General features: G+C 60.8%; 40 protein-coding genes, 2 pseudogenes and 1 riboswitch. Of the genes and pseudogenes, 21 read left to right on the top strand and 21 right to left on the bottom strand.

Annotated features, from left to right (window positions below; translation table 11 throughout):
• Positions 1–108 precede the first annotated feature (108 nt).
• From KKO72_RS16915 to ylqF, 10 genes are all read left to right on the top strand, one after another.
• On the top strand, positions 109–1,347 hold the full coding sequence (locus KKO72_RS16915; protein ID WP_214941572.1) for a YihY family inner membrane protein: 1,239 nt from the start codon (positions 109–111) through the stop codon (positions 1,345–1,347).
• 269 nt (positions 1,348–1,616) lie between these two features.
• Positions 1,617–5,084 (top strand): hypothetical protein, encoded by a 3,468-nt coding sequence (locus KKO72_RS16910; RefSeq protein ID WP_214941569.1) that lies wholly within the window; start codon positions 1,617–1,619, stop codon positions 5,082–5,084.
• 328 nt (positions 5,085–5,412) lie between these two features.
• Positions 5,413–6,021, top strand: coding sequence for a porin family protein (locus KKO72_RS16905; RefSeq protein WP_214941566.1), 609 nt, complete (start codon positions 5,413–5,415; stop codon positions 6,019–6,021).
• Positions 6,022–6,286: 265 nt separating this feature from the next.
• Positions 6,287–6,751, top strand: coding sequence for a CBS domain-containing protein (locus tag KKO72_RS16900; RefSeq protein ID WP_078367043.1), 465 nt, complete (start codon positions 6,287–6,289; stop codon positions 6,749–6,751).
• 51 nt (positions 6,752–6,802) lie between these two features.
• Positions 6,803–7,897 (top strand): chorismate synthase, encoded by a 1,095-nt coding sequence (gene aroC, locus KKO72_RS16895; RefSeq protein WP_214941563.1) that lies wholly within the window; start codon positions 6,803–6,805, stop codon positions 7,895–7,897.
• Positions 7,898–8,048: 151 nt separating this feature from the next.
• The gene (gene yegQ, locus KKO72_RS16890) at positions 8,049–9,425 is read left to right on the top strand and encodes a tRNA 5-hydroxyuridine modification protein YegQ (RefSeq protein ID WP_214941560.1); all 1,377 of its coding nucleotides are present in this window, start codon (positions 8,049–8,051) and stop codon (positions 9,423–9,425) included.
• A 20-nt stretch (positions 9,426–9,445) separates the two neighbouring features.
• Positions 9,446–9,859: an alternative ribosome rescue aminoacyl-tRNA hydrolase ArfB gene (gene arfB / locus KKO72_RS16885; RefSeq protein WP_371736901.1), complete on the top strand. Its 414-nt coding sequence runs from the start codon at positions 9,446–9,448 to the stop codon at positions 9,857–9,859.
• Positions 9,849–11,792 carry a YhgE/Pip domain-containing protein gene (locus tag KKO72_RS16880; protein ID WP_214941555.1) on the top strand — a complete coding sequence of 648 codons (1,944 nt, stop codon included), beginning with the start codon at positions 9,849–9,851 and terminating at the stop codon, positions 11,790–11,792. Before arfB ends, KKO72_RS16880 begins: the two co-directional genes overlap by 11 nt.
• Before the next feature lie 3 nt (positions 11,793–11,795).
• The gene (locus tag KKO72_RS16875; RefSeq protein WP_214941552.1) at positions 11,796–13,256 is read left to right on the top strand and encodes a diguanylate cyclase; all 1,461 of its coding nucleotides are present in this window, start codon (positions 11,796–11,798) and stop codon (positions 13,254–13,256) included.
• Positions 13,247–14,200, top strand: coding sequence for a ribosome biogenesis GTPase YlqF (ylqF, locus tag KKO72_RS16870; RefSeq protein ID WP_251140730.1), 954 nt, complete (start codon positions 13,247–13,249; stop codon positions 14,198–14,200). Before KKO72_RS16875 ends, ylqF begins: the two co-directional genes overlap by 10 nt.
• A 5-nt stretch (positions 14,201–14,205) precedes the next feature.
• On the opposite strand, the gene KKO72_RS16865 is transcribed toward ylqF, so the two are convergent.
• Positions 14,206–14,499, bottom strand: a complete 294-nt coding sequence (locus tag KKO72_RS16865; RefSeq protein WP_214941549.1) for a 2Fe-2S iron-sulfur cluster-binding protein — start codon at positions 14,497–14,499, stop codon at positions 14,206–14,208.
• 113 nt (positions 14,500–14,612) lie between these two features.
• On the opposite strand from KKO72_RS16865, the gene KKO72_RS16860 reads away from it, so the two are divergent.
• Positions 14,613–15,515, top strand: a complete 903-nt coding sequence (locus tag KKO72_RS16860; protein WP_214941546.1) for a DHH family phosphoesterase — start codon at positions 14,613–14,615, stop codon at positions 15,513–15,515.
• Positions 15,516–15,569: 54 nt separating this feature from the next.
• Here KKO72_RS16860 and KKO72_RS16855 read toward each other — a convergent pair whose 3' ends face one another.
• The 5 genes and pseudogenes from KKO72_RS16855 to KKO72_RS16840 all read right to left on the bottom strand — a co-directional run.
• Positions 15,570–16,181, bottom strand: coding sequence for a DsbC family protein (locus KKO72_RS16855; RefSeq protein ID WP_214941543.1), 612 nt, complete (start codon positions 16,179–16,181; stop codon positions 15,570–15,572).
• A gap of 241 nt (positions 16,182–16,422) precedes the next feature.
• Positions 16,423–17,757, bottom strand: a complete 1,335-nt coding sequence (locus KKO72_RS16850) for an FAD-binding oxidoreductase (RefSeq protein WP_214941540.1) — start codon at positions 17,755–17,757, stop codon at positions 16,423–16,425.
• Positions 17,758–17,774: 17 nt separating this feature from the next.
• Positions 17,775–18,611, bottom strand: a complete 837-nt coding sequence (locus tag KKO72_RS16845) for a MetQ/NlpA family ABC transporter substrate-binding protein (protein ID WP_214941537.1) — start codon at positions 18,609–18,611, stop codon at positions 17,775–17,777.
• Positions 18,612–18,773: 162 nt separating this feature from the next.
• Positions 18,774–19,571 (bottom strand): annotated as a pseudogene (locus tag KKO72_RS21090) (crotonase/enoyl-CoA hydratase family protein); the annotation flags it as partial.
• A gap of 102 nt (positions 19,572–19,673) precedes the next feature.
• A pseudogene (locus KKO72_RS16840) lies at positions 19,674–21,692 on the bottom strand (FAD-dependent oxidoreductase); the annotation flags it as partial.
• Positions 21,693–21,940: 248 nt separating this feature from the next.
• Here KKO72_RS16840 and KKO72_RS16835 point away from each other — a divergent pair.
• The gene (locus tag KKO72_RS16835) at positions 21,941–24,106 is read left to right on the top strand and encodes an HD domain-containing phosphohydrolase (protein ID WP_214941531.1); all 2,166 of its coding nucleotides are present in this window, start codon (positions 21,941–21,943) and stop codon (positions 24,104–24,106) included.
• A 20-nt stretch (positions 24,107–24,126) separates the two neighbouring features.
• On the top strand, positions 24,127–26,274 hold the full coding sequence (locus tag KKO72_RS16830; RefSeq protein ID WP_251140729.1) for a CHASE2 domain-containing protein: 2,148 nt from the start codon (positions 24,127–24,129) through the stop codon (positions 26,272–26,274).
• Between the two features lie 2 nt (positions 26,275–26,276).
• Here KKO72_RS16830 and KKO72_RS16825 read toward each other — a convergent pair whose 3' ends face one another.
• The 4 genes from KKO72_RS16825 to trmB form a co-directional block, all read right to left on the bottom strand.
• Positions 26,277–26,891: an OmpA family protein gene (locus KKO72_RS16825; protein ID WP_214941517.1), complete on the bottom strand. Its 615-nt coding sequence runs from the start codon at positions 26,889–26,891 to the stop codon at positions 26,277–26,279.
• A 3-nt stretch (positions 26,892–26,894) separates the two neighbouring features.
• Positions 26,895–27,347 carry a FecR domain-containing protein gene (locus KKO72_RS16820; RefSeq protein ID WP_214941514.1) on the bottom strand — a complete coding sequence of 151 codons (453 nt, stop codon included), beginning with the start codon at positions 27,345–27,347 and terminating at the stop codon, positions 26,895–26,897.
• 133 nt (positions 27,348–27,480) lie between these two features.
• Complete coding sequence (locus KKO72_RS16815; protein ID WP_251140728.1) at positions 27,481–28,386, bottom strand: pseudouridine synthase; 906 nt, start codon at positions 28,384–28,386, stop codon at positions 27,481–27,483.
• Positions 28,373–29,128, bottom strand: coding sequence for a tRNA (guanosine(46)-N7)-methyltransferase TrmB (gene trmB, locus KKO72_RS16810; protein ID WP_214941511.1), 756 nt, complete (start codon positions 29,126–29,128; stop codon positions 28,373–28,375). Before trmB ends, KKO72_RS16815 begins: the two co-directional genes overlap by 14 nt.
• Before the next feature lie 98 nt (positions 29,129–29,226).
• Here trmB and KKO72_RS16805 point away from each other — a divergent pair, with 98 nt between their 5' ends.
• The gene (locus KKO72_RS16805; RefSeq protein WP_251140727.1) at positions 29,227–31,866 is read left to right on the top strand and encodes an EAL domain-containing protein; all 2,640 of its coding nucleotides are present in this window, start codon (positions 29,227–29,229) and stop codon (positions 31,864–31,866) included.
• A gap of 83 nt (positions 31,867–31,949) precedes the next feature.
• Here the strand turns inward: KKO72_RS16805 and KKO72_RS16800 are convergent, their stop codons facing one another.
• The 4 genes from KKO72_RS16800 to KKO72_RS16785 all read right to left on the bottom strand — a co-directional run bounded on the left by KKO72_RS16800 (position 31,950) and on the right by KKO72_RS16785 (position 38,391).
• Positions 31,950–35,153 (bottom strand): EAL domain-containing protein, encoded by a 3,204-nt coding sequence (locus tag KKO72_RS16800; protein ID WP_214941494.1) that lies wholly within the window; start codon positions 35,151–35,153, stop codon positions 31,950–31,952.
• Positions 35,154–35,208: 55 nt separating this feature from the next.
• Positions 35,209–36,183, bottom strand: a complete 975-nt coding sequence (gene gluQRS / locus KKO72_RS16795) for a tRNA glutamyl-Q(34) synthetase GluQRS (protein ID WP_214941491.1) — start codon at positions 36,181–36,183, stop codon at positions 35,209–35,211.
• A gap of 134 nt (positions 36,184–36,317) precedes the next feature.
• Positions 36,318–37,373, bottom strand: coding sequence for an NAD(P)/FAD-dependent oxidoreductase (locus tag KKO72_RS16790; RefSeq protein WP_214941488.1), 1,056 nt, complete (start codon positions 37,371–37,373; stop codon positions 36,318–36,320).
• Between the two features lie 82 nt (positions 37,374–37,455).
• Entirely contained in the window at positions 37,456–38,391 is a 936-nt protein-coding gene (locus tag KKO72_RS16785) for a LysR family transcriptional regulator (protein WP_214941485.1), read from the bottom strand.
• A 112-nt stretch (positions 38,392–38,503) separates the two neighbouring features.
• On the opposite strand from KKO72_RS16785, the gene KKO72_RS16780 reads away from it, so the two are divergent.
• The 5 genes from KKO72_RS16780 (at position 38,504) to KKO72_RS16760 (ending at position 45,012) form a co-directional block, all read left to right on the top strand.
• Complete coding sequence (locus KKO72_RS16780; RefSeq protein ID WP_214941482.1) at positions 38,504–39,205, top strand: pirin family protein; 702 nt, start codon at positions 38,504–38,506, stop codon at positions 39,203–39,205.
• 69 nt (positions 39,206–39,274) lie between these two features.
• Positions 39,275–39,829, top strand: coding sequence for a flavodoxin family protein (locus KKO72_RS16775; protein WP_078366216.1), 555 nt, complete (start codon positions 39,275–39,277; stop codon positions 39,827–39,829).
• Between the two features lie 241 nt (positions 39,830–40,070).
• A complete protein-coding gene (locus KKO72_RS16770) occupies positions 40,071–42,086 on the top strand; it encodes a TonB-dependent siderophore receptor (protein WP_214941479.1) in 2,016 nt (671 codons plus the stop codon).
• A gap of 8 nt (positions 42,087–42,094) precedes the next feature.
• Entirely contained in the window at positions 42,095–43,048 is a 954-nt protein-coding gene (locus KKO72_RS16765; protein ID WP_214941476.1) for an ABC transporter substrate-binding protein, read from the top strand.
• Positions 43,045–45,012 carry a hybrid sensor histidine kinase/response regulator gene (locus KKO72_RS16760; protein WP_214941473.1) on the top strand — a complete coding sequence of 656 codons (1,968 nt, stop codon included), beginning with the start codon at positions 43,045–43,047 and terminating at the stop codon, positions 45,010–45,012. Before KKO72_RS16765 ends, KKO72_RS16760 begins: the two co-directional genes overlap by 4 nt.
• Here the strand turns inward: KKO72_RS16760 and KKO72_RS16755 are convergent.
• A complete protein-coding gene (locus tag KKO72_RS16755) occupies positions 44,979–45,632 on the bottom strand; it encodes a response regulator transcription factor (protein WP_251140726.1) in 654 nt (217 codons plus the stop codon). The genes KKO72_RS16760 and KKO72_RS16755 overlap by 34 nt on opposite strands.
• Before the next feature lie 143 nt (positions 45,633–45,775).
• On the opposite strand from KKO72_RS16755, the gene dnaE reads away from it, so the two are divergent.
• Positions 45,776–49,339: a DNA polymerase III subunit alpha gene (dnaE, locus tag KKO72_RS16750; protein WP_214941470.1), complete on the top strand. Its 3,564-nt coding sequence runs from the start codon at positions 45,776–45,778 to the stop codon at positions 49,337–49,339.
• 88 nt (positions 49,340–49,427) lie between these two features.
• Positions 49,428–49,537: riboswitch (TPP riboswitch) on the top strand.
• 85 nt (positions 49,538–49,622) lie between these two features.
• Positions 49,623–51,536 (top strand): phosphomethylpyrimidine synthase ThiC, encoded by a 1,914-nt coding sequence (gene thiC / locus KKO72_RS16745; RefSeq protein WP_214941468.1) that lies wholly within the window; start codon positions 49,623–49,625, stop codon positions 51,534–51,536.
• Positions 51,537–51,589: 53 nt separating this feature from the next.
• On the opposite strand, the gene tolA is transcribed toward thiC, so the two are convergent.
• The 6 genes from tolA to nusB all read right to left on the bottom strand — a co-directional run.
• Complete coding sequence (gene tolA, locus KKO72_RS16740; protein WP_214941465.1) at positions 51,590–52,555, bottom strand: cell envelope integrity protein TolA; 966 nt, start codon at positions 52,553–52,555, stop codon at positions 51,590–51,592.
• 10 nt (positions 52,556–52,565) lie between these two features.
• Entirely contained in the window at positions 52,566–52,985 is a 420-nt protein-coding gene (locus tag KKO72_RS16735) for a biopolymer transporter ExbD (protein WP_078366209.1), read from the bottom strand.
• A gap of 14 nt (positions 52,986–52,999) precedes the next feature.
• Entirely contained in the window at positions 53,000–53,692 is a 693-nt protein-coding gene (gene tolQ / locus KKO72_RS16730) for a protein TolQ (protein ID WP_180127833.1), read from the bottom strand.
• The gene (ybgC, locus tag KKO72_RS16725; protein WP_214941461.1) at positions 53,689–54,126 is read right to left on the bottom strand and encodes a tol-pal system-associated acyl-CoA thioesterase; all 438 of its coding nucleotides are present in this window, start codon (positions 54,124–54,126) and stop codon (positions 53,689–53,691) included. Before ybgC ends, tolQ begins: the two co-directional genes overlap by 4 nt.
• Positions 54,123–55,307 carry a pyridoxal phosphate-dependent aminotransferase gene (locus tag KKO72_RS16720; RefSeq protein WP_214941458.1) on the bottom strand — a complete coding sequence of 395 codons (1,185 nt, stop codon included), beginning with the start codon at positions 55,305–55,307 and terminating at the stop codon, positions 54,123–54,125. Before KKO72_RS16720 ends, ybgC begins: the two co-directional genes overlap by 4 nt.
• 19 nt (positions 55,308–55,326) lie before the next feature.
• Positions 55,327–55,838, bottom strand: a 512-nt coding sequence (gene nusB, locus KKO72_RS16715) for a transcription antitermination factor NusB (RefSeq protein ID WP_214941456.1), incomplete at its 5' end; no start/stop codon positions are given.

Here is a 55,838-nt window from a genome sequence, read left to right as displayed (position 1 = left end):
GCCGAGCAGGCTGCCCACCGACAGGAAACGGGTAAGGGCGACGGAAGAAGAGGGCGGGGTGGGAGGGGGAGTGTTCTGAGCGTTCATCGGGATGGCATCATAGCGGCCATGACCGACCTGACCCAAGCCGCCTTTGACGGGCGCCAGCGACTGCAAGCCCTGATCCACCAACTGCGCCACTTTCCCTGGAAAAACACGGCCCACACCCTGCGTGAGCGCTTTCGCGAAGACCGCCTGGGTATCACGGCCAGCAGCCTGACTTTCACCACCACCATTGCGCTGGTGCCACTGTTCACTGTGGTGTTGGCGGTGTTTACCGCGTTTCCGATGTTTGCTAAGTTCCAGCTGGTGCTGCAGCAGTGGCTGATCGAGAGCCTGATCCCCGACAGCATCGCGCGCCAGGTGCTGGGCTACCTGACGCAGTTTGCCGGCAAGGCCAGCCGGCTCGGTGGGGTGGGGCTGGGCATTTTGTTTTTGACCGCCTTGGCCTTGATTTTGACGATTGACCGCACCTTGAACGGCATCTGGCGGGTGCGTCAACCGCGACCACTGGGCCAGCGCGTGATGGTCTATTGGGCGCTGATGACCTTGGGGCCGCTGCTGCTGGCCCTGAGCTTGAGCCTGACGTCTTACGCCCTGTCGACCTCCAAAGGGGTGGTGGGTGCGCTGCCGGGTGGCCTGCAGTTTTTGCTGGACGGCTTGCAGTTTGTGTTGCTGGCCTGGGGCATGGCGGCGCTCTACCACTTTGTGCCCAACACCCATGTGCGCTGGTCACACGCCTGGGCCGGTGGCTTGTTTGTGTCGGCTGCGTTTGAACTGGCCAAGCGGGTGCTGGTGTTGTACCTGGCCAAGGTGCCCACCTATTCTGTGCTGTATGGCGCTTTTGCCACGGTGCCCATCCTGCTGGTGTGGCTGTATGTGGCCTGGGTGATTGTGCTGATGGGCGCGGTGATTGCCGCGTATTTGCCCAGCCTGCTGACCGGGGTACAGCGCCGTGCGCGCGCCCATGGCTGGCAGTTTTTGCTGGCGCTGGAGACGCTGCAGCAGTTGGAGCGGGTGCGCCAGAGTCCGGACAAGGGCCTGAGCCTGGAGCAGCTCAGCGCCTTGTTGCGGGTGGACCAATTGCAGCTTGAGCCGGTGGTGGAGACCCTGCTGGCGCTCGACTGGATCGGCCAGCTGGCCGAGGAGCGCTCAGACGCGAGTGCCCGGCTGGTGCTGCTGGCCGACCCCGACACCACCTTGCTGGCGCCGCTGCTGGATGGGTTGCTGCTCAAACAGGAGCCCAGCACCCATAATTTGTGGGAAAACGGCCTCTGGCCCTCATTCAGCCTGCGTAGCGCGCTATAAAAAAAGAAATTGTCGCTGGTGCTGAATGGCGCGATGTATGGCGGCGCAGCACGGTCAATAAGCTGTTATCGTGCAGTCTTCAAAAATTGAACCGGTGTTTCAAAAATCTCCGCCACATTGAGCTATGTCATGTGGCGGCAGCTGGAACGCCGCACAATGGTTGTCAGCCGCACAACGGTCGCTTCGAGCCATCCCTCAGCAGGACGAGATCGCACAGCCCGAAACGGTGACTTTTTTAAATAGTGTCAAAAACTCATGTTGGAAAGCAGATGAATAAACAAGCTAATCTACAAAGCAGAAAAGATACGGTTCAATACATCAATCTTCAATTAGCCTCTTTAGGTCAGCCTCTGTTTCACGACCATGAAGATGACGGCACCAAGTTTTGCAATCCAGAGTTTGAGGCGCTGACCAACGGCTTGATCAAGGGCTTCAAGGAAAAATCCCGCCTGCTGGCGCAATGCCTGTCTCCTGCCGATCAACGCATACAGAATTTCATTGACAGCTACTTGCAGGGGGTGGACTTTGACAAGTCATTGGCTTTGCCCAATGACACCTTGGTGTTGACCCAGGCTGGCCATGCGCGTGAGCTCAGCCTGCCACCCAATGGGGACAGTTTCATCAGTGAAGACATCATCACCTACAGAATCAAACAAGGTATTCTGAACAACCCCAGCAATGACAAACGGACAACGGTTAATACCTTTCATATTGTCGAAGGTGATTTGCCGGCTCCGCTGGATAAAAAAGAAGTTCCCAAAATCACGTTTGCGCATTTTTTGCATGCGGCTTTCCATCCCTCGGATGAGTTGAAAATTTTGCCGTTCACCGCCAACCAGGCAGACAAAGCCAAGGTGTTGGTGTCCCTGTTGTTGCGGCCCATGGTGTGTCCGGAAGTCAAAGGTGTGATTGCCAGGAAAAGCATGGAAGTGCGCTTCTTCACGCCTGGCAGTCTGGTCAGCAATCTGGACTTTGTGGAGTCCATTTTTGGCAATGCCGGTGACCCTTACCTGGCACAAAATGACGCCGGCTTGGATACGGCGCATTGGACCGGGCATACGGGATGTGTCATTTTGGCGCCCCAGTTGAGGAAACTCAGGAAAAAAGAGGTTGGCTTGCCACATTGGGACCAGGCCACCGACCGCCAACGGCATGAAGGCATGTGCTGGAAGTCAGAGGACGAGATTTACAACGACGGCGGCGCGTTCAAGGTCACCTGCCGGGACGACCGTGGTGTGGTTGTCACCATCATTGCTGACAATTATTTTGGGTATTCAAAGAAAGAAATCAAAACCCAGATCAGCTACGCGGCCAATTTGTATGGCCTGGTGGAGGAAGAACATTCCGGCGGTGCCATTGCTTACCCGAAAGGTGTCATGGGTGACATCGTGGATGGCAGCGGGTTTTCAAAAAAATTCGGCAATGTGTATTCTTTTGAAGAGGTGAAATCACTTCTGGGCGAGCGTATCGAGGTGAAGTCGGGCAACTATGCGGTCGACAAAAAATACCCCAACCTGATATACATCCCCGAAAACGCCTACATCAACACCAACACAAACAGCATCACCTGGATGTATGAGGGGCTTGAACAGAAGCTGGTGTTGTCGCCGAATAAAACCTATGTCCACCCAACGGGTAACAAGTTCAGGTTAGAAAAACACAAGGCCATTGCCTTGTGGCGCATTGTGAATACCTCTCCTGAAGGGGTTTTCTGCCATAAGCCCTGCACGGTGTCAGGTGGTGGCAAATCCGAGATATCGAAGTCCATGTTGAACGCGATCACGTACAGTGAATTCAACATCATCGACATTGACGAGGATTTCAAAAAGGCAGATGAAATCATTGAATACGATTATTCAAAACGCTGGAAAAATTACGATCCCAGCTTGCCGCCCTCAGAGTCGTTCCTCAGTCCGAAGAGAACATTGGGCGCTGCTGTGCGCTTGTTGCAGCCATTGGATGTGTATACCGACGAGTACAACAACTTTGTCAGAAACATCCCGGTTCATATCCGCTCGCTGGTGCTGTTTGTCAAACGCCTGTACCGTCAGGATGGCAACAACCTGAACTGGAAAGAGTGCATGTCCGTTGATGTGATCAATGGCAAAAATGGCACCGGTCTCAAATACTTTACCAATCCGGTGGTGGGGAGTTATGTCCGGATCGGCTTCAGCCAAAAAGGCAATTGGCTGTTGAATAAATTGAGGTCCGACTTTTCTGCCAGCGAAAAAATCCAGATGGAAGATGACATCTCGGCTTCCATCACGCTGCCCCGGAGCCAATTCAAGAAGCTCAATCCCGAGTACACCAACCGAAGCCTCAAAGTGGTGGCCAACTGTGAAAGTTACCTGTTTCAGCGGCCTGACGAAGCCATTGTGAGGGGGTATGACAAAGGTGCAGAACGCGACATTGTGTCGAACAACACCTTCCTGACCAATTTTGAGCTCTTGAGAAAACAGGATGCGATTGCCATCTACGAAGACACCGTCAACTTCGACAAATACACCCAGCCGGTCAAAGACCTGATATTGGACGTTGTCAACAGCCCAAATGATGAGGAATACTTTTGTCTGCCATCCCACACGCGCATTGTGGATGGCAAACCAACAAAAAATCCGCGTTATCTGGAGCGCAATATCTTCATCGAGGAAACGGAAGCCAGTTATCTGGGCGAGATCGGCACACGTCTCTACCGGAAAATGAAGTCTGAGGATCCTTTTATTCCTGTTGTCAATGCTGTCTTGCCGGGACGCAGAAACAATCCGGTGGATAAGAAGGCGGGTATTCGTCCGCTGGCGGTTTACAACCCCATCCATTACCAGGAAGCCCCAGAACTGTTCATGGACTTCATCTGTAGTCTCACAGGCAAGTCACCTTCGACCACTGGAGCGGGTTCTGAGGGCGCCTTGACAAAGGGGCCGTTCAATATGTTGACGCCCACCACCGACCTCAACAATGCCTTGTTGTCGCATATCCTGACGGACGCCAATGCCTTCAGTACCGCTGCAGGTTATGTGGGCGCGCAAAACAGGGTTGATCACGATATCAGTTTGTTGATCCCCGAAATCTGGGCGCGCTTGGCAGAAAGTGACCGCGATCCCAAAAACCTCATTCAAAACGGCTGTCTTGAGAAGATCGATGATTTTGAGTACCAGGGCAAAAAGGTATTGGCCAGTCGTCTGGGTTACAGGATCACCGAGCGCTTCTCTTTGATGTGCCTGAACAGATTGTTCGATGAGCCACAAGCTGTTTTCAACGAAAAAATGCTCAAACCAGAGCTGCAAGGTCTGGAAGACTATGTGGATGGCATCAACAACATTGTGGAGGCCCAGCAAAAAGTCGCCCTGAGTTATTTCGAGGATGGCAGTATCGAGGCCGCCATACCTCCCCTGAAAGTCTTGCTGCATGTGATGGCCTACGGCCATTTTGAAGGCAAGGACATCAGCGACCCCGAGCTGCGCAAACTGTTTGATAGGCAAGCCATTGTTGACAGCGACTGGTACAAGGCACGTTTGGTCTTGAAACAGGACAAGGACGTCGCGTTTTATACACAACAGATGGCCTACCTGAAGGACTTCATGGCCGACCTCAAGAACGCGCAGCTGGTGGAAGAGATGAACATTCGGGCGCAATTGGACGATGCCACTGAGATGCTCGCTACCGTCAGCTCCGAGGCGTATCTGGAGAGCCTGGTGGGCACCATCGGTTGTGATCCTTTGTACCGGCGTGTGAGTTGAGCGGTCGCCAGGTTGCGGGTGCCGCTTGACCTGGCGGGCTGCACAAGCAGCCGCCTGTCATGCTGGACGTGTCTGGCAACTGTCTCGATCAGGTGTTCAGCCGGGTTTTGATGGTGAAAAGGGCTTTTGGCCCTTATTCAATATGGGTTATGTGCTATCAAAGTTGAGAGGTCTGGCGCGTTGTGGTGTGGGGTGCCTGTGTGTGCAAGCGAACAGACCTTTCGTTGCTGGCTGGCTAAGCTTGACCAACGTTTACAGACAAGCCTTGTTTGTGACGCCAGCGCCCTGGTATTGAGCCAGGGTGTCCACGTAACGCAAAGGACCTCTCATGCATAAAACTCTCCGTCTGACCGCCAGCCTGCTGGCTGTTGCCGCCTCTTTCACCCTGGTTGGTGTGGCGCAAGCCCAAAGCACCAGCAACAATACCAACGCCGCACCGTATTACCGCGCGGGTGGCAGCTACTTTGACTTCAATGCCGGTAAGTCCGACTACTCGCTCAGTGATGGTGTTGGCATCTGGGATAAAGACGACAGCGACAACGCCTACAGCGCCCACATCGGCAGCTACTTCAATGACAACGTGGGTATGGAGCTGGGTTACACCGACTTTGGCCAAATCAGCCGCGCAGGTGGCAGCACCAAGGCCCGTGGCATCAGCCTGAGCCTGGTGGGCAAGTTCCCGGTGTCGCCGTCGTTCAACCTGCTGGGCAAGATCGGTACCACCTACAGTGACACCGACACCTCGGCCAACGGGTTCTCAGGTATCCAAACCGGTTCTGAACATGGCTTTGGTGTGAACTATGGCGTGGGCGCGGAATACGCCTTCACGCCCAAATGGTCGATCTTGCTGCAATACGAATCCCATGACCTCAAGTTCGCGGGTGACAACAAGGAACGTGTGGACGTGACCTCTCTGGGTGTGCGTTACAGCTACTGATCACGCCCTGGCCGGGTGAATTGACACCCGGTTGACACAGCCCTTCGTGGCTTCGGCGCTTGGCGCATCGGATGCGGCCCCACGGGCCAGTCGGTGCGTCAGGCGCTTTTTTGTGCCCGCCACCTGGCGACTACCGGGTCCGAGCCTGCGTGTGATCTGGGACCAGGTCCGGCAGGTGCAGCGCCCGAGGGGGCTTGAATCTGGCGGGTTTGCCATTAAGATGGCGCGCTGGTCATCCATCAACCTTTATGAGAGCAGAAACACCATGAAAGTCGCCGACATCCTGCGTATCAAAGGCAACACCTTGTACACGGTGTCACCGTCCGAGCCGCTGATCCAGGCGCTGGCGCTGATGGCGGAGCGTGACATCGGCTCGCTGGTGGTGATGGAACATGGTGATCTGGTGGGTATGCTCACCGTGCGCGAACTCACCCAGATCCTGGTCAAGACCGGTGGCAGCATTGGCACCACCATCGTGCGCACCGCGATGGACGACGCACCGCTGACCTGTACCACCCAGACCGACATGGACGAGGTGCGCCGCATGATGCTGGATCGCCACGCGCGCTACATGCCGGTGATGGACAACCACATGCTCATGGGGGTGATCAGCTTTCACGATGTGGCCCGCGCCGTGGTGGACAGCCAGAATTTTGAGAACAAGATGCTCAAGGCCTACATCCACGACTGGCCCGAAGGTGAAAACCCGGACGACGGCCCCAAGTTGTAGTTTTCAGGCGCTTGGCGCGCCCGGCCCGGCCGCTCTGGGATAATCTCGCCCATGAGCGGTAACATTTTCGGACAACTTTTCGCAGTCACCAATTTTGGTGAATCCCACGGCCCGGCCATTGGCTGTGTGATTGACGGCTGCCCGCCCGGCTTGGCCTTGAGTGAGGCCGACATCCAACCCGATCTGGACCGCCGTCGCCCAGGCACCAGCGCCTTTGTCACCCAGCGCAACGAACCCGATACGGTCGAAATCCTGTCTGGCGTGTTTGAAGGCAAAACCACCGGCACACCGATCTGCCTGCTGATCAAAAACACCGACCAGCGCAGCAAGGACTACGGCAACATCGTCCAGACCTTCCGTCCCGGCCATGCCGATTACGCTTATTTCCAGAAATACGGCATCCGCGACCCGCGTGGCGGTGGCCGCAGCAGCGCGCGCCTGACTGCGCCCATGGTGGCCGCTGGCGCGGTCGCCAAGAAGTGGCTGGCTGAGAAATACGGCACTGTGTTTCGTGGTTGCATGACCCAGGTGGGTGAATTGCCCATCACCTTCGAGTCGTGGGAGCATGTGCCGAACAACCCGTTTTTTGCCCCGGTGGCCGATGTCTCCGCGCTGGAAGACTACATGGCGGCCTTGCGCAAGCGGGGCGACTCCTGCGGTGCCCGGCTGCGAGTGAGTGCGTCGAATGTGCCCGTTGGCCTGGGCGAGCCGCTGTTTGACAAGATGGATGCCGACATTGCTTACGCCATGATGGGCATCAACGCGGTCAAGGGTGTCGAGATTGGCGCCGGGTTTGCCAGTGTGGCCCAGTTGGGTAGCAGCCATGGTGATTCACTCTCACCCGCAGGTTTTAAAGGCAACAACGCCGGTGGCACCCTGGGGGGCATCACCAGCGGGCAGGACCTGGAAGTCTCGGTGGCGATCAAACCCACCAGCTCGATTCTGACCCCGCGCGAGTCGATTGACACCAGCGGACACAGCACAGAAGTCGTCACCAAAGGGCGTCACGACCCCTGTGTGGGCATTCGCGCCACACCGATACTCGAAGCCATGCTGGCGCTGGTGGTGATGGACCACGCGCTGCGCCACCGCGCCCAGTGTGGTGACGTGGTGCACAGCCTGTCGCCGATTGCCGCACAGGCTTGAGTCGCAGGTCGGCCACCTTGGCTGGCGCTGAACTATTGATGGCAAATCGGGCTCTAGCCCTTATACCTGCTGGGTGGATGGCTCTATTTATGAGAGTGGACGACTTCCGGTAGGCACCAGAACCCCACACCTTTTGAGCGAGTGTTAAACCATGAAGATCCCCGAATTGCTGGCCCCGGCCGGTTCCCTGAGCATGCTGGAAACCGCGCTGGCCTTTGGCGCCACCGCCATTTACGCGGGCCAGCCGCGTTATTCCTTGCGCGTGCGCAACAACGACTTTGGTGACATCGAGGTCTTGAAACAAGGCATCGACACCGCACACGCCAAGGGCGCCAGGTTCTTTCTGGTGAGCAACATCTTCCCGCACGGCAACAAGATCCGGCATTACATCGACAACATGGCGCCGGTGATCGCCTTGAAACCCGACGCGATGATCATGTCCGACCCCGGCTTGATCATGATGGTGCGCGAGACCTGGCCTGAGATGGAGATCCACCTCTCGGTGCAGTCCAATACCGTCAACTCGGCGGCGGTCAAGTTCTGGCAAAAGGTGGGCTTGAAGCGCATCATCCTGTCGCGCGAGTTGTCGCTCGACCAGGTGGAGGAAATCCGCCAGGCCTGCCCCGACATGGAGCTCGAAGTGTTTGTACACGGCGCGCTGTGCATCGCCTACTCGGGCCGCTGCCTGCTCTCGGGTTATTTCAACCACCGCGACGCGAACCAGGGCAGCTGCACCAACTCCTGCCGCTGGGACTACAAAACGCAAAAAGGCGTCGTTGATGCCTCAGGCGATGTGTTGACCCAGCAAGCTGCGCAGGAGCGTGAGCAGGGCGCCATCCAGCGTTCCCCCGCTGCCGATGAGGTCTACATGATCGAAGAGAGCCAGCGCGAAGGCAGCTACATGCCGATTGAAGAAGACGAACACGGCACCTATGTGATGAACAGCAAGGATTTGCGCGCGATCGAACACGTCAAACGGCTGGTCGAGATTGGGGTTGATTCACTCAAGATCGAAGGCCGCACCAAAAGCCCGTATTACGTGGCGCGCACGGTGCAGAGTTACCGCCGCGCCATCGACGACGCGGTGGCCGGGCGTGAGCTCGACCCGGCGCTGCTGGGCCAGCTCGAAGGCCTGGCCAACCGCGGTTACACCAGCGGCTTTTTCCAGCGCCACACTCCCGAGGCCACGCAAAACTACTTACGCGGCTACTCCGAGTCGGGCCGCAGCCTGTATGTGGGGGATGCGCTTGAATTTGACGCGGCGCGTGGCCTGATGAAGGTCAATGTGCGCAACCGCTTTGCCGTGGGGGACTGGTTGGAGGTCATCCACCCCCATGGCAACAGCGATGTCTTGCTCACGTCGATGGAAAACGTCGACGCGCAGCCGATGACCGTGGCACCCGGCAGCGGCCACACCGTCTGGCTGCCTTTGTCCGAGAGCGCGGTGGGTGCGTTTGTCGCGCGGTATGTCAACCCGCCGGAGGCTGGCGTCCTGGCATCTGAGGGTGTTTCTACCCCCCAGCCCTGATTGGAAAAGGGCCTCTAGCTATGAATATGGATGCGTTTTTGATCAATGAAGACGAGGTAGAGCTGTCCGCCATCCGCGCCCAGGGGGCGGGTGGGCAGAACGTCAACAAGGTCTCCAGCGCCATCCATCTGCGTTTTGACATTCCTGCATCCAGCCTGCCCCAGGACGTGAAAGAGCGCCTGCTGGCCCTGCGCGACAGCCGCATCACCCAGGACGGTGTGCTGGTCATCAAGGCGCAGCAGCACCGCACCCAGGAGTCCAACAAGTTTGACGCCTTGCTGCGCCTGCAGGAACTGGTCAACAGCGTGGCCCACCCACCCACGGTGCGCAAGCCCACCCGGCCTACCCGTGCCTCGCGCCAGCGCGTGCGTGAGGCTAAGTCACAGCGTGCGGGCCTGAAGGCGCAGCGTGCCAGGGTGTCGCATGATGCTTGAAGCGGGCTGCAAGCCATCCCTGCTGGGCATTGCCCGGGTCGAGTTGCACCTGTTCTTGCGCTACCCCAAGCTGTTGCTGGCTGCCGCTGCCGTGGTGTTGATTCCGGCGCTCTACGTGCTGATCTACCTCACCAGCGTCTGGGACCCGTCCGCCCGCACCGGTGACTTGCCGGTGGCCCTTGTGAACCTGGACCAAGGTTTTGTCTACCGCCAGCAGGCTTTCAATGTGGGTCACGATGTGGTGGCGCGTCTGGCATCCAAGCCCACGTTTGGCTACGTGGAGGTGGCCAGTGAGCAAGAGGCGCGCCGTCTGGTGCGCCAGGGTGCGATGGCGTTTGCGCTGATCGTGCCTGCCGACTTCAGCTCCAATGCGGTGCCCGGTGCCAAGGCCGGTGCGGGCAAGCTGGTGGTCTTCACCTCCGAGGGCAACAGCTACCCGAGTGCCGCTCTGGCCCGGCGTTTTGCCGATGACCTCGGGCGCGAGGTCAACCAGCGCCTCAATGAGCAGCGCTGGGAGCTGGTGCTGGCCGATGCCGATGGCTCACAACGCAGCATCCAGCAGCTGCATGATGGTTTGTTGCGGCTGCAACAGGGGGCGACTGATCTGGCCACCGGCGCGGCGCAGGCCGCACATGGGTCGGAAACGCTGGCCGCTGGCGCCGCACGTTCTGAGCAGGGTGTTGCGCAGCTGGCCTCCGGGGCTAAAGAGTTGGACACAGGGCTGCGTACCATGTTTGAAAAACGCCCGCGTTATTCTGACCTCAGACGCCTGGACGAGGGTGCTCAGGCGTTGGTTGCTGGGCAGGAGGAACTCGGCAAGGGGCTGGTGCAACTCCAGCAAGGGGCGCAGCGTTTGCAGCTGGGGGTGACTGGTTTCCGTGACGAAACCGCTGACAGCCTGTTTGTGAGCACCCGTGTCACCGACGGTCTCAACCAGATTGGCGACGGTGTTGGCAGTCTGGAGAGTGGTTTAAAAACCGCCAACACGGCGCACCAGAAACTGGCCGATGGCTCGGTGCAACTCAGCAATGGTGTCAACACCCTGACCAACGGCGTGCGGGCCATGAATGAGGGCCTGCGCAGCGTGGTCAGGCAGCTCCCCGAGGACACCCGTCTGGACGAGCTGGTGCGTGGTTCCGCCAGTCTGAGCAGCGGCGCCCATGCCCTCAAAGCGGGCACCCAGCAGCTGGCGCAGGGCGCGCAACATGTGGCCGGTGGGCTGGCATTGCTGGAGGGCTCGCTGCCGGTGTCGATTCGCAAGATGGAGGGCAACGCCCAAGGCCTAGCCACCTCGGTGCGACCCGCCATCGAGGTGGATGCACCGGTCCAGAACAATGGCAGCGGTTTTGCGCCCAACATCATCCCGGGGGCGCTTTGGCTGGGTGCCAACCTGGCGGTGTTCCTGATCCAGCTGCGCTTGTTGCCGCTGTTTGCCAACGGGCTGTCGCCAGTGGCGCGACTGGCCGGCAAGATGCTGATGCCAGCTGGCCTGGTCCTGCTGCAGGCGCTGCTGGTGTGGGTGGCCATGGTGTGGGTGTTGCACATCGAGGTCCATGACCTGCTGGCGCTGGCTTTGACCGTTGGGGTGGCTTCCCTGACGTTCCTGGCGATTGTGTTTGCACTGACACGCGCTTTGGGGGATGCTGGCAAGGCCCTGGCGCTGGTGTTTCTGGCGGTGCAGCTGTCGTCCTCGGGCGGGGTGCTGCCGGTGGAGCTCAGCGGTGGCCTGTTTGCGCTGATCAGCCCTTACATGCCGATCACCTGGGTGGTCAAAGCGCTCAAGGCCAGCCTGTTTGGCGCGTTCGAGGCCAACTGGGTGCAGCCGCTGCTGTGGGTGGCGCTGGCAGGTGGTCTGGCGTTGCTGTCAGCGTGTTTCATCGGGCGCTGGCGCTATGTCAAACTGCTGGCGATGCGGCCCTCTCTGGATTTGTGACGCATGGTGTTGCAAGATCTCTTGAGCCAATTGCAGCTGTGCCAAGCGGTGCTGCGCCGGTGTGCCGGGCCGCTGCTGGTGGGTCTGCTGGCCTGTGGGGCCAGTCTTCTGGGTTGGGCTCAGACCGCCGTGCCAGCCAGCGCCGCCGCACCACAGACGCCGGCCGCAGACGTTGTGCGCTACTGTGTGGACCCTGACTGGCCACCGTTCGAGGAGATTGACGCCAAAGGCCAGCATGTGGGCATCGCTGCCGAACTGCTCAAACGAGTGGCTCAGCGCAGCGGGGTGAGCCTGCAGCTGGTTCACACCAAAAACTGGGGCGAGAGCCTGGCAGCGTCACAAGCAGGGCGCTGCCAGATCCTGAGTTTTCTGAACCAGAGCCCCAAGCGGGATGCCTGGCTGGTGTTCACGGACCCGGTGCTGGTGGATGACAACGTGCTCATCACCCGCGAGGAACACCCCTTTGTGGCGGATCTGGCTTCGGTCGAGGGTGAGATCCTGGCGCTGCCCAAAGGCACGTCGGTGGAAGAATGGCTGCGCCGCGATTTCCCCCAGCTCAGGCTGATGCTTGTGGACACCGAGGCGCAGGCTTTTGAGGCCGTCAACCGGCGCCAGGCCGACATGACCATGCGCTCCCTGATTGTGGCGGCCAGCACCCTCAAACGCGAAGGCTGGTTCAACCTGAAGATTGCCGGTCAGGTGCCTGGTTATGGCAACCAGCTGCGCATCGGGGTGGCCAAAGACCAGACGGCGTTGCGTGACCGGCTCAACATCGGGGTGGCCAGTCTGACAGCGGGTGAGCGCCGCCAGATCGTTGACCAGCACCTCGCCCTCAATATTGCCACCGCGCTCGACACCCGTTCGCTGGCCTGGCTGGGTGCGGTGCTGGTGGCGGTGTTGTTGACCAGCAGTTACTGGATCTGGCGGCTGCGCCGGGTCAATGCCCAGCTGCATCACCTGTCGCGCAGCGATGCGCTCACGGGTTTGTACAACCGCGCGGGTTTTGACGAGATCTTCAAACGTGAACTGGCGCGTGCTCAGCGTTTTGAGACTGGCCTGTCGGTGATCCTGCTGGACATTGATTTCTTCAAACGCATCAATGACCAGCTGGGTCACACAGCGGGTGACAGCGCGCTGCGTGAGCTGGCCCTGCTGCTGCGTGCGGTGGTGCGCAACGTGGACTCGGTGGCGCGCTGGGGTGGCGAGGAGTTTCTGGTGATCTGCCCGGCCACACAGCCGCAACAGGCGCAGGTGTTGGCCGAGCGTATCCTGGCAGCGGTGCGCTCCCATGCGTTTGGCATCCAACAGCCGATCACCGTCAGCGCTGGACTGGCCAGCCTTCAGCCCGGCCAGAACCCCGACACACTGTTCACCCAGGCCGACGAGGCCCTGCTGCAGGCCAAGCGGCAAGGCCGAGACCGGCTGGTGGTATTTGATCAAAAGGAACGTTTCCCATGGCCATGATCCAATGGTTTCCCGGCCACATGCACCTGACGCAAAAGGCGATTGCCGAGCGCATCAAAAACATCGACGTGGTGATCGAGCTGCTCGACGCCCGCCTGCCGGGTTCGAGCGCCAACCCGATGCTGGCCCAGCTCACGCAGGGCAAACCGGCGCTCAAGGTGCTCAACAAACAGGACCTGGCCGACCCGGAGCGCACCGCCTTGTGGCTGGCGCACTACAACGCGCAGCCGGGCATGCGTGCCATTGCGCTCGATGCCAGCATGGCGGCACCCGCCAAGGCGCTGATTGCCGCCTGCCATGAACTGGCGCCGAATCGGGGCGGTTTGGCCAAACCGATGCGGGTGCTGATCTGTGGCATTCCCAATGTGGGCAAGTCGACCCTGATCAACACCTTGATGGGCAAACGCGCTACCAAAACCGGCGACGAGGCCGGTGTCACCAAGCTCGAGCAACGCCTGGCCCTGGCGCCTGACTTCTACCTGTATGACACACCGGGCATGTTGTGGCCGCGCATCATTGTGGCCAAAAGTGGCTACAACCTGGCTGCCAGCGGTGCAGTTGGGCGCAACGCGTTTGACGAACAGGAGGTGGCGCTCGAATTGCTCGACACCCTGCGTACGCATTACCCGAGTTTGCTCGAGGCGCGCTTCAAGATCAGTGGTGTTGCCCAGATGACCGATGAGCAGGCGCTGGAGGCGATTGGCCGCCAGCGCGGCGCCTTACAAGGCGGCAAAAGCATCAACTGGCAAAAGGCGGCCGAGATTGTGATTTACGACTTCCGCTCGGCGGTGATGGGCCGCATCAGCCTGGAAACCCCGCAGGAATACGCTGAGTGGCTGGCCTATGGGCAAAAACTCGACGCGCAGCGCCAGCTCAAAAAAGACGCGATTGAACTGGACCGCAAAATCCGCTTCAAGCAGATCCCGCGGCCGGGTTCGCGGTGAGGGCGTTACGCCAGACGCGTCAGCGTCACATCCGAACACGGGTGGGCCACACAGGGCAGCACATACCCCTCGGCTTTTTCCTCGGCACTCAAACCCGGCCAGGCGATTTCGTAACGCACCTGGCCGCTGGCCAGCTGGCCGATGCAGCTGCGGCAGGTGCCGTTGCGGCAGGAACTGGGCCAGTCGATCAGGCCCGCCTCAAGAGACAACAGCAAGGGCTGCTCAGGCCAGGCGTCAAAAGCCTGGCCATCGGGCTGGGTCAAACCGGAAAAAAATGGGGGTGTCTGGGGCGAGGACATGGTTTTTATTGTATGGTTAGGTAAATGGCTGCCTAGACCTTGTGGTTATAGGGCTAGCAGCTACTTAAAAGATAGTGTTCGTGTTCGTTGGATGTTAGAAAGAGTATCAAAAAATGAGTTTGAATTTATCGGTTGTCCCAGACAAACAAGACCCCCAGCCGCTGGTGATCTACCACGGGCGCAGCTGCCCGGACGGTTTTGCGTCGGCCCTGGCCGCCTGGCTGTATTACGAGGGTCAGGCCGAGTTTTTGCCGCTCGATCATGGCGATGTCAAAACACTGGCCGACTTGCCGCCCCTGGCCGGACGCACGGTTTACATCCTGGACTTCTCATTTTCGGCACCGCTGTTGCGCGAGATTGACGGCTGCGCGGCCAAGCTGGTGGTGCTGGACCACCATTTGAGTGCTGCTGAAAAACTGAACGGTTTCCAGTGCCAGCACGGTGTGGTGCACTTTGACATGAAGAAATCGGGCGCGCGCCTGGCCTGGGAGTTTTTCCACCCCCAGCAGCCGGTGCCCGACCTGGTGAAGTTTGTCGAAGACCGCGACATCTGGGTTTGGCAGTACCCCGAGAGCGCCGGTTTTCTGGCCGCACTGGACATGGAACCGTTTGAGTTTGAGCGCTGGCAAGCGGTGGCCAACTTCGACGCCCCCCATTTGGCCGCCTACATCGACCGTGGCCGTGCCATGGACGAGAAGTTCAGCAAACTGGCACAGAGCATGAGTGAGGTCGCCCAGCCCCTGAACTTCAACGGGGTGCCCGGCCTGATGGCCAATGTGCCCAGTGCCTTTCACAGCCTGGTGGGAGACATCCTGTGTGAAAAGTCGGGCACCTTTGCCTTGTTGTGGACGGTGGACAAAAATGGTCTGGTCAAGTGTGGGCTGCGCTCACGCTCGGGCTTCAGCTGCATCGCGCTGGCCGAGAGCATGCACGGTGGTGGCCATGCCCAGGCCTGTGGTTTCAAGATGCCTAGCCAGCGTTTGCCCGAGTTGCTGGGTGGCACGCTGACGGCTTAAACAGCGGCTGCACACACCGCTTGCCGTGTGGTCACGGGGCAGGCGGTGTGGGGTTTACTCTGCGCCCAAAAATTTCGCCAAGGTGGCGGTGTCCATGGCGCCGCTGTGGCTGATGACCTCACCACTCTGGCGGTGTTTGGCCACCACAAAGGGCACCGAGTCCTGACCCAGGGTGCTCAAGAGCTGGGTGTTGGCCTTGATGGCTTGCTCGATCTCGGGCGTGACACTGCTGGACGCTGAAATGCCGCCGGTGCCCGCGAGCACTGATTTTTCATGCTCGGTCATGGTTTCCAGCGGTGTGCTGGACGACAGCAGGGTGGCGGCTTGCGCCAGGTTTTTACCCTGGTTAAAAGCCACCGGCACCCAGATGAACTTGACCTTGCCATGCAGGGCTTTGGAGGCTTCCCACAGGTGGCCACAATGCGGGCAGGTCGGTTCAAACAGCACATACACCGGTTGTGCACTCATCATTGCACCCACGGTGAAACCCTTGCCCTGGCTGGCCACGGTGTCATAGGCGGAGCCGGTCATGGCCGTCGGTGCGGCCGTGGCGGCGGCGGGTGCGGTGGTGGCCGCAGGCGCGGCAGGTTCGCTGGATTTGGAACAGCCGGCGACAGCCAGGGCCAAGGTGGTGAGCAGGGGAAGCAGCAGGTGTTGAGGTGTCATGGTGTCAAGGTGGCTTGGGGTAAGAGGGTCGGTGCGCCTGCTACCGGCCTGGCTGGGCTTGGCGCACATGGACAAACGGCATTATCCAGCCCAGTGAAACTGGGCGACAAGATGGTGCGCAAAAGCCTGGGTCAGGCCATGTGTTTGTCTGGCACAAATGCGTGTTCATGTATGAGAAATCGCGCGCGATCCCTGATAAATAAAGGGCCGTGTGCTATGAATGATGAGATTGTGCCGCAGCTCACACTTCGCGGCGACCCAGCCAGCGCTCTTTGAGAAGGTAGGCGTTCACGCCCAGGTCCAACACCGGCCTGGGTGGCAGGTGACTGGGCTGGCCCAGGGCCAACATGTCGGCCACCAGCGGGTTGTCCACACCGCTGGCCAAATCCGCCAGGGTGGTGCCAGCCACCGTCTGCTTGGAAATACCCGCGCCGTTGCATCCGACCGAGGTGTACACATGCTCACCAATTTCTCCCCATTTGGGTGCGCCGTTGCGGGTGAAACAGATCAGTCCTGACCAGCTGTGTTCAAAGTCCACGTCCTGCAGTTCGGGGAAACGGGCCAAAAACAGCTGGCGATGTTGTGACACCTGGCGGCTGGTGTCCAGCGCGAGGTTGGTGGCGCGCGGGGTGTGGCGCACCTGTTGGCGGATCAGGATGCGGTGGTCATGGGTGTAGCGTACCGTGGCACCAGCCACCGCAGACACCGGCGTCAGGCCCCAGTCCTGCGGGTCACCGATGCGTTGGCGCTGCTCTGGCGTCAGCGGCTGGGTCAGCGAGGCGTAGGTTGACAGCCCGATCAGCTGGTTGGCAAAACCCGGCAACTGTGCGGCACAGCCATTGGTGGCAATGACGACGTTCTTGGCACGGATGGCGCCGTAGGGTGTCTGCACCTCAGAGGGGGATGCAAAGTTGAAACGCAGCGCCGGTGTCTGCTCATACAGGCTGACATTGGCGGGCAAATGCTCGGCCAGGCCGCGGGTCAGTGCCGCCGGATTCAGCAACACACAGCCCGGCGAAAAAATGCCCAGTTTGTAGTAGCTGGTGCCCAGTCTTTGGGCCAGCGCGGTCTTGTCCAGCAGTTGAAAAGCTACCCCCAGCGTTTCGAGCGACTTGGCGTAGGCCTCCATGGCGGGTGTCAACTCCGGCTGAACCGCCGCCTGGAATTTGCCTTGTTCCCGCCAGTCGCAGGCGATGTTGTGGCGTTGCACAAGATCTTTCAGGTCGGCGGTACCGGCCTGTAACAGGCGTTTGTAGTTGTTGGCGGTCTTGTGTTCGGCCACGGTGCTGCCCACGCTGTGCGGCACATCGATGACAAAACCCGAATTGCGCCCGGACGCGTTGTCACCCACCAGCCCGGCATCAATCAGCACCACCTGATCCTGTGGCCGGTTCTCAGCCAGGCGCCGGGCAAAAGCCAGCCCGGCATAACCGGCGCCTACGACCAGCCAGTCGGCCTGGTGTTGCCCACGCAGCGGTGCTGAAGCTTGACGCGCGGGCAACAGAGCCGACCAGCCGTTGATGTTGTTGTCCAGGGGCAGGTGGCGAACCTGCACCCGTTTGTTGTTGATCGACAAAAGAAAGCTTCTCCGAATTACCAAGCCGCCAGACCGGTTCCTTTATAGACTTTGGTCAGCGATTCTTTCACCGCATCATTTTGGAACGAAGTGACCAAGGTCTTGACCCAAGGGGCGTTTTGTTTGTCGGTCTTGACGGCAATGAAGTTGTTGTAAGGGTTGTTGGCGATTTTCTCCTGGGCAATGCGGTCTTTGTCGGCCTTGAGCCCTGCCTTGAGCGCCCAGTCGGTGTTGACCACGGCGGCAGTCAGATCGTCAATGCTGCGGCCCACGATGCCAGCGTCCAGTTCCTTGATTTTGATGTCTTTGGGGTTAGCGACGATGTCGGCGGTGGTGGCGAGGATGCCCGAGCCGTCACGCAGTTTGATCAGACCTTGGTCTTGCAGCAGCAACAAGGCACGGCCTTCGTTGGACGGGTCATTGGGCACACCAATCACCGCACCCTTGGGCAGGTTGGCTACCGATGTCACTTTGCGCGAATACAGGCCAATGGGCCAGACCGCGGTGAAGCCGACCGGCGTGATGTGGTAACCGCGCGACTTGATCTGGTTGTCCAGGTACGGCTTGTGCTGGAAGGCGTTGGCGTCAACGTCACCACGTTCCAGGGCCTCATTGGGCTGGGTGTAATCGTTGAAGACCACTGTTTTGATGATCAGGCCCTGTTTGGCGGCCTGGGCAGCGACCACTTTCCAAACGTCTTCGTCCTCACCACCAATGATGCCGACCCGCACCGTGGTTTGGGTTTGTGCTTGGGCGATCATGGGCGCTTGCAGGGCTCCCACGGCCAGCAAACCTGTCAAAAGCAGGCTCAGGGTGGTACGGCGGCCATGGAAGCGGGAGGTCAATGTCAACATGCTGGGTTTCCTTTTCATTTGTTCTCGTGAACCTTCACGGGATGGCAAATGCTAGGTTTCCAGCGCTGCTGTGTGAACGAAGATTTCTGAATATGCTTAGTTGGTCTGCGCACCCATCTGGTGCTTGATGGCGGATGACAGGCACTTTTCTGGTGAGTCTGCTCAGTCCTTGAACTGGGGCTGGCGTTTGCCCATGTTGGCCATCATGGCTTCCTGCAGGTCGTTGGAGAGCAGCATCGCGGCGTTCCAGGTGGCCACATAGGTCAGGCCGTCGGCCACCGAGTGATCACGGGCATAAGTGATCATTTCCTTGGTGCCCCTTATGGACAATGGGGACTTTGCTGCAATCGTTGTAGCAATCTCGCGCACACCGGCCTGCATCGCCTCGCGCGAGTCAAACACCCGGTTGACCAGGCGCATGTGTAACGCCTCTGCCGCGTCAAACTTTCGTGCGGTGTAGGCCAGCTCACGCGCCAGGCCTTCACCAATCAGCCTGGGCAGACGCTGCAGGGTGCCCACGTCGGCGGTCATGCCGATGTCGATTTCCTTGATGCTGAAATGGGCGTCGGCCGAGCAGTAGCGCATGTCGGCGCAGCAAATCAGGTCGATGCCACCACCAATGCAGGCGCCGTGGATCGCGGCCAGCACCGGTTTGCGGCAGCGCTCCAGGCTGGTGAGGGTGTCTTGCAAATCCAGGATCACCTGGCGCAGGTTTTCGCGGGTGCGCGCTTCGCAGTCGTTCTGGATCTGGTCGCCCATGCCCATCATCATCTGCAGGTCGATGCCGGCGGTGAAGGCCTTGCCTTCGCCTTCGAGAATGGCCACCCGCGCCTCAGGTGTGGCATCAACCCACTGGAAGGCGCGGCGCAGTTCGTGCCACATGGCCAGGTTCATCGCGTTGGCCTTGTCGGGGCGGTTCAGACGGATCGTGGCAATGTGGTCGACCAGGCTGATAGTGAGGGTATCGTAAGGCATGGTGCTATCTTTTTGATGGCTATTAGCCCTTGTTTCATGAGGGCTAGAGGTCGATTTTTCTTGTAACTCAGTCGATATGCTGGCGCCCAGCGTCAGGGCCAGTTCGGTGCCTTGCTTGATCGCCCGTTTAGCGTCCAGCTCTTCGGCCTTGTCGGCGCCACCAATCAGGAACACGCTGCAACCCGCAGCCGCCAACTCAGCCTGTAATTCGCGTTGTGGTTCCTGGCCAGCGCAGATCACCACGTTGTCCACGTCCAGCGTCAGTTCACGCTCGCCCACGGTGATGTGTAAGCCAGCGTCGTCGATGCGACGGTAAGTCACCCCGGCCAGCATCTCAACCTGGCGGTTTTTAAGCGAGGTGCGGTGAATCCAGCCGGTGGTCTTGCCCAGACCGTCACCCACCTTGCTGGCCTTGCGCTGCAACAGCCAGAGCTTGCGCCCGCTTGGTTCGATGTGCGGTTCTTTGAGGCCACCCCGCTCGGCGTAAGTGGTGTCCACGCCCCATTCGGCAAAAAATTTGAGGGCACTCAAGCTGGGGCTGATGCCTTCACTGAGCAAAAACTCGGCCACATCAAATCCGATGCCGCCCGCGCCGATCAGCGCCACACGCTGGCCCACCGGTTTTTTGTCGCGCAACACATCGAGGTAACCCAGCACCTTGGGATGGTTGATGCCCTCAATCGGCGGGGTGCGTGGCGTGATACCGGTGGCCAGCACCACGTGGGCGTAGCCACCAGCCAGAAGTTCAGCGGCAGTCACGCGGTGGTTCAGTTGAAGTTTGACGCCGGTGAGTTCAATCTGCCTGCCAAAGTAACGCAGAGTTTCGTCAAATTCTTCCTTGCCCGGCACCTGTCTGGCGATGTTGAATTGGCCGCCAATCTGCGCGGCGGCATCGAACAGGGTGAGGTCCAGCCCGCGCCGGGCGGCGGTGGTTGCAAAGGCCAGACCCGCCGGGCCCGCACCCACCACCGCGATCTTTTCGCGCTTGGCTGCTGGGGTGATGTTGATCAGTGTTTCATGGCAGGCCCTCGGGTTCACCAGGCAACTGGTCACCTTGCCCGCAAAGGTGTGGTCCAGGCAGGCCTGGTTGCAGCCGATGCAGGTGTTGATCTCGTCCGCGCGGCCCTGAGCGGCTTTGTTGACAAATTCAGGGTCGGCTAGCAGCGGCCGTGCCATTGACACCATGTCGCAAAACCCATCGGCCAGCAGTTGTTCAGCCACCTCGGGGGTGTTGATGCGGTTGGTGGCCACCAGCGGAATGCCGACCTTGCCTTTGAGCTGTTGCGTCACCCAGGCCCAGGCGGCGCGTGGCACCTTGGTGGCAATCGTCGGGATACGTGCCTCATGCCAGCCAATGCCGGTGTTGAGGATGGTGGCGCCTGCGGCCTCAATCGCCTGGGCCAGTTCAATCACCTCATCGAGGGTCGAGCCTCCTTCAACCAGATCAAGCATCGACAGTCGGTAAATCAGGATGAAGTGGGGCCCGACCTTCTCGCGGGTGCGTCGCACAATCTCCACCGGGAAACGTATGCGGTTGCTGTAACTGCCGCCCCATTCATCGTCGCGCTGGTTGGTGCGGGCCGCGATGAACTCGTTGATCAGATAGCCCTCGCTGCCCATGATCTCGACCCCGTCATAACCCGCGCTTTGCGCCAGCGCCGCGCAGCGCACAAAGTCGTCCACCGTCTGGTAAACCTCCGCGGTGCTCAGCGCCTTCGGACTGATCGGGTTGATCGGCGCCCGCAGGTTGCTTGGCGCCACCAGTTGGTCGTGGTAAGCGTAGCGGCCAAAGTGCAGGATCTGCATCGCGATCTTGCCGCCCGCCTGGTGCACCGCCTCGGTCACCACACGGTGTTTGTCCGCCTCAGTCTCGGTGGTCAGGCGCGCGCCGCCGGGCATCGGGCGGCCGCGGTCATTGGGCGAGATGCCGCCGGTGACGATCAGGCCCACACCCCCTTTGACACGTTCGGTGTAGAAGGCCGCCATGCGATTAAATCCGTCTTTCACCTCTTCAAGGCCGACGTGCATCGAGCCCATGAGCACGCGGTTGGGCAGGGTGGTGAAGCCCAGGTCCAAGGGCTGGAGCAGGTGGGGGTAAGTCGTCATGTTTGTTCCTCGTCTTTGTTGTGTGCTGGCACGACGCGTCTGGTTGCCAGAGCCGCCGACCATCCCGGGCAGTTTAGGGGTTGTCAGGGCCCGGCCAGCATCGGCGCATAGAGTCGCTTCCCTAACGGAAAAACAGCCTGGCAGGATGATGCTGGAGGCAAGGCGCTGGGTTACCATGAGGCGCATCACTCCGGGCCCTGTATCCTTTTTTCCTGACCACCCTGTGTCGGAGCCAGACCCAGACCCCTATGCCAGCCAGTCAAAAGACCGACCGTATTCTTGCCTGTGACAACGCCGACCTGGACACCGCGTTTCTGCTGAGCATGCTGGAGGCCGACGGCTATTCCAACGTGACCGGCATCAACGACGCGCGCGAGGTGCTGGCGCTGTTGCAGCGCGAGCGTTTTGACCTGCTGGTGCTGGACATGGACATGCCCTTCATCGACGGGGTGGAGCTCACCCGCCTGATCCGGGAGCAGTTTTCGCCAGCCAGTCTGCCGATTCTGGTGATTACCGACAGCGCTGACAAGGAGGCGCGCAACCTGGCCTTGTTCCATGGTGCCAACGACTATTTGAGCAAACCGGTGGATTCGGTCGAGACCTCACTGCGGGTCAGGAACCTGCTGGGCATCCGTGACATTTACAAGAGCCAGCAGGACACCGAGCAGGAACTCGAGCGCCAGGTCAAGACCCGTACCGCCAAGCTCGATATGCTGATCCGCACCGGCATCATGATGGCCTCGGAGCACGACCGCGCCCGACTGCTGGACCAAATTCTGCTGGAAGGCCAGAAGCTGTTGCAGTGTGACGGTGCCACCTTGTACTTGGTGACCGACGAGAAAACCCTGCGTTTTGCCCATCGCACCCGTGACGACCAGCTGCCGGTGGCAGAAATCCCCCTGTATCGCTCAGACACCGGCCAGCCCGATGAGCGTTTTGTCTCGACCTATGTGGCGCTGCACAACACACCGGTACTGATTGATGATGTGGCCTTGGAGACCCGTTTTGACCTGAGTGGTACACGCCGTTTTGACGAACAAACCGGCTACCAAACCGTCTCGCTGCTGACGGTGCCGCTGGCCTCCATCACCGGTGAGGTGCTTGGGGTGCTGCAGTTCATGAACGCGCTGGATACGGCCACCGGCCAGCCCATCCCGTTTGCCCCGGGCCTGTTGCATTTGGTACAAGCCCTGGCGGCACAGGCGGTGGTGGCGTTGGACAACCTGCAGCTGATGGAGGCGCAGGAACAGTTGATGGACAACCTGTTCCAGATGATTGCCACTGCGATCGATGCCAAAAGCCCCTACACCGGGCGCCATTGCAACCGGGTGCCCGAGTTGGCGCTGATGCTGGCCCAGGCGGCCCATGACGACCAGAGCCTGTTTGCCGGCTTTCGCTTCGAAACCGCTGATCAGTGGCGCGAGTTCAAGATGGGGGCCTGGTTACACGACTGCGGCAAGGTCACCACCCCGGAGTACGTGATCGACAAGGCCACTAAGCTGGAGACCATCAACAACCGCATCCACGAAATCCGCACCCGCTTTGAGGTGCTGCTGCGCGATGCCGAGATCAGCCGCCTGCTGGCATTGCAGGCGGGACAGCCAGCTGAGCAGGCCAACGCGCAGTACGCGGCGCGGGCGGCCCAATTGCAGGACGATTTTGCATTCCTCGCGGCTTGCAACACCGGCACCCGGCCGTTGTCCGCGCAGGACCTGGCGCGCCTGACGCAGCTGGCGGCTGGCACCTGGCTGCGCCATTTTGACGACCGGCTCGGGCTGTCGGTGGCCGAGGCCGAGCGCCGCGCCAACGAGCCGGTGCAGCCTCTGCCCGTGACCGAGCCTTTGCTGGCCGACAAACCACGCCACATTTTCGAGCGCGACAGCGCGCACCAGCTTGACCCGCGTTATGGCTTCAGGATGGATGTGCCCGAGAAGCTCTACAACCACGGCGAACTCTACAACCTGAGTGTGGTGCGTGGCACGCTCACGCTGGAAGAACGCTTCAAGATCAATGAACACATGATCAGCACCGTGATGATGTTGGAGAACATGCGTTTCCCGAAGTCGCTGCGGCGGGTTCCTGAATACGCCAGCACCCACCACGAAACCCTGACCGGCACCGGTTACCCACGCCGACTCGGCAGTGCCGAGCTGTCGATTCCGTCGCGCATCATGGCCATTGCCGATATTTTTGAGGCCCTGACCGCTCCTGACCGGCCCTACAAACAGCCCAACACCGTGTCCGAGGCGATCAAGGTCTTGTTTGAACTCAAGCAGGCGGGCCAGATTGATGCCGATCTGTTTGACCTGTTCCTGAGCTCCAGGCTGTATGTCACGTATGCGCACAAGTTCCTCAAGCCCGAGCAGATCGACGAGGTGGACATCGCGGCCTACCTGGGCCAGGTGACACACTGAGTCCTCGGCCACCTCGGACCATGTCTGGCTGGACCCATACCCACCGCTGGTCAGTGCGCTGGTCTATGCGTTGGTTGGTGCCCGTGGCAGTGGTGGCGTTGTGTGTGTTGGTCACGCTGCTGGATCCGCTACCGCTGCAGATGGCGCGCAACGGTCTGTTTGACCAGCTCCAGCGCTGGCAGCCGCGCCCCTATAGCCCGGCGCCAGTGCGCATCATCGACATCGATGACGAGAGCCTCAAGCGTCTGGGCCAATGGCCCTGGCCGCGTACCCGCATCGCTGAACTCACCACCCGCTTGCAGGCGGCGCAACCGGCGTCCATCGCGTTTGACGTGTTGTTTGCCGAGCCCGATCGCACCTCACCTCACGCCATGATGGATCTGTGGCAGGCCACACCCGCTCTGCGCCAGCAACTGCAGGCTTTGCCGGACCACGACGCGGTATTCGCCCAGGCGCTCAGATCGGGGCGGGTGGTGCTGGGTTTGGCGCTTGAACGGCGTGAACAACCTGGTGCTTTGCCCGCGCTCAAGGCGCGGTATGTGGCCACCGGTGAGCCGGCCCAGCCGTATGTGCCCGCTTTTTCTGGCGCCATCAATCCGCTGCCCGAGCTGGCGGCCGCTGCCAGTGGTCTGGGGGCGATTGTTTTCCTGCCGGACGCGGATGGTGTGGTGCGGCGGGTGCCTTTGTTGATGCGGGTGGGTGACACCCTGGTTCCTTCCCTGGCTGCCGAAGCCTTGCGGGTGGCGCAGGGTGCCAAAAACTTCGGTACCCAAACCGTGGCGCAGGCCGGGGTGGGTCTGGCCGAGCTGCGTATCGGCCGACAGTCTGTGCCGACCACCGCGCAGGGTGAGGTCTGGGTGCACTATTCAGAACCCGTGGCGCAGCGGTATATCCCGGCCTGGCAGGTGCTGGCCGGTGAGGTCACTGCGTCGGAGCTGGCAGGCCAGATCCTACTGGTGGGCAGTTCGGCCCAGGGGCTGCTGGATTTGCGCTTCAGCCCACTGGGTGGGGCACTGCCCGGGGTTGAGGTGCATGCACAGGCGCTGGAGCAATTGCTCACTGGGGGGGGCGGCTTGGTCTACCCGGCCTGGGCCCAAACGCTGGCGCTGCTGCTGGCGCTGCTGGGTGGGCTGGGCGTGGGATTCATTGCACTGAGTTTTGGCGCCGCTTTTTCGCTGGCTGCGTTGGTGACGCTGCTGCTGGCGCTGGGGGCGCTTGTGGCTTATGCCTTCAGTCGCCAGGGGGTGCTTCTGGATGGTGTTGCCCCTGGTATGACGGTCATCTTTAGCTATGTTTTTTCTAGCGTGGTGCACCATCTGCAAAGTGAGCAGCGCCAGCGCTGGATACGCCAGGCCTTCTCGCGTTATGTGTCGCCGAATCTGGTGTCCTACCTGATCAGGCAGCCCGGTGCGCTGGAACTGGGGGGCAGGCGTCAGGAGTGCAGTTTTGTGTTCACCGACTTGACCGGTTTCACCAGCTGGATCGAGAAGATGGACCCACAACAGGCGGTGCGCCTGCTCAACGACTACCTGGACGGCATGATTGCCATTGCCTTCAAACACGAAGGCACCTTGGACCGGATTGTGGGTGACGCGCTGGTGCTGATGTTTTCTGCGCCGGTGGTGCAGACCGACCACCCACGTCGTGCCTTGAACTGTGCCTGGGAGATGCACCAGTTTTCCACCGCCTATGTGGCGCGACTGGCGGCCCAGAATGTGCCTTTTGGGCTGACCCGCATTGGGGTGCACAGCGGCGAGGTGATTGTGGGCAATATGGGGGGCAAAACCCTGTTTGACTACCGGGCGCTGGGTGACCCGATCAATACCGCAGCGCGGCTGGAGAGCGCCAACAAACAGTTTGGCACCCTGGTGTGTGTCTCCAGAGCCGTCCTGCGTTTTTGCCCGGAGTGGCCGGTGCGGCCCATTGGTCAGGTGCTGTTGCAGGGCAAAACCCAGCCGATTGAGGTGTTTGAGCCGTTGGCCCCTGAGCAAGCGGGTGATGTCGCTTATGCGCAGGCGTTTGAGTTGTTGCGCCAGCAATCACCGCAGGCGCTGCAGGTTTTTTCTGAACTGGCCAGCCGGCGCCCGACCGACCCGCTGGTGGTTTTACACCTGACCCGGTTGCGCGCCGGGCAAATGGGCGACCTGCTGGTGCTGAGCAGCAAGTAGCTTTAGCGCACGATCACTTCCACACGCCGGTTGCTTGGCTCATCGGCATCGTCCGGTGTTTTAACCAGCAGGTTTTTCTCGCCATGCGACTCCACCGAAAGCCGCTCAGTGCTGACACCCGCATCGCTGATCAAGGCTGACACCAGCTTGGCGCGTGTCAAACCCAGTTCATAGTTGGCTTGTGCTTCGCCTTTGGTATCGGTGTGGCCAATCACGGCCACATCCACGCCTGGGCGATGGCTGATGTCTTCCTTGATCACGGGAATCTCGGCCTGTGAGGCTTTGGTCAGGAGCGCTTGGCCCGTTTCAAAATACAGCAGGTAGCTGGTCGGTTTCTTGGGGCTGGCCGCCAACGCTGCACCAAAATCTATTTGCAGTTGTTCGTTGGTTACGGTGAAGGTCTCACTGTGCGTGCCCCCCATCAAGGTGCCTTGGTTCTTCTTGTCGAGCACGGTGGTGTGCTGCCCGCTGGTGACCACCACCTTGCCCAGGGTGCCATCCTCATCTGGCAGCAACACCACATAGTTTTTGGCACAGCCGGTCAGGCTTAGCAACAGTGCGCTGGCCAGCAACCCAAAAAGCGTGGCAAGAGTGGGGCGTGTGTGTTGGGTAGACATGGTTTACTCCGGCACCACCAGCGCCACAAAATGGGTGCCGCGCACACCAATCGTGCCGGTAGGTGTGCGTACCGACACCGCCGAGGGTTTGAGCTTGGCAATCACACCCGAGACATAGTTGAGTGAGCCCTTGCCCAGGCTGGCGCCGAGTTTCAATTGGTCCTGCGCCGGGTTGAACAGGTACTCCTCTACCATCAGTTCGGTGTCCGGACCCATCGACAACAAGGTGTTGTCGCTCAGTGTGATGCCCAGGCTGGAGGCCGGGCCCGTCTTCAACGTATCCGATGCTCTCACAGGTGTGCCGGGCGCGGCTGTGGTGCTTTGGCCGCTCGCTACCACCGTGGCCTGCCCCTGCACCGTCTTGATGTAACCGATGACCGCCTCATCGGCCCAGGCGGCCGTTGTCACCAGACCGAGTACCAGTGCCCCTGAGGTAAGAAGTGGCTTGATCTTCATGCAGTGTTCCTGTCAAAAGTGCTGTGCCGAATTGCATGCTACCAGTGTTCAGCGTGATGGGCCAAGACGTTTGCTGAGGTGTGCGGTGGCGGCGCCACAGTGGGGTCGCGGCATTTTTCCGCCGTCCTGTGGTTCAGAACATCAGCTGGCGCTGGCTCACCAAGTGGTGCCGGGTCTGGCTGATCGGGTCGGTGAACACCAGTTCTCTGGCCAGCAGTTGCAGCGGGTGCTTGTGGTCGACCTGGCCTTCGGGTGTCAGTTCGGGGTACAGACCATCGTGGAGGATGGGCAGGCCGAGCGCCAGCATGTGGACGCGCAACTGGTGGCGCTGGCCGGTGACGGGGCGCAAGGCATACCGTGCCAGATTCCCTTGCACCTGCAGCACCTCGATGTGGGTCAGCGCATTGGGCACACCGGGCACCTCGTGCTGCAGCATGAAGTGCCCGGCCTCGGTGATGCGGCTGTGGCGTGTTTGTGGCATGGGTACATCCGCTCGCCAGGGCGCAATCGCGTGGTAGGTTTTATGCACCTGGTGTTGGCTGAACAGGGCGCTGTAGGCGGCGCGGCTGCTGGGTTGTTTGGAGAACAGCACGAGCCCGGCAGTGTCGCGGTCAATGCGATGGATCGGCACCAAGTCGTCCAGCCCCAGCTTGTTCTTGAGCCGCACCAGCACCGTCTCAGCCAGGTAGCCACCGGAGGGCACCACCGGCAAGAAGTGGGGCTTGTCCACCACCAGCAGATGTTCGTCCTGGTATAACACCACCTCCTCAAACGGGATGGGGGATTCGTTGGGCACCTCGCGGTAGTAATAGAGCCGGGTGTGGGCCGGGTAGGGTGACTGGCAGGCCTGCTCAGGAGTGATTGAGTTGCCGTGCTCGTTGATCACATCACCCCGCGCCAGGCGTTCCAGCCAGGTGTGGCGCGCTACATTGGGAAAACGCTCGACCAGAAAGTCGATCAGGCTGGGCCAGGGGCCTGCAGTCAGACCCACACAGCTGGGGCCGACGCCGTTGCGGGCCGGTGGTTTAAATGCGCTCAAACACCAGATCCCAGACGCCGTGGCCGAGCTTGAGGCCGCGGTTTTCGAACTTGGTCAGTGGCCGGTAGTGTGGTTTGGGCGCGTAGCCTTGTAATTCTGGGTGAGACACAAGCGCGCTGTTTTTGAGCAGCGGCTCGGCACCCAGCACCACCAGCATCTGCTCGGCGTATTCCTGCCAGTCGGTGGCGCAGTGGATGTAACCGCCGACCTTGAGGCGTGCCGCCAGCTTGGCCACCAGCGGGCCCTGGATCAGGCGGCGTTTGTTGTGGCGCGCCTTGTGCCAGGGGTCGGGGAAAAAGATGTGCACCCCGTCCAGGCATTGTTCGGGCAGCATGTGGTCAATCACCTCCACCGCGTCGTGCGCGCAGATGCGGATGTTGCGCAGGTCCTGTTCACCAATGCGTTTGAGCAGCGCGCCGACGCCGGGGTCATGCACCTCGCAGCACAAGAAATGGGTGTCCGGCAGCAGCGCGGCGATGTGGGCGGTGGCCTCCCCCATGCCAAAACCAATTTCCAGAACGAGAGGTGTCGGTTTGATGTCATTTTGGCCTGTAGCCCTTTTTTTATCAGTGAATGCTGCTACAAAATCAAGAGTATTTGGCTGGTACGGCAGCAAGAAACGCGGTCCCAATTCGTCCAAGGCTTTGGTCTGGCCTGCGGTGGTGCGCCCGGTGCGTTTGACAAAACTGCGGATGGCGCGCCGCTCAGGGATGGCCGGTGCTGGTGGGGTGTCTTGGGTCATGGTGTGGGTGCTCAAAGTGCAGTGGATTGTAGATTTGTCGTGAAAATGCGATCAAAATGGCCCCGCTTGCCAAGACACCTCTCATCGGACCTTCACCTATGTCAGACAACCCTGCGCTTTCTGCCCATGCCTCGATGACCGAGGCGGGAGCTGAGCGTCGTCTGCGGGCGATTCTGGATGCCTTGCCCGATTTGTTGTTTGAGGTGGATCTGGCGGGGCGTTATCTGGATTACCACTCGCCCCGCACCGACTTGCTGGCGGTACCGGCTGAGGAATTCATTGGCAAGACGCTGCATGAACTTTTACCCCAGGCCACTGCTGACGCTTGTCTGGCCGCCTTGAAGGAGGCGCACACCCTGGGTTTCTCCAAAGGGTGTCGTGTCGAACTGATGCTGCCCAGCGGGCTGAGCTGGTTTGAACTGTCTGTCTCGCGCAAGGACAATGGTACGGGGCAAGCCGAGAGTTTTATTGTCTTGTCGCGTGATGTCAGCCAGCACGTTCTGGCAGAACGCAAACTGCAGCGGCTGACCCAGCTTTACGCCGCCTTGAGCCAGTGCAACCAGGCCATTGTGCGTTGCAAAAGTGAGGCCGAGCTGTTCCCGATCATCTGCGCCGATGCGGTGAAGCATGGTGGTTTGAAGCTGGCCTGGATCGGTGTGATGGACGCCGCCACCGGGGTGATCAAGCCGGTGACCTGGGTGGGGGAGGGATCTGACTCCCTGAGTGGTTTGGTCATTGACACCAGCACCGATGCCAGCCAGGGTCTGGGGCCCTCAGACCGGGCCTTGCGCGCCGGTGAACCCTACTGGTTTCAGGATTTTGCCAATGACCCAGACGCCCAGGTCTGCCACAACCGGGCCAGAACTTATGGTTGGGGCGCTGCCGCTTCCTTGCCGCTGCATCGCCGTGGCCAGCTGGCGGGCCTGTTGACGGTGTATGCCGGCGAGGCCCATGCGTTTGACGACGCGGCCCGCTCGCTGCTGCTGGAAATGGCGATGGACATCAGTTTTGCGCTGGGTCGCTTTGCTGACGAAGCGGACCGTCGACGCACGCTGCTCAGCCTGGCGGACAGCGAAGAGCGCTATCGCAAGGCGTTTCACACCAGTCCTGACGCGTTGAGCATCACCCGCCGGTCTGACGGGTTGTACATTGATGTCAACCGCGGCTTTGAGCAGGTGACTGGCTGGATGGCCACTGATGTGCTGGGACAAACCGCTGAGGGCCTGAACGTTTGGCGCTGCTCCGAAGATCGCCAACGCCTCGTTGACGCGTTAAACCGCGACGGGCATTGCGACAACCTGGAAGCAGAGTTCTGCCGCAAGGACGGCAGTGTGCTGACCGGCCTGGTATCAGCCGCCTTGGTGCGTCTGGACGAGGTGGAGTGTGTGTTGTCGATCACCCGTGACATCACGGAAAAAAAACGCACCGACGAGCGCATCACCCAGCTGGCGCATTTTGACCAGCTCACCGGTCTGCCCAATCGCAGCCAGCTGCAGGCGCGATTCGATTTTGCCCACCAATTGGCACAGCGCAGTGGCGAGGGCCTGGCGCTGATGTTCCTGGACCTGGACCACTTCAAGAATGTCAATGACACCCTGGGCCACAGCATGGGCGACCGCCTGCTGGTGCAGGTGGCTCAGCGCCTGAGCGCCACACTGCGCGCCGGGGACACCTTGTCGCGCATGGGAGGGGATGAGTTCATCCTGTTGTTGCCTGCGGTCAACGAGGAGCGTGCCAGTCAGATTGCGATGAAGCTGCTGGCCGTGATGCACGAGCCGTTCAAGATGGACACCTACGAGCTGGTCAGCACCCTGTCGATTGGGATCGCCCTGTATCCCTATGACGGCTTGGACTTTGAAACCTTGTCCAAAAACGCCGACACCGCGATGTACCGCGTCAAGCAGGCCAGTCACAACAATTTTGCTTTTTTCACCCAGGAGATGCAGTCCCATGCGGCGCGCAAGCTGCAGCTGGTCAACGCCATGCACTTTGCCCTGTCGCGTGGCGAGATGACGCTGCATTACCAGCCGCAGTTGTCCTTGCAGGATGGCCATATCGTGGGTGCAGAGGCCTTGCTGCGCTGGCAACACCCGGAGATGGGCAACCTGTCACCGGCTGAATTCATCCCGATTGCCGAGGACAGCGGTCAGATTCTTGCCATTGGTGAATGGGTGTTGCGCAGCGCCGTGACCCAGCTCAAGCGCTGGATCGACGACGGCATGGCACTTATGGTGGTGTCGGTGAACCTGTCGGCGGTGCAGTTTCGCCACCCCAATCTGCTGAGCATGGTGACCCAGATCCTGGGCGAGGTGGGCTTGCCACCCCAATACCTGGAACTGGAGTTGACCGAGGCCATGGCGATGGACGACCCGATGGCCGCCATCACGCTGATGAACCAGTTGCACGATCTTGGCATCCACCTGGCCATTGACGATTTCGGCACGGGTTACTCGTCTTTGAGTTACCTCAAGAAGTTCAATGTGTCCAAACTCAAGATCGACCAGAGTTTTGTGCGGGACATCAGCGACGACCCGGATGACAAGGCGATCGTCACCGCCATCATCAACCTGGCCGCGAGCCTGAACCTCAAGACCATTGCCGAGGGGGTTGAGTCTGCCAGCCAGCTGGCTTTTTTGCGCCTGCAGGGTTGTGATGAGGCGCAGGGTTATTACTTCAGCAGGCCGCTTCCGGTGTCGGCATTTGAGGCGTTTGTCCGGGCGCAACAAGCTGTGATCTGAACCGCCTGATGGCGCGGTGACAGCTTTTTTGGGAGGCTCCTGAGCGGGCGCCCGGTGAGCAGCCCCATGGTTCTAGGGTCAGATCAGTCGTTCAGCCAGCCCAGGTCCGGCTGCCAGTTTTCCACCCAGCCCAGCACCGCGTCGGTGGGCATTGGGCGGGCGATGCCATAACCTTGTGCCAGATCACAGCCCACACGCAGCAGCAGGCCGCAGTGGGCGGCTGTTTCCGCACCTTCGGCCACGGCCTGGCGACCAAACGCACGGGCCAGGCCCAGAACCCCTTCCACGATGGCGCGGTCTTCCGGGTCGTCGAGCATGTCGCGCACAAAGGACTGGTCGATTTTCAGCACCTGGGCTGGCAGGCGTTTCAGGTAGGTCAGGCTGGAGTAGCCGGTGCCAAAGTCATCCAACGCAAAACGGACACCCATCGCGGCACATTCGCGGATGACGGCGGCCACCGCATCCACTTCATCGAGCGCGGTGGTCTCCAGCACTTCCAGTTCCAGGCTGCCATGGGGTGTGTCAGGATAAGCGGCCAGACACTGCTTGAGCCTGTCAACAAAATCGGGCTGCTGCAAGTGTTGGGCCGAGATGTTCACACTGACCGCCAGGTGCAGCCCGAGAGAGGCCCAGGCCTGGGCCTGGGCCAGTGCTGTTGTCAGCACCCATTCACCGAGCGCCACACTGAGCGCATGACCTTCGATATCGGGTAAAAAGAAGCCAGGTGCCAGCAGCCCGCGCTCGGGGTGTTGCCAGCGGATCAGGGCTTCAAGACCGACCACCTTGCCGCTGCGCAGGTTGACCTTGGGCTGGTAGTGCAGCACAAATTCCTGCTGCTCCAGGGCCTGCTGCAGGCGGTCCAGTGTGTCGTTGCGGGCGCGCAAATGGCGGTCGTGTTCGGCATCAAACAGGTGGTAGCGGTTTTTGCCCGACAGCTTGGCGTTGTACATGGCCTGGTCGGCCTGGCGCAACAACTGGTCGGCGGTGCTTTCTTCGGCCTGGGGGTAAAAGCTCACACCGATGCTGGCTGAGACCTTGAGCATCAGGCCATCCACTTCGGTCGGGCGCGAGGCCACCTCCAGCAAACGCCGGATCAGCGCCACACTGTCCTGCACATCGACCAGGTCGACAAACACCGCGACAAACTCGTCTCCTCCGAGTCGGGCAATGGTGTCGCCCTCACGCATCATGGCCTTGAACTGGCTGGCAATGCTGGTGAGCAACAGATCACCCATGGTGTGGCCATGCTGGTCGTTGATGGTTTTGAAGCCGTCCAGGTCCAGATAGGCGACAGCCACCTGCAGGCCCCGGCGTTTGCCCTGGGCCATGGCCTGTTGCATGCGATCAGCCAGCAGCACCCGGTTGGGCAGGCTGGTGAGCGGGTCGTAGTGGGCGATGCGCTCCAGGTACTGCTGGTGTTCCTTCTGGAAACTGATGTCTGAGTAGCTGCCCACGATACGCAATGCCTGGCCTTTGGCATCACGCGTCACCACCCGCCCGCGGTCCTGCACCCAGATGACTTTGCCGTCCTTGCGGATCAGGCGGTGCTCGGAGTGGTAGTCGTCGCTGACACCGTTGACCAGATCGTTGATCCGCTTCTTGACCGCTTCCAGATCCTCAGGGTGGACCAGTGTGACAAACGCTTCCGAGGTGGGCGGGATCTCGTGTTCGGCGTAGAGCAAGGTGGCATACCACTGGCGGTTGTGGACGACGTGGTTGCTGGGCAGATGCCAGTCCCAGATGCCCTCGCGTGTGGTTTCCATCACATGCTGCAGGCGCTGCTCACTCTCGGCCACCTGGCGTTGGGCTCGCACCAGATCGGTGATGTCCTGGCCCAGTACCAGCACCTGGTCGTGGCCATCGACATCTTTGAGTGGCTTCTTGATGGTGCGCAGGTGACGCACTTCACCCGTGAGGGCATCGCGGCTGTCTTCCATCACCACCTGGGTGGTGCCTGCGGCAATGATGGCCTGGGTGCTGGCCCGGAAAAAGGCCGCCATCTCCGGGGTGACGCCGAAGTCCTCATCGTGTTTGCCCACCATGGCCTCAGGCGTGGTGTTATAGAGCCGGGCGACGGCCTGGTTGCACAACAGGAAGTTGCCGCGCTGGTCCTTGAGTACCAGCGCATCAGGAAGTTCATCGATGATGGTGCGCAGAAAAGCTTCACTGGCGCGCAGTTCGCGTGTAGCCCGGTTGCGCTCGGAGATGTCGATGTCGATGCAATACATCTCGGGTTCACCCGCTGCGCTGTGCAACATGACATGGCTGGAGAAAACCTCCACCGCTTGCTTGTCCCGGCCTTGGAGTGTCAGCTCGGCCGAGCCAATGGCCGGGCCGCCGTGGGTCCAGGCGTCGACAAAGCCAATCACCGCCTCCCGCATCGGTTCAGGAATGATCAAGTCTTCAAGCTGGCGGCCCAGCGCCTGTTCGCGGGTGTAACCATACAGCTGCTCACTGGCACGGTTCCAGTAAATCACCTGGCGTTGCCGGTTGTAGCCTTGCACCGAGATCGAGGGCAGTTCCTCAAAAATGGTTCTGAAGCGGTGTTCACTCTCAGACAGCGCGTCTTTGGTCAGTTTGAGTTCGGTGATGTCACGGGCCACACCAAACAGGCCGATGATCTCGCCCTGGGCATTGGTGATCGGGTACTTGCGGTTGTCCACCCAGCCGGTGCGGCCATCACGGGTGGGAATCGCCTGCACCTCGTGGGCAACCGGCAAACCGGCAAACACCTGCTTCTCCAGGCGGTAATAGACATCGGCGAAGGCTTCTGGGAACACGTCGTAATCGGTTTGGCCGATCAGGTCACGCCAGTGCTCGGACGGGTCGGTGATGCCCACCAGGGTCTGGCTGGCACCGGTGAAGACGTGGTTGCGGTCTTTGAAGTAGATGAAGTCATCGGTGTTCTCCATCATGGCCACAAAGTTGGGCATCAAACGCTGGGCGTTGGGTTGGTAGAGCGTGCGGGCATCGGCAAGCTGCACGTGCAGCGCCACCGGCATGTGCTCTGGCTGGCGCCGGTAGCGCAGTCGGCAGCAGCGAATGCGGCCGTCCGCATGGCGCAGGCGGATGTTGAGGCTGCCATGGGGTGGGCCAGCAGCCTCTGTGAACAGCTGTTCGGCCACATCCTGGTCGTCCGGGTGGATCAGACCGGTCCAGCTGACGGTACCGTTCAGGAAATCCTGCGCGGGCACACCCAGCAGCGTCAGGATGGACTCGCTGGCCGTGACAAGCTGTGGTGTGGGCTCGCAAGCAAACCCGATCGAGGCTTCCAGGTGGTGTGTCATGCTGGTGTGTACTCCCGCTTCATTATGGGCACACCGGCGGGTTTTGAGAAGCTTGTTAGCGGGGTGGCGCGCTGGGCCACAGGGCAACCCAGGCCGCCAGCGCCTCGGCCAGGGTGCCTGTCTGTGACAACAGACCCAGCGTCTGGGCTGCCTGGTTGAGCGCGTCCAGGGGGCGCTGCAGGTCCAGTGCGGCTGCACCGTTTTGTTTGGAGAGTTTCTCGCCATTGGCGCCCAGCACCAGCGGTGTGTGCAGATAGCGCGGTGTGGGCAGGCCCAGGGCGCGCTGCAGCAGGATTTGCCGGGCGGTGTTGTCGGCCAAATCCGCGCCCCGCACCACGTCAGTGATGCCTTGTGCTGCATCGTCCACCACCACCGCGAGCTGGTAGGCAAAACAGCCGTCTGCACGTTTAAGCACAAAGTCACCCACCACCGTGGCCACGTCCTGCTGCTGCGAGCCCAGGCGGCGGTCCAGCCACTTGGTGGGCTCCACCAGGGCTTGGGTGCAGAGGGCGGGTTGGTGTGGAAATACTATTGAATCAGTAGCTACATCCCCTTTTTGAATAAGGGCCAGAGGCATATTTTTTATATATATGTCGGTGCGCAGGCGCCACGCCCCGGTGGTGGCGCTGTGTGGCCCTGAGCGGCAGGTGCCGGGGTAAACCAGTTCACCATGGCGTGGTTTGCCTGCGCCGTGTTGGGCCAGCACCGCCTCAATCTGTTTGCGGGTGCAACTGCACCGGTAGGCCAGACCTCGCTCGACCAGGGTCTGCAACGCCTGCTGGTAGAGCCCGCTGCGCTGCGATTGGTACTGCGGTCGCTGATCCGGTACCAGCCCACACTGGCCGAGTTGCTGCAAGATGAACTCGCCCAGACCGGGCAGGCAGCGGCTGTGGTCCACATCTTCGATACGCAGCAGCCAGCGCCCGCCGTGGGCGCGCGCATCGAGCCAGCTGGCCAGGGCCGCCACCAAGGATCCTGCGTGCAAAGGACCGGTGGGTGAGGGGGCAAAGCGACCGGTGTAGAGACTCATGGTTGGCGCGGTGAACAGTGGCTTTTTGGTGACAACCGCACCATAGGCGCGGCCATCAAACCGGTCGGTGCAGGCACCCGGAACAGCCGCCGCCAGGCAGCTCGACGCTGCTTTGTGCCTGCCTGGCTCGCAGCTTACAGCACCGCCAGAGCCAGTTCCAGACCGGAGACAAAGGCGTTTTCCACCCGGTAACCCTGGCACCAGTCGCCGCACAGGCCCAAGCCCAGTTCGGCATTGAACAAGTGGCTCTGGCCCAGGGTCTGGCGGGTTTTGGCGTAGAGCCAGCGCTGGCTGTCGACCAATGCGGGTTCGGCGTGGATGCCGGTAACTTCGCCAAAGGCCTTGAGCAGCTTGGCCTGCACCCGCACCGGGTCATCCTGCAGATGTTCCTGTGACCAGTCGGCACTGGCCTGTACCGTCCAGCGCTCAATCGGGCTGCGTCCGGGTTTGCTCGATTCACGGGCCAGCCAGGCAATGCGGTGGTGTTTGCTGCGCGCCGCGCTCCACTGCGGCCCCAGTGTAGACAGATCGGGTTGCATGGCCTGGGGGAAGGCCAGCATCAACGTCCAGCAGGGCGCCATGTCAACCCCGTCGAGCAAGGGCAGCCAGGCCTCGGCCAACTTCGAAGTTTGTAGCAGACTTTGCGCTTGGGGGCTTGGGATAGCCATCAAAACAGCGTTAAATCCGGAGTACACATGGCGCGCGTCATCGGGACCTTCGGTGCGCAGTTGCCAGGCCCCGGGTTTGAGGGCATCGGGCTCGATCAGGGTGACGCGGGCGTGTAACTCGATCTGGCTGGGTGCCTGGATGTCGCGTGCCCAGCCCGCCACCAGCGCGTTCATGCCCGGCACACCGACCCAGTGTGCTTCGTTCACCGGTGCTGCGGAGGTGTCAACCTGGCCTGTCTCGTCAATCACCTGCACGGTGTTGGCGCTCCAGCGTTTGACTAGCGCGGGCGAGGTTTCCAGCGCCATGACAAAACGTGGGTCGCGTGCGGTGAAGTATTGGGCGCCGTGGTCAAACGAGCCAAAGGCGCTGTCGCGGGTGGCCATGCGTCCTCCCAGACCGCCACTTTTTTCAAACAGAGTGACGGTGTGGCCCGCCTGCACCAGGGTGCGTGCGCAGGTGACACCCGCCATGCCCGCACCAATGACGGCAATGTGTTGGCGCATGCGAGGGGATTTGTTCATAGTGTTGGCTCCAGAGGTAAAGGTGTGTAGGCGTGTTGTGTTGTTGTGAAGGGCAAGTTGTCTCCCGCCGTTGTGACCGACTTTACACGCCTCGGTGACGCTGCAGCAAAGCCGCGCGTGTGGTGGCGCTGCCCAGCACATCCAGCCACCACTGCATTGCTCGCCCGGGCGTGGCACTGCTGGCGCGCCAGGCGTAGTTCAGACTGACGACGCGCGGCGCGCGCACCGTGTTGCGTGCCACTAACCGCCCGGTGGCGAGGTGGTCCACCACCATCGATTCGGGCAAAAAGCCGCAGCCTAGACCGCGGATGTGGGCGTCGAGTTTGTCCTGCATGGTGGCCACGGTCAGCACGTCCTGGCCACCCAGCAACCCGATGCTCATGCCGCGCCCGCGGCTGATGGTGTCGGCCACCGCCACGGCGCGGTGTTGGCGCAACTCCTCATCACACAGCGGTTCGTTTGACGCGGCCAGCGGGTGGTGGGGTGCCACCGCAAATACAAAACGCACTTCTCCCAGCAACTGACCGTGCAGGCCGATGTTTTGCGTCATGTCGGCCACACCCAGGGCCAGGTCGGCCTGGCCACTGGTCAGCGCCTCCAGCGTGCCTGAGAGGGTTTCGTCACGCAGCCGGATGCGCGTGGGTGGTGCGCCTTCCAGAAAACGCTCACACAGTTCCATCACCGTGGCCTTGGCGATGATGGCGTCCACCGCAATGGTGAACTGCGGCTCCCAGCCGGTGGCCACACGTTTGACACGGTTGGCCACCGCGTCAATCTCTTGCAGCAGGCGTTCACCTTCGCGCAACAGCTCCAGCCCGGCCTGGGTGGCCACCGCCTGGCGTGAGCTGCGGTCAAACAGCAGCACATCCAGCGCGTCTTCCATCTGGCGGACCCGGTAAGTCAAGGCGCTGGGCACCATGCCCAAGGCCCGCGCGGCGGCCGCAAAACTGCCGGTATCGGCAATGGTTTGCAGCATGGCGAGCGCTTCAGGGGTCAATACCTTGCGTGCGGTTTGCATGGTCGACATTCTTTTATTCGAAACATTTGAATGATGCCATCAAAACCTCAGGGAGATCACAGAGGTGTGCCCGGCTAAAGTGGCCATTGTCCTATTCACACAAGGAGTCACCTTGATCCAACTCAGACCTTCGCAAGAACGCGGTTTTGCCGACCACGGCTGGCTCAAATCGTTCCACAGTTTTTCGTTTGCGGGTTATTTCGATCCGGCGCACATGGGTTGGGGCAATTTGCGGGTGATCAACGAAGACCGTATTGCGCCCGACAAGGGTTTTGGCACCCATGGCCACCGCGATATGGAGATCGTGTCCTATGTGATGTCGGGGGCTTTGGCGCACAAAGACAGCATGGGCAATGTGCAGACCATCCGGCCCGGCGAGGTGCAGCGCATGAGTGCGGGCAGCGGTGTGCAGCACAGCGAATACAACCACGCAGTGGATGAGACCACCCACTTTCTGCAGATCTGGATCTTGCCCAATGTGCAAGGCATCGAGCCGGGCTACGAGCAAAAGACGTTCGAGACTGAGCGCAAGCAGGGCCGCTTGTGCCTGGTCGCCTCGCCGGACGGCGCCCAGGGTTCGGTCAGCCTGCACGCTGACGCACGCCTGTATGCAGGTTTGTTCGAAACCGGGCAAACTGCCGATTTGGCTTTGGCGGCGCAACGCAAGGGGTATGTGTTTCTGGTGCGCGGTGAACTGGTGGTCAACGGCCTCACGCTGCACGCGGGCGACGCCGCGCTGCTGGACGATGAGCCGTTGCTCACGCTGTCCGACGGCGTGGATGCCGAGGTGCTGGTGTTTGATTTGTCCGCCTGATGTGCCTGCGGGCCGGGGTGTTTGAGTGATCGTGTCAGTTGTTTTTATTTAACCTTTAGGAGTTGTTTCATGGCCAAAGTTGCAGTTGTTTTCCATTCTGGCTACGGCCACACCCTGCGCATGGCGCAATCTGTGGCCGACGGCGCCGCTGCCGAGCTGGTGGCGATTGACGCTGACGGCAACGTGTCTGAGGCCGGTTGGGCCACCTTGAATGCGGCGGACGCCATCATTTTTGGCAGCCCCACTTACATGGGCTCGGTGAGCTGGCAGTTCAAGAAGTTTGCCGATGCCACCAGCAAACCCTGGTTTGGCCAGGCCTGGAAAGACAAGGTGTTTGCCGGTTTCACCAACAGTGCCACCATGAACGGCGACAAGTTGTCCACCTTGCACTATTTGTTCACCCTGGCCATGCAACACAGCGGGATCTGGGTGGGCACCGGCATGATGCCCAGCAACAGCAAGGCGGCGCAGCGCAACGACCTTAACTATGTCGGCTCGTTCAGCGGCGCCATGGCGCAGTCACCGTCGGACGCCTCGCCCGCAGAGATGCTGCCTGGTGATCTGGAAACCGCGCGGCTGTTTGGTCAGCGTGTGGCGGCTGTTGCTGCCAAGTTCAGCGCCTGATCAAAGCTGACGCTGACCCGGCCCAGCGTGGCCGGGTTTTTGTCAGGTGTGGGCGCCAGGTTTTTGAAGTTTGTATGCATTTTTTACCGTTAGCCCTTATGGATAAAGGGCTGATAGCTATAGACTGAGTAGCATTTTTGCTGCTCTGACACGGTCCTGAGTCCGGTGAGGACAGGTGTCAGCGGGGGGTGAGCGGGGCAGGGCAAAATCTGTGCAAAACAAACAGAAGATCTGAGCCCTGATGCAAGCTGCTTTACCTCCTTTTCCATCCCTTGATATTCACCTGTTGCCGGCCGCGCTGTTGACCGGAGGCTTGCTCGTTGGCGGCCAGGCACTGGCCCAGGTCGTCGCTTCGGTGTCTGAAAAAGACTTTTTGTCGGACATGCCGATTGTGCTGAGTGTGTCGCGCCTGCCGCAGCGCCTGGACGAGACCCCCGGTGCGGTGAGCATTCTGGACCGCGACACCATCCGCAACTCTGGCGCGCGTGATGTGGCCGATCTGCTGCGCCTGGTGCCGGGTTTTCAGGTCAGCAACGCGTTTGAGAGCGTGGCGCCGCTGGTCAGTTACCACGGTGCGTTTGACGCCTACTCGAACCGGCTGGAGGTGCAGATTGACGGGCGTTCGGTGTATTCGCCGTATTTCACTGGCAGCGTTGGCCCGGGCTTGCAGACGGTGGCGATCGAGGACATTGAACGTATCGAGGTGCTGCGTGGCTCCAACTCGGCCGCTTATGGTGCCCGGGCGATGCTGGGGGTGATCAACATCGTGACCCGCCACACCGCCGACACGCTGGGTGCACAAGGTTCGGTCACCGTGGGTGAGAACGGTATCCGCGACACCCAGGCGCGCCTTGGCTGGGGTGACTGGCGCGGCAGCTTTCGCCTGACAGCTGACACCCGTGAGGACGACGGTCTGACCGGCGCCTACGGCCAGAACCGGGTTTCACGCATCAACTTCCGCTCAGACCTTCGCCCCAATGGTGTGGATGAGGTGCAGGTGCGCCTGGGCGCGTTGAGCATCGATTCGGGTCGGGGCAGGGCGGGTGAAACCGGCAACGCCCAGCGACATTTTGACTTTGGCTCAGCCTACGCCCAGCTCGACTACAAACACAGTCTGAGTGCGGACGAAGATGTGTCGCTCAAGCTGTCACACACGCAGGAGCGTTACGCCGATGGATTCCCCTATGACCTGCGACAACTCAACCGGGTTCGTCCCTTTCTGGATGACGCGTCCTACTTCATCAGTCGCCCTTTTACCTCCAGCGACATTTACACCGTCAGTGCCGACGGCACAGCTAGCAGTGATGTGCTGACCCTGCAGCACAGCTTGCGCCGCAGTGATGCCATCAGGCTGGTGTGGGGCGGGGAATTCCGCAGCGAGCGGGTTCAGTCGCTGGCGCTGTACAACACACAAAGCACCTTTGTGAACGACTTCACCCGCTTGTTTGGCAATCTGGAGTGGCGTGTCGCCAAAAACTGGTTGCTGAACCTGGGCGCCTTGGCCGAGCACAGCAGCGACAACGGTGATTCGCTGGCGCCAAGGGTGATGCTCAACTGGCATGTGTCCTCGGGACACACCTTGCGGGCAGGCCTGTCCAAAGCCTACCGCCCGCCTAGCAGCATGGAGCGTTTTGCGGATGTCCGGTATTACTGGAACGGTCATCAGCTGATGCAGACCGGGCGTGGCAACAGTGAGTTGTTGTCCGAAGAGCTGACGAGCAAGGAGGTAGGTTATCTGGGCGAATTTCCTTACTGGCGCATGGCATTGGACGTTCGGGTGTTCGATGAGAAGCTCAAACACTTTATCCGCGTTCAGGACGGGCGACCCAAGTCCTACCTCAATGACGAGAGTTTTACGATTCGGGGTGCCGAGTACCAACTCAAATGGCAGCCCTGGGGCGGCGCGCAGTTTGTCCTGAATCAGACCTACACCGACATCACGACCGTTAGTCCCGGTGACGCCGTGGCAGCGCCGCAGCTGGCCAGCACCCTGAGTTATACACAAAAATTGCCGGGGCAGATGCAAGTGATGTTGACGCATGCAGATAGCCGTGGATGGTCCATGTTTGGTGGCAGTGAGATGGATGCCCAAGCTTCACGGCGCACCGATCTGCGTGTGGCGAAGTCCCTGCGCTGGGGCACACGGCGCGGTGAGATCGCGCTGGTGGTGCAGAACATGGGGTCGGCTTACCGCGACTTCAAAAAGGAGTTCTTATTCCAAAAGCAGGCCTACATCACCCTGCGTCTGGAAGACTGAACCCGCTCATGGCCGTGGTCTTGCGCTCTGTGTTCTTGGCCCTGACGCTTGGCGTCTGGGGCGCCTGGGCGCAGGTGCCGGATGTGACGGCCCGGGTGCTCATCGTCAGCAGCGATACGGCCGCCGCTTACACCCAAACCGCCGAGGCGCTGACCGACCATCTGGTGCGCCAAGGTATTGCCAGGACCGATATAGCGCAGTCCTTGGCCGCTGATCTTGCTGTGCGATTCAAGTCGGGTCAACCACCCCGACCCACGGTCTATGTGGCGTTGGGCAGCGAGGCCACACAACTGCTGATGGCTGCAGGCACCCAGGCATCGGTCTTGAGTGCCCTGATTCCGCGCAGCAGCTTTGATCGCATTGTGCGAAACCAGGGCAAGACGGTCTCTGCCCGCTTGAGTGCGATTTACCTGGACCAGCCCCTGGCACGCCAGCTGGCACTGGTCCGGCTGGCCTTGCCGCAGATTAGGCGTCTGGGTGTGTTATGGGGAGCCGAGTCCGCTGACCGGGCGTCAGGGCTGAGGCCGCTGGTGGCCGCCAATGGCCTGGAACTGCAAGAAACCAGAGTCACCCAGGCCGACGATTTGCCTTTGGCCCTGGCGCAGGTGTTGGCTGGCAGCGATGTGCTACTGGCTTTGGCAGACCCGGCAATTTACAACAGCAACACCCTTCAAAACATCCTGATGTCGAGTTTTCATGCGCGTATCCCCCTCGTCGCTTTTTCACCGGCCTATGTGCGTGCAGGCGCGGTGTTGGCACTCTACACCACGCCAGTGCAGGCGGGTCAGCAGGCGGCCGAGCTGGTGCTGGGGGTGTTGCGTGGCAAACCCCTGCCAGACCATGTGCTGGAGCCCAATGATTTTGAAGTGGGTGTGAATGCCCATGTGGCACGTGTGTTGGACCTGACGCTTGACGCCCAGGCACTGCGTTTGGCCTTGCGACGTCTGGAGCGACTGCCATGAAGAAGACACTTGATATCCGCAGTCGCATGTTGTTGGCGGCCCTGTTGCCGCTGGCCCTGATCAGCACCTTGTTGGCCACCGTGTTCCTGTTGGCCCGCTTTGGTGACATGCAAGCGGCCTACGACCAGCGCAATCGCGCCGTGGTGCGACAGGCGTCGGTGGCCAGTGAATATGGTTTGTTTTCGGGCAATGTGCCGCAGTTGCAGGCGTTGGCCGTGGGGGCTTTGCAAGAGACCGATGTGCGCTGGGTGGGTATTCTGAACGTCAAGGGCCAGCTGTTGGCCAGCGCGGGCCAGGCCGACCAGGCGTTTTCCTTGCCCATGAGTGGTCTGGAAATGCAGGGTTTTGCGCCGGATCGGCGGCTGGATTGGTTGGCACAGCCGGTGTTTCCAAGCACCGTGCCGATCGACGATCTGTTTGAAAACAATGGTGTGCAAAAGTCGCAATCACCAGTGCAACTGGGGCAGGTGGTGATGGTGTTTTCGCGCCAGAGTGTGGACACCCGCAAACACGACTTGCTGCTCTCGGGCGGGGTGATTGGTGCCTTGAGCCTGCTCTTTGGCATGGCTTTGGCAGTGGTTTTGAGCCGGGGTGTGATCCGTCCGATCACTCGCATCACCCAGTTGGTCGAGCGTATTGGTCAGGGTGATTTTGCGGCGGTGGACAAGCTTTGTGACCAGGCTTCTGCCCACGATCCGCTGCAGGATTTGCAGCGCCACATCCATCTGATGGCCAAGCGCCTGTCAGAGGCGCGGGTTGAACTCGAGCAGCAGATCGAGCTGGCCACCCAGGCCCTGCGCGAAAAAAAGGACGAGGCGGAACAGGCGAATGTGGCCAAGTCGCGGTTTTTAGCCGCTGCCAGTCATGATCTGCGCCAGCCCACCCATGCGCTGGGCTTGTTTGTGTCACGCTTGGCGCAGTTGCCGCATGACCGGCAAACGGGTGAGCTGATTGGCAACCTGGACGCTTCTGTGCGTGCCATGCAGAACCTGCTGGACGGTTTGCTGGACATCTCCCGTCTGGAGGCTGGTGCAGTACAGGTGGACAGACGACCATTTGCCCTGTCTGGCCTGTTTGACCAGTTGCAGCAGGCATTGAGCGCCGAGGCCGCCGACAAAGGGCTGCGCTTGCGGGTACGACCCACCCCCTTGTGGGTGATGAGTGATGCCACTCTGATTTACCGCGTGTTGCTCAATCTGGCGGGCAATGCCTTGCGTTACACAGAACGTGGTGGTGTGCTGGTGGCAGCCCGCCAAAGGGCATCGGGCCGGGTTGAGCTGCAGGTGTGGGACAGCGGCATCGGCATTGCGCCGGAACACCAACAGGCGGTGTTTGCCGAGTTTTACCAGGTGGGCAATGCCGCCCGGGACCGCACCAAGGGCTTGGGTCTGGGGCTTAATATTGTCCAGCGCACAGTCAATTTGCTGGATCACCCTCTGAACATGATGTCGCGGCCTGGCAGGGGCACCAGGTTCACCCTGAGTTTGCCTTCAGCTGCTGGCCCGCAGGCCCAGGAGGAAGAAGTCACCAAAGACAAGATGACGCCTGATGATGTGCGTGAGCGTTGTGCGTTGGTGGTGGAAGACGATGCCCTGGCCCGCAGCGCCCTGGTGGGTTTGCTGGTCAGTTGGGGCATGCGTGTGGCGCAGGCGCGTGGTGCGTCGGATGCTTTGGAGTGTCTGGCCCAGGGCCTGGTGCCCGACGTGATTGTGAGTGACTACCGATTGCAGGAAGGGCACAACGGTATGCAGTTGGTGCAAGGCTTGCGCCAGCGCCTTGGCACCGCCACACCCGCCTGCCTGATGAGTGGGGACACCGATCCCGGGCTGATCCAGGCGGCGCAGGCGGCGGGCCTGACGCTGCTGCACAAACCCGTGCGCCCGGCTAAGTTACGCAGCCTGCTGCGCCACCTGTTGATGGAGCAAGCGGATCAGCGGGAGGTGACAGGCGCAGACTTGTCGTAGCCCCAGCGGCCCGCTTCCAGGGCGGCCTGGGTGCGGGTCTTGACACCAAAACCCCGCAAGATGCTGCTGACGTGGTTTTTGACGGTTTCGTCCGACAGGGACAGCTGCTCGCTGATGTCGCGGTTGCTGCAGCCACCCAGCAACAATTGCAGCACCTCCTGCTGGCGCGGCGTGAAGACCGGCGCCCTGATCTCGGAACAGGCGGGGGTTTCCTGGTGCGCCGACCTGAATTCCAGCGGTGAATAGACCTCGCCACGCAGCACCTGACGCAACGCATGTAATAACTCGTCACTCAAGCCAGACTTGGTGACAAACCCGGCCGCACCTTGCGCCAAGACCCGTTGTGCAATGCTGGGGTTGGCCGAGCCCGACAGGATCACCACCGGCAGCTCCGGGTGGCGGTCACCAAAAATGGCCAATGCCGCCAAGCCGTTCATGTCGGGCAGGTGGTAGTCCAGCAACACCAAGTCTAGGTCGAGGTGGGTGGATGCGAGCACAAAAGCACGGGCGCAGTCGGGGGCTTCGAACACCTCGGTGGCCTCGTGTGGTGACAACCCCTGCAGCACCTGGCACAGGCCCGCTCGTACCAGCGCATGATCATCCACCACCAGAATCTTCAATCCAGACGCTCCAAAAGTTTACCTGGGACGGCCCCAGAATCGTCCCACACAGGCACGCTAACGCAGACGCTGAACCCCATGTGACCAGTCGGTGCTGAGGCGATGAGGCGGTTTTGCGTCCGTCCAGTTCCTACAATGCAGGTATGTTTGTTCACCTGCGCCTACACACCGAATTCTCCGTCATTGACGGCACCAACCGAATCGACGAGATTGTCAAATCTGCCGCTTCGGACCAGCAACCCGCCTTGGCGATCACCGACCTCAGCAACCTGTTTGGTGCGGTCAAATTTTACAAAGAAGGCCGCAAGCGCGGCGTCAAACCGATCATCGGCGCTGAAATATGGCTTGAAGGTCTGGGTAAAGAGGCCACCCAGCTGTCCCGGGTGTTGCTTTTGGTGCAAAACCATGCCGGTTACCTGAACCTGTCCGAACTGTTGGCACGCGCCTGGACCCAAAACGGCACAAAAACCCAGGCCAGCATCAGCCTGGCCTGGTTGAGCGAGCTCAATGGCGGCTTGATCTGCCTCTCGGGTGCCCAAGCCGGGCCGGTGGGGCAGGCGCTGCTGCAGGGGGACGAAGAGCGCGCGTTTGATGCAGCCATGCAGCTGACCAACGTGTTCCCGCACCGTTTTTACCTGGAGCTGCAACGCGCCGGGCGAGCGGAAGACGAGCCACAGGTGGCCGCCGCGGTGCAGCTGGCGCAACGCATGCAGCTGCCGGTGGTGGCCACCCACCCGATCCAGTTTGCCGCACCCGAAGACTTTGAGGCCCATGAAGCCCGGGTCTGTATTGCCGAGGGCGAAATTCTGGCCAACCCGCGCCGGGTGCGCCGTTTCACCCGTGAGCAGCACTTCAAAACCGCTGAACAAATGGCAGAACTGTTTGCCGATGTGCCCAGTGCCCTCGCCAACAGTGTCGAGATTGCCCGGCGTTGCAACCTGAGCCTGGTGCTGGGCAAGCCGCAGTTGCCGGACTTTCCCATTCCACCGGTCAACGGTGTGGTGATGGGCGCCGACGAGTATTTTCGTTACGCCTCGCATGAAGGGCTCAAAGCGCGGATGGCGCACCTGTACCCCGACCCCGCCAAGCGCGAGGCCGAGATGCCGCGTTATGTCGAGCGCCTAGAATTCGAGCTGGTCACCATCCTGAAAATGGGTTTCCCAGGTTACTTCCTGATTGTGGGCGACTTCATCAACTGGGCCAAGAACAACGGTTGCCCCGTCGGGCCCGGGCGGGGTTCCGGCGCCGGTTCGCTGGTGGCCTACGCGCTCAAGATCACCGACCTGGACCCGCTGCAATACAACCTGCTCTTCGAACGTTTCCTGAACCCCGAGCGGGTGTCGATGCCCGACTTTGACATCGACTTCTGCCAGGGCAACCGTGACCGCGTGATTGACTACGTCAAGGACAAATACGGCAAGGACGCGGTGAGCCAGATCGCCACCTTTGGCACCATGGCGGCGCGTGCGGCGATCCGCGACGTGGGTCGGGTGCTGGACATGAGCTACACCTTTTGTGACGGCATTAGTAAACTGATCCCGAACAAGCCCGGGGTCGCCGTGACCCTGCAGTTGCCGCCGCCGGACCGACCTAAAGACGACAAGATGGTCTACGCCTCCGAGGCAGAACCGATCCTGGCCGAGCGCGAGGCCAAGGAAGAAGATGTGCGCACGCTCTTGGAGTTGGCGCGCAAGCTGGAGGGCATGACCCGCAACATCGGCATGCACGCCGGGGGTGTGCTGATTGCGCCGGGCAAACTCACCGACTTCTGCCCGCTCTACCAGCAGCCTGGCAGCGAATCGGCGGTGAGTCAGTACGACAAGAACGACGTGGAGGCTGTGGGCCTGGTCAAGTTCGACTTTTTGGGTCTGGCCACGTTGACCATCCTGGAAATCGCCCGCGAGTTCATCGTCAAACGCCACAAGGGTCAGGAAAACTTTGCGTTTGAGAACCTGCCACTCGACGACAAACCCACCTACAGGCTGTTTCAAGAAGGCAAGACCGAGGCCGTGTTCCAGTTTGAAAGTCGCGGCATGCAGGGCATGTTGCGCGACGCCAAGCCGACCCGGCTGGAAGACCTGATTGCGCTCAACGCCTTGTACCGCCCTGGTCCAATGGACCTGATCCCGAGTTTTGTGGCGCGTAAACATGGGCGCGAGGTGGTCGAATATCCGCATCCGCTGGTGGCCAACATGCTGTCCGAGACCTACGGCATCATGGTCTACCAGGAACAGGTGATGCAGACCGCGCAGATCCTGGGCGGCTACTCACTCGGTGGCGCCGACATGTTGCGCCGCGCCATGGGTAAAAAAGACGCGGCAGAAATGGCCAAACACCGCCAGATCTTCCGCGATGGTGCCGCCAAAAACGACATCAGCCAGGACAAGGCCGATGAAGTGTTTGACTTGATGGAAAAGTTTGCCGGTTACGGCTTCAACAAGTCGCACGCTGCTGCTTACTCGCTGTTGGCCTACCACACGGCCTGGCTCAAGGTGCATTACACCGCCGAGTTCTTCTGCGCCAACATGACGGTGGAAATGGACGACACCGACAAGCTCAAGGTCTTGTTGGAAGACGCCATCAAGATGGGCCTGAGTTTTGAGCCGCCGGATGTGAACCGCGGTGTCAGCCGGTTTGAGCCGGTCTCTGACAAAGTCATCCGTTATGGCCTGAGTGCCGTCAAGGGCAGCGGCCAACAAGCGATTGAGGCTATTGTGGCGGCGCGTGAGGGCCGGGGTGTGGGCCCGCTGGGTGACACACGCGGCCCGTTCAAGAGCCTGTTTGACTTCTGCGCCCGGGTGGACCGCAGCCGCATCAACAAACGCACGGTCGAGGCGCTGATCAAGGCGGGGGCCTTTGATGCCATCCACCTCAACCGCGCCAGTCTACTGGCCAGTGTGGACCTGGCCTTCGAGTTTGGTGCCGCCACCTTGGCCAACGCCAACCAATGCAGCCTGTTTGACATGGGTGGCCCCGATGAGCTGGGCTCCAGCACCCAGGAGCCGGAGCTGGTTCAGGCCACGCCCTGGGGGATCAAAGAGCGGTTGACCTACGAGAAAACCGCCGTCGGCTTTTATCTGTCAGGCCATTTGTTTGACGAGGTGGCCGATGAGGTGCGCCGTTTTGCGCGGCGCGCGATCGACGACCTGATCGACACGCGCGAGCCGCAACTGCTGGCAGGCATCGTCACCGATTTCCGAGTCATCAACGGCCAACGCGGCAAGCTGGCGCTGTTCAAGCTCGACGACAAGTCGGGCGTGATCGAGGCGCGTGCCGACGAGGCGCTGATCAACGCCCACAAAAACCTGCTCAAGGACGACGAACTCATCATCGTCATGGGCAAACAGCAGCCCGACCGCTTCTCGGGTGGCATGCAGCTCACCGTGACCCAAATCTGGGACCTGGAGCAAGCGCGCTGCCGTTTTGGCAAGTTTCTGCGGGTGACCCTGCCCAAGCAGGCGCAGGGCAGGGCGCCCGATGTGGCGCGGCTGATCAAGGACTACCCGGCGCAGCGTGAAGAAACCGAACAAGGTGTTTTGATGCGGGGTCTGCAGGTGCGAATGGCTTTGACCTGCCAGGGTGATGAGGGCGCTGCGGCGGTGGAATTACAGCTCGGTGAACGCGCCCGTTTCTACCCCAGCAATGCGGCCCTGGCCAGCTGGTGGGCGCAGGTGGCGCCCGGCACCGCTGCCATTGTTTATGACTGATATTGGCCTCTAGCCCTTATAAATAAAGGGCTGGTAGCTATCATTGGTGTGGTTTGTCGTCGACTTGGCTCGGCTGCGTTTACACTGCACAGGCTTGTCGGGGCGCCAGAGACGAAAGTCGAGGCTGAGACCACTTCTGTGGAACCCGCTGAACCTGATCGGGGTCATGCCCGCGTAGGGAACAACGCAATTGGCATCGGTGCACCTGAGGGCGGCTCACAAGATTTTCCCAGGTTGACCCCGGCACTCCAGGCAGGCTTTTCTTGACCTACTGGAGACCGCCATGACACCCACCGTCGACACCACACAAATCACCCGCGGCATCACCCGCACCCCGTTTCCGGGTTCGTCCAAAATTTATCTCGCCGGTTCGCGCCCCGACATCCGGGTGCCGTTTCGTGAGGTGGCGCTTTGCGACACGCTGGTCAAGAGCGACCCGACACAGCGTGAACCCCGCCGTGTGCCCAACCCGCCTTTGCGCCTGCCCGATGCCTCTGGCCCCTACACCGACCCGGCGGTGGCCATTGACATCAGCCGTGGTCTGCCGCCGCTGCGCAGCGGCTGGATCAGCGAGCGGCAGGACACCGAGGCCTTGCCTGGCCTGAGCAGCCGTTACGGCCAGCAGCGCTTGGCCGAGCCCAGCTTGAACGCCTTGCGTTTGGCTCACCAATCCAGCCCGTGCCGGGCCAAGGCGGGCGCCAATGTCACTCAGATGCACTACGCCCGCCGTGGCCAAATCACGCCCGAGATGGAGTTTGTGGCGATTCGTGAAAATTTGGTGCGTGCCCAGCTGGCCGAGCGCCTGGCCACCGAACGCCTGCCGCGCCCCGGCCAGGCCTTTGGTGCTTTGATGACGCAGCTGGTGACCCCCGAATTTGTGCGTGATGAGCTGGCGCGCGGGCGCGCGGTGATCCCGTGCAACATCAACCACCCCGAGAGTGAACCGATGGTGATTGGCCGCAATTTTCTGGTCAAGGTCAACGCCAACATCGGCAACTCGGCCACCACCTCCAGTGTGGAAGAAGAGGTCGATAAGCTGGTCTGGGCCATCCGCTGGGGCGCTGACACGGTGATGGACCTGTCCACCGGCGACAACATCCACGAAACCCGCGAGTGGATTCTGCGCAACGCACCGGTGCCGATTGGCACCGTGCCGATTTACCAGGCCCTCGAAAAAGTCAACGGCCGTGCCGAAGAACTGAACTGGGAGATTTTTCGAGACACCTTGATCGAACAGGCCGAGCAGGGCGTGGACTACTTCACCATCCACGCCGGCGTGCGGCTGGCCTATGTGCCGCTCACCGCCAACCGCTTGACCGGCATCGTCTCGCGCGGCGGCGCCATCATGGCCAAGTGGTGCCTGGCGCACCACCGCGAGAGTTTCCTTTATGAGCACTTCGAGGACATCTGCGAGATCATGAAAGCCTACGACGTGAGCTTCTCACTCGGTGACGGGCTGCGACCCGGTTCGATTGCCGATGCCAATGACGAGGCCCAGTTTGCCGAGTTGCACACGCTCGGTGAGCTGACCCAGATTGCCTGGCGGCATGACGTGCAAGTGATGATCGAAGGCCCCGGCCATGTGCCGCTGCAGATGGTCAAGGAGAACGTTGACAAACAACTCAGCGCTTGTTTTGAGGCGCCGTTCTACACCCTGGGGCCGTTGATCACCGATGTATCACCTGGCTACGACCACCTCTCGTCGGCCATGGGTGCGGCCAACATTGGCTGGTACGGCACTGCCATGCTGTGTTACGTCACGCCCAAGGAACACCTGGGCCTGCCCAACCGCGACGATGTGAAACAGGGCCTGATCGCCTACAAGATCGCCGCCCACGCCGCCGATCTGGCCAAAGGTTACCCAGGTGCGCAGATGTGGGACAACGCCATCTCGAAGGCGCGTTTTGAGTTCCGCTGGGAAGACCAGTTCCGTCTGGCGATTGATCCGGATACCGCGATGGCTTTCCACGACGAAACCTTGCCCAAGGAGCATGCCAAAGTGGCCCATTTCTGCTCGATGTGCGGGCCCAAGTTCTGCTCGATGAAGATCTCGCAGGAGGTGCGGGAGTTTGCGCGTATCTCGGTGCCGTCTGCGCCCCTGGGCAGCGCCCCGGCACCCAGCGCCGAACAGCTGGGCTCGGCCCTGGCAGACAAGGCGACCGAGTTTCGCCTGGGTGGCCAGGAGATTTATGGATGAAATTGGCCTCTAGCCCTTATTGATAAAGGGCTGGTAGCTATTTAAAAAGAAGCCTAATCCTTAGGTCGGAACACCAGCAACAGGCTCGACGGCATGCTGCCGTCGATGTCGCGTGGCAACACTTCGGTCTTGTCGATGGCGCGGATGACCGCTTCGTCCCAGTCTTTGATACCACTGCTCTTGGTGATCTTGCGGCTAACAATGGTGCCGTCGGGTGCGGCACGCACCTCGACCTCGGTTGTTGGGTTGCCCTGGATGTCTTCGGTGAACACGATGTTGGGCTTGATCTTGGCACGGATGCGCCCACCATAACTGGCCGACGGCCCAGACGACTTCAAAGCCGTGCCGGTGGCGTTGGCACTGCCGCTGGCACCGGCCAGCCCTGCCATACGCTGCAGGTTCTTCTGGCGCTGGGCTTCAAGCTGCTTCGCGTCCAAAGCGGCCTGTTTCTTCTCCGCAGCAGTTTGCTGCGCCTTGGCCGCTTGTTCGGCCTTGAGCTTCTCTTGTTTGAGCTTGTCCTGCTTCAGCTTGTCTTGTTTAAGCTGTTCCTGTTTGAGTTGCTCTTGCTTGAGTTTGTCCTGTTTCAACTTCTCAAGCCGCGCTTTTTCCAGTTTGTCCAGGCGCTCTTTCTCGCGCAGTTTCTCCTGCTTGAGTTCTTCGAGTCGGGCTTGTTCTTTCTTCAGTCGCTGCTTTTCCTGCTCCAGCGCAATGTCCACTTTGGGCGGTGGTGGGGCAGGGGGCTCGACCACCGGGGCCGGTTTGGGCGGCGGCGCTGGTTGCGGTTCTGGCTCGGGTGCGGGTTCTGGTTCGGGCTCAACTGCCTGGGGCGCGGCCTCCACGGGCACGCTGGACCAGAGTTCCGCCTCGGCGCTGAGCACCGGGGTGTCGTGTTTCCAGCGCACACTCCAGGTCAGGCCAAGTAACAACAAGCCGTGTACCAGCAGCGCCAACACAAGCGCCCGCAGCATGCCGGGTGGTGAGGGCGGTGCAAACTCCAGGCGATCAGTCCCAACGTGCATGCTGACTCACTCAGTTGGCCAGTTGCACCGACAGGCCCACCCGTGCCACACCCGCGCGCTGCAGGCTGTCCATGACCTTGACCACGGTTTCGTACTTGACGTTTTTGTCAGCACTGATCACCACCGCCGGGTTCTGGGCACCGGCCTGCGCCTCTTTGACCACATTGGCCACTTCTTTGAGACTGACCGAGCTGGTTTTGTCTTTCACTTTGAGTTCCAGCGACTCGTTTTTGCCAATCACAATCTGCACCACCTGGTCCGGTTGTTTGGCGGCTTTGCCGACACTGGGCAGGTCAATCATGCTGGGCGAAATCAGCGGTGCAGTCACCATGAAAATGATCAGCAGCACCAGCATCACGTCGATGAAGGGCACCATGTTGATCTCGTTGATGGTGCGGCGACCCCGGCCCCGGCTCACAACAGCTGGCATGACACGCTCCCGGTTCAGTGGCTGACAGAGGACTGCGCGCCGACATTGCGCTGCAAGATGTTGGAAAACTCTTCGATGAAGGTTTCCAGCCGGATCGCAATGCGGTCGATGTCGCGGGCAAAACGGTTGTAGGCCACCACCGCCGGAATCGCGGCAAACAGGCCGATGGCGGTGGCCACAAGGGCCTCGGCAATGCCGGGGGCCACCGTGGCCAGTGTCACCTGGGTCAACGCGGCCAGGCCGGTGAAGGCGTGCATGATGCCCCACACCGTGCCAAACAGCCCCACATAGGGCGACACCGAGCCGACCGAGGCCAGGAACGACAAATGGGTTTCCACCACGTCCATCTCGCGCTGCAGGCTGGCGCGCATGGCCCGGCGTGCGCCGTCCATCAGGGTGCCGGGGTCGGTGATGCGGCGTTCACGCAGCTTCTGGTATTCACGCATGCCGCTGGCAAAAATGCGTTCCATCGGGCCGGCGGTGCGGGCGTTTTGGGTGGCGGCGGCAAACAGGTCGTTGAGGCTGCTGCCCGACCAGAATTCGCGCTCGAACGTGTCGTTGAGGGCTTTGACCTTGCCCAGCGAAAAGAGCTTGCGAAAGATGGCGGCCCAGCTGGCAATCGAGATGCCCATCAGCAGCAGCATCACCAGTTGCACCACCAGGCTGGCGTTGAGCACCATGGAGATGATCGAGAGGTCTTGGTTCATAACAACTTGTCCAGGATAACTTGGGGAATTCGGCTTGGTTTGCCCACCACACTGACCCAGCTGGCCCGTATGGTGGCTTCACACAGCAGCACCAGGCTGTCTGGCTGTTGCCGCCAGGCCTGCTGGTGGATTGTCAGTGACGCCCGACCGGCTTCTGTGAGTGATGTTGTAAGCAAAAGTTCATCGTCGAGCCGGGCGCTCTTGAGATAACGCACCTGGGCATCACTGACCACAAACATGCCGCCGGTTTCTTCGCGCAAGGCCTGCTGGTGGATGCCTCTGGCACGCAACCACTCGGTGCGGCCGCGCTCAAAAAACTTGAGGTAGTTGGCGTAATAAACGATGCCACCGGCGTCGGTGTCTTCCCAGTACACCCGCACCGGCCAGGTAAAGGGCGACGGCGCCGTCGCAGAGGGTTGTTGCGGCGCTGTCATGCCAGTAGGGTGCGCAGTCGGCCAATTGCCTCTTGCAGTTGTGGCAGCGCGTTGGCGGTGGAAAAACGTATGAACTGCCCGGTGTTGGCGTGGCCGAAGTCACGCCCGGGCGTCACCGCCACGCGGGCACGGTTCATCAGCTCAAACGCCAGGTCCCAGCTGTCTTTGACACCCAGTTTGGCGCAGGCAGCAGAGCAGTCGGCCCAAGCGTAAAACGCGCCGTCGGGCGGCACCGGCACAGTTAGGCCCAGGCGGTTGAGCTCCGGCAGGAAGTAGTCGCGCCGGGCCTTGAATTCGGCACGGCGGCGTTCGTATTCACGCAGACTGTCGTCCTCAAAACAGGCCAGCGCGGCGTGTTGCGCGATGGTGCTGGGGCAGATGAACAGGTTTTGCGCCAGCCGCTCGACCACCGGCACCACATCCTCGGGCACCACCAACCAGCCCAGGCGCCAGCCGGTCATGTTGAAGTATTTGGAGAAACTGTTGATGCTGATGATCTGCTCATCGAGCGCCAGCGCAGTCTGGCCAAATTCGGCCTCAAAACTCAGGCCCAGGTAAATCTCGTCAATGATGGAAATGCCGCCATGCCCTTGTACCACCTCATGGATACGCTTCATTTCTGATAGCGATATGGAGGTGCCGGTGGGGTTGGATGGGGAGGCCAGTAAAACACCGCGTGTCTGCTTGTTCCAGGCCGCAGCGACTTTGTCGGCACTGAGCTGGAAGCGCTCGGCCGCTGTGGTCGGGATCAACACCGCGGCGCCGTCGGCAGCCGACACAAAGTGCCGGTTGCACGGGTAACTCGGGTCGGGCATCAACACCTCATCACCCGGGTTGATCAGCGCCAGGCAGGCCAGCTGCAGCGCAGCCGAGGCCCCGGCGGTAACCACAATCCGGCTGGCCGGTACTTCCACCGCAAAACGTTGTTGGTACCAGTGGCTGATGCGCGCGCGTAATTCGGGCAGGCCGGTGGCCGGGGTGTATTGCGACAAACCGCTGTGGATGGCGCGGACAGCAGCTTCTTGCACCAGCGGTGGTGCGGTGAAATCGGGTTCGCCGATGTTCAGGTAGATCATGGCGGGGTCAGACGCGGCTGCGCTGGCAGCGAGTGCCTGCGCGGCTTTGGCCACCTCCATCACATAAAACGGCTCAATGCGCTGGGCGCGCCGGGAGACTTGCATCTTGTGTGTGAACAAACCTTTAGGCTGAGGCGCGCCCAGACGGGCGGTCGGCCGCCACCTCGGGCGCACGCAGGCTGCGCGCCAGGCTGTTGAGCACCGCATTCACATACTTGTGGCCGTCGGTGCCGCCAAACTCCTTGGCCAGCTCGATGCATTCGTTGAGCACCACGCGCCAGGGCACGTCCGGGCAGTGGGCAAATTCGTAGACACCAATCCACATGCAGGCGTGTTCGATCGGCGAGATCTCGGCCAGTGGGCGGTCCAGCACCGGCTGGATCTGGGCGTCGAGTTCTTCCGCCTGTTCGGCGCAGCCGTGTAGCAGGGCGTCAAAATGCACCGCGTCGGCTTTGGAAAAACCGGCCAAGTCGCGCGTGAACAGGTCCACGTCTTCCAGGCTGTTTTTGCCGACCAGTACCTGGTACAGCCCCTGCAGCGCAAATTCACGCGAACGCGAGCGATCGGACTTGCTGGCGGCCTTGCGGGCACCGGTGCTGGTCAGGCCCTTGCGGGGTTGGCGGGGTGGGCGTTTAG

The organism is Rhodoferax sp. U11-2br, from assembly GCF_018619435.1.
Classification (GTDB): domain Bacteria; phylum Pseudomonadota; class Gammaproteobacteria; order Burkholderiales; family Burkholderiaceae_C; genus Rhodoferax.
The sequence above is the reverse complement of the archived record's forward strand: the minus strand, read 5'-3'. Positions and strand labels throughout refer to the sequence as shown.

Excerpts from the sequence above, each read along its gene's own strand:
- KKO72_RS16915 (WP_214941572.1), top strand. The coding sequence starts at position 109 with ATGACCGACCTGACCCAAGCCGCCTTTGACGGGCGCCAGCGACTGCAA.
- KKO72_RS16910 (WP_214941569.1), top strand. The coding sequence starts at position 1,617 with ATGAATAAACAAGCTAATCTACAAAGCAGAAAAGATACGGTTCAATAC.
- KKO72_RS16905 (WP_214941566.1), top strand. The coding sequence starts at position 5,413 with ATGCATAAAACTCTCCGTCTGACCGCCAGCCTGCTGGCTGTTGCCGCC.
- KKO72_RS16900 (WP_078367043.1), top strand. The coding sequence starts at position 6,287 with ATGAAAGTCGCCGACATCCTGCGTATCAAAGGCAACACCTTGTACACG.
- aroC (WP_214941563.1), top strand. The coding sequence starts at position 6,803 with ATGAGCGGTAACATTTTCGGACAACTTTTCGCAGTCACCAATTTTGGT.
- yegQ (WP_214941560.1), top strand. The coding sequence starts at position 8,049 with ATGAAGATCCCCGAATTGCTGGCCCCGGCCGGTTCCCTGAGCATGCTG.
- arfB (WP_371736901.1), top strand. The coding sequence starts at position 9,446 with ATGAATATGGATGCGTTTTTGATCAATGAAGACGAGGTAGAGCTGTCC.
- KKO72_RS16880 (WP_214941555.1), top strand. The coding sequence starts at position 9,849 with ATGATGCTTGAAGCGGGCTGCAAGCCATCCCTGCTGGGCATTGCCCGG.
- KKO72_RS16875 (WP_214941552.1), top strand. The coding sequence starts at position 11,796 with ATGGTGTTGCAAGATCTCTTGAGCCAATTGCAGCTGTGCCAAGCGGTG.
- ylqF (WP_251140730.1), top strand. The coding sequence starts at position 13,247 with ATGGCCATGATCCAATGGTTTCCCGGCCACATGCACCTGACGCAAAAG.
- KKO72_RS16865 (WP_214941549.1), bottom strand. The coding sequence starts at position 14,499 with ATGTCCTCGCCCCAGACACCCCCATTTTTTTCCGGTTTGACCCAGCCC.
- KKO72_RS16860 (WP_214941546.1), top strand. The coding sequence starts at position 14,613 with ATGAGTTTGAATTTATCGGTTGTCCCAGACAAACAAGACCCCCAGCCG.
- KKO72_RS16855 (WP_214941543.1), bottom strand. The coding sequence starts at position 16,181 with ATGACACCTCAACACCTGCTGCTTCCCCTGCTCACCACCTTGGCCCTG.
- KKO72_RS16845 (WP_214941537.1), bottom strand. The coding sequence starts at position 18,611 with ATGTTGACATTGACCTCCCGCTTCCATGGCCGCCGTACCACCCTGAGC.
- KKO72_RS16835 (WP_214941531.1), top strand. The coding sequence starts at position 21,941 with ATGCCAGCCAGTCAAAAGACCGACCGTATTCTTGCCTGTGACAACGCC.
- KKO72_RS16830 (WP_251140729.1), top strand. The coding sequence starts at position 24,127 with ATGTCTGGCTGGACCCATACCCACCGCTGGTCAGTGCGCTGGTCTATG.
- KKO72_RS16825 (WP_214941517.1), bottom strand. The coding sequence starts at position 26,891 with ATGTCTACCCAACACACACGCCCCACTCTTGCCACGCTTTTTGGGTTG.
- KKO72_RS16820 (WP_214941514.1), bottom strand. The coding sequence starts at position 27,347 with ATGAAGATCAAGCCACTTCTTACCTCAGGGGCACTGGTACTCGGTCTG.
- trmB (WP_214941511.1), bottom strand. The coding sequence starts at position 29,128 with ATGACCCAAGACACCCCACCAGCACCGGCCATCCCTGAGCGGCGCGCC.
- KKO72_RS16805 (WP_251140727.1), top strand. The coding sequence starts at position 29,227 with ATGTCAGACAACCCTGCGCTTTCTGCCCATGCCTCGATGACCGAGGCG.
- KKO72_RS16800 (WP_214941494.1), bottom strand. The coding sequence starts at position 35,153 with ATGACACACCACCTGGAAGCCTCGATCGGGTTTGCTTGCGAGCCCACA.
- gluQRS (WP_214941491.1), bottom strand. The coding sequence starts at position 36,183 with ATGAGTCTCTACACCGGTCGCTTTGCCCCCTCACCCACCGGTCCTTTG.
- KKO72_RS16790 (WP_214941488.1), bottom strand. The coding sequence starts at position 37,373 with ATGAACAAATCCCCTCGCATGCGCCAACACATTGCCGTCATTGGTGCG.
- KKO72_RS16785 (WP_214941485.1), bottom strand. The coding sequence starts at position 38,391 with ATGCAAACCGCACGCAAGGTATTGACCCCTGAAGCGCTCGCCATGCTG.
- KKO72_RS16775 (WP_078366216.1), top strand. The coding sequence starts at position 39,275 with ATGGCCAAAGTTGCAGTTGTTTTCCATTCTGGCTACGGCCACACCCTG.
- KKO72_RS16770 (WP_214941479.1), top strand. The coding sequence starts at position 40,071 with ATGCAAGCTGCTTTACCTCCTTTTCCATCCCTTGATATTCACCTGTTG.
- KKO72_RS16765 (WP_214941476.1), top strand. The coding sequence starts at position 42,095 with ATGGCCGTGGTCTTGCGCTCTGTGTTCTTGGCCCTGACGCTTGGCGTC.
- KKO72_RS16760 (WP_214941473.1), top strand. The coding sequence starts at position 43,045 with ATGAAGAAGACACTTGATATCCGCAGTCGCATGTTGTTGGCGGCCCTG.
- dnaE (WP_214941470.1), top strand. The coding sequence starts at position 45,776 with ATGTTTGTTCACCTGCGCCTACACACCGAATTCTCCGTCATTGACGGC.
- thiC (WP_214941468.1), top strand. The coding sequence starts at position 49,623 with ATGACACCCACCGTCGACACCACACAAATCACCCGCGGCATCACCCGC.
- tolA (WP_214941465.1), bottom strand. The coding sequence starts at position 52,555 with ATGCACGTTGGGACTGATCGCCTGGAGTTTGCACCGCCCTCACCACCC.
- KKO72_RS16735 (WP_078366209.1), bottom strand. The coding sequence starts at position 52,985 with ATGCCAGCTGTTGTGAGCCGGGGCCGGGGTCGCCGCACCATCAACGAG.
- tolQ (WP_180127833.1), bottom strand. The coding sequence starts at position 53,692 with ATGAACCAAGACCTCTCGATCATCTCCATGGTGCTCAACGCCAGCCTG.
- ybgC (WP_214941461.1), bottom strand. The coding sequence starts at position 54,126 with ATGACAGCGCCGCAACAACCCTCTGCGACGGCGCCGTCGCCCTTTACC.
- KKO72_RS16720 (WP_214941458.1), bottom strand. The coding sequence starts at position 55,307 with ATGCAAGTCTCCCGGCGCGCCCAGCGCATTGAGCCGTTTTATGTGATG.